The 53,774-nt window shown below is 71.9% G+C and carries 62 protein-coding genes (1 of these 62 cut by a window edge); 38 read left to right on the top strand and 24 right to left on the bottom strand.

What is annotated here, in order from left to right; all coding sequences use genetic code 11:
• Window positions 1–297 carry the end of an NlpC/P60 family protein gene (locus ACIGA3_RS22600; RefSeq protein WP_399718533.1) on the top strand. It extends 648 nt beyond the left edge of the window, so the window shows 297 of its 945 coding nt (coding positions 649–945); its start codon lies off the left edge, out of view; its stop codon occupies window positions 295–297.
• A gap of 229 nt (window positions 298–526) precedes the next feature.
• Window positions 527–1,231, top strand: a complete 705-nt coding sequence (locus ACIGA3_RS22595; protein ID WP_399718483.1) for a phosphatase PAP2 family protein — start codon at window positions 527–529, stop codon at window positions 1,229–1,231.
• A gap of 74 nt (window positions 1,232–1,305) precedes the next feature.
• On the opposite strand, the gene ACIGA3_RS22590 is transcribed toward ACIGA3_RS22595, so the two are convergent.
• The gene (locus tag ACIGA3_RS22590; RefSeq protein WP_399718481.1) at window positions 1,306–2,871 is read right to left on the bottom strand and encodes an FAD-binding oxidoreductase; all 1,566 of its coding nucleotides are present in this window, start codon (window positions 2,869–2,871) and stop codon (window positions 1,306–1,308) included.
• Between the two features lie 336 nt (window positions 2,872–3,207).
• Here ACIGA3_RS22590 and pstS point away from each other — a divergent pair, with 336 nt between their 5' ends.
• From pstS to pstB, 4 genes are all read left to right on the top strand, one after another.
• Window positions 3,208–4,329, top strand: coding sequence for a phosphate ABC transporter substrate-binding protein PstS (pstS, locus tag ACIGA3_RS22585; protein WP_399718480.1), 1,122 nt, complete (start codon window positions 3,208–3,210; stop codon window positions 4,327–4,329).
• Between the two features lie 134 nt (window positions 4,330–4,463).
• On the top strand, window positions 4,464–5,468 hold the full coding sequence (gene pstC, locus ACIGA3_RS22580; protein WP_399718478.1) for a phosphate ABC transporter permease subunit PstC: 1,005 nt from the start codon (window positions 4,464–4,466) through the stop codon (window positions 5,466–5,468).
• Complete coding sequence (pstA, locus tag ACIGA3_RS22575; RefSeq protein WP_399718475.1) at window positions 5,465–6,526, top strand: phosphate ABC transporter permease PstA; 1,062 nt, start codon at window positions 5,465–5,467, stop codon at window positions 6,524–6,526. Before pstC ends, pstA begins: the two co-directional genes overlap by 4 nt.
• A 38-nt stretch (window positions 6,527–6,564) precedes the next feature.
• Complete coding sequence (gene pstB, locus ACIGA3_RS22570) at window positions 6,565–7,341, top strand: phosphate ABC transporter ATP-binding protein PstB (RefSeq protein WP_217461458.1); 777 nt, start codon at window positions 6,565–6,567, stop codon at window positions 7,339–7,341.
• 115 nt (window positions 7,342–7,456) lie between these two features.
• Here pstB and ACIGA3_RS22565 read toward each other — a convergent pair whose 3' ends face one another.
• On the bottom strand, window positions 7,457–8,455 hold the full coding sequence (locus ACIGA3_RS22565; RefSeq protein ID WP_399718473.1) for an anion permease: 999 nt from the start codon (window positions 8,453–8,455) through the stop codon (window positions 7,457–7,459).
• A gap of 7 nt (window positions 8,456–8,462) precedes the next feature.
• A complete protein-coding gene (locus ACIGA3_RS22560) occupies window positions 8,463–9,083 on the bottom strand; it encodes a DUF47 domain-containing protein (protein WP_399718470.1) in 621 nt (206 codons plus the stop codon).
• Between the two features lie 206 nt (window positions 9,084–9,289).
• On the opposite strand from ACIGA3_RS22560, the gene ACIGA3_RS22555 reads away from it, so the two are divergent.
• Window positions 9,290–9,595: a metal-sensitive transcriptional regulator gene (locus tag ACIGA3_RS22555; RefSeq protein ID WP_393594621.1), complete on the top strand. Its 306-nt coding sequence runs from the start codon at window positions 9,290–9,292 to the stop codon at window positions 9,593–9,595.
• A gap of 20 nt (window positions 9,596–9,615) precedes the next feature.
• Here the strand turns inward: ACIGA3_RS22555 and ACIGA3_RS22550 are convergent, their stop codons facing one another.
• Window positions 9,616–9,780, bottom strand: coding sequence for a hypothetical protein (locus tag ACIGA3_RS22550; protein ID WP_399718538.1), 165 nt, complete (start codon window positions 9,778–9,780; stop codon window positions 9,616–9,618).
• A 101-nt stretch (window positions 9,781–9,881) separates the two neighbouring features.
• Window positions 9,882–10,700, bottom strand: a complete 819-nt coding sequence (locus tag ACIGA3_RS22545; protein WP_399718468.1) for a hypothetical protein — start codon at window positions 10,698–10,700, stop codon at window positions 9,882–9,884.
• Window positions 10,701–10,908: 208 nt separating this feature from the next.
• Between ACIGA3_RS22545 and ACIGA3_RS22540 the strand changes: the two genes are divergently transcribed.
• A complete protein-coding gene (locus ACIGA3_RS22540) occupies window positions 10,909–11,073 on the top strand; it encodes a hypothetical protein (RefSeq protein WP_399718465.1) in 165 nt (54 codons plus the stop codon).
• A gap of 38 nt (window positions 11,074–11,111) precedes the next feature.
• Here the strand turns inward: ACIGA3_RS22540 and ACIGA3_RS22535 are convergent, their stop codons facing one another.
• The 7 genes from ACIGA3_RS22535 to mshD all read right to left on the bottom strand — a co-directional run bounded on the left by ACIGA3_RS22535 (window position 11,112) and on the right by mshD (window position 18,433).
• On the bottom strand, window positions 11,112–11,543 hold the full coding sequence (locus ACIGA3_RS22535) for an NUDIX hydrolase (protein ID WP_399718463.1): 432 nt from the start codon (window positions 11,541–11,543) through the stop codon (window positions 11,112–11,114).
• Between the two features lie 18 nt (window positions 11,544–11,561).
• Window positions 11,562–12,593 (bottom strand): CHAD domain-containing protein, encoded by a 1,032-nt coding sequence (locus ACIGA3_RS22530; RefSeq protein WP_399718530.1) that lies wholly within the window; start codon window positions 12,591–12,593, stop codon window positions 11,562–11,564.
• A 112-nt stretch (window positions 12,594–12,705) separates the two neighbouring features.
• Window positions 12,706–14,958, bottom strand: a complete 2,253-nt coding sequence (locus ACIGA3_RS22525; protein WP_399718460.1) for an RNA degradosome polyphosphate kinase — start codon at window positions 14,956–14,958, stop codon at window positions 12,706–12,708.
• A gap of 217 nt (window positions 14,959–15,175) precedes the next feature.
• Window positions 15,176–16,126 carry an ABC transporter permease gene (locus ACIGA3_RS22520; RefSeq protein ID WP_399718457.1) on the bottom strand — a complete coding sequence of 317 codons (951 nt, stop codon included), beginning with the start codon at window positions 16,124–16,126 and terminating at the stop codon, window positions 15,176–15,178.
• The gene (locus ACIGA3_RS22515) at window positions 16,123–17,019 is read right to left on the bottom strand and encodes an ABC transporter ATP-binding protein (protein ID WP_399718454.1); all 897 of its coding nucleotides are present in this window, start codon (window positions 17,017–17,019) and stop codon (window positions 16,123–16,125) included. Before ACIGA3_RS22515 ends, ACIGA3_RS22520 begins: the two co-directional genes overlap by 4 nt.
• Complete coding sequence (locus ACIGA3_RS22510) at window positions 17,016–17,402, bottom strand: GntR family transcriptional regulator (RefSeq protein ID WP_399718452.1); 387 nt, start codon at window positions 17,400–17,402, stop codon at window positions 17,016–17,018. The genes ACIGA3_RS22515 and ACIGA3_RS22510 overlap by 4 nt, the downstream gene beginning before the upstream one ends.
• Window positions 17,403–17,506: 104 nt before the next feature.
• Window positions 17,507–18,433, bottom strand: coding sequence for a mycothiol synthase (mshD, locus tag ACIGA3_RS22505; protein WP_399718449.1), 927 nt, complete (start codon window positions 18,431–18,433; stop codon window positions 17,507–17,509).
• A gap of 90 nt (window positions 18,434–18,523) precedes the next feature.
• Between mshD and ACIGA3_RS22500 the strand changes: the two genes are divergently transcribed.
• Window positions 18,524–20,143: an ABC-F family ATP-binding cassette domain-containing protein gene (locus tag ACIGA3_RS22500; RefSeq protein WP_399718446.1), complete on the top strand. Its 1,620-nt coding sequence runs from the start codon at window positions 18,524–18,526 to the stop codon at window positions 20,141–20,143.
• Between the two features lie 3 nt (window positions 20,144–20,146).
• Here the strand turns inward: ACIGA3_RS22500 and ACIGA3_RS22495 are convergent, their stop codons facing one another.
• From ACIGA3_RS22495 to ACIGA3_RS22470, 6 genes are all read right to left on the bottom strand, one after another.
• Window positions 20,147–21,586, bottom strand: a complete 1,440-nt coding sequence (locus ACIGA3_RS22495) for a sensor histidine kinase (RefSeq protein ID WP_399718443.1) — start codon at window positions 21,584–21,586, stop codon at window positions 20,147–20,149.
• Between the two features lie 8 nt (window positions 21,587–21,594).
• Complete coding sequence (locus tag ACIGA3_RS22490; RefSeq protein WP_399718441.1) at window positions 21,595–22,329, bottom strand: response regulator transcription factor; 735 nt, start codon at window positions 22,327–22,329, stop codon at window positions 21,595–21,597.
• Between the two features lie 91 nt (window positions 22,330–22,420).
• Window positions 22,421–22,654, bottom strand: a complete 234-nt coding sequence (locus tag ACIGA3_RS22485) for a hypothetical protein (RefSeq protein WP_399718438.1) — start codon at window positions 22,652–22,654, stop codon at window positions 22,421–22,423.
• 41 nt (window positions 22,655–22,695) lie between these two features.
• Window positions 22,696–23,721: a S1C family serine protease gene (locus ACIGA3_RS22480; protein WP_399718435.1), complete on the bottom strand. Its 1,026-nt coding sequence runs from the start codon at window positions 23,719–23,721 to the stop codon at window positions 22,696–22,698.
• 101 nt (window positions 23,722–23,822) lie between these two features.
• A complete protein-coding gene (locus tag ACIGA3_RS22475) occupies window positions 23,823–24,848 on the bottom strand; it encodes a LacI family DNA-binding transcriptional regulator (RefSeq protein WP_399718432.1) in 1,026 nt (341 codons plus the stop codon).
• Between the two features lie 107 nt (window positions 24,849–24,955).
• Window positions 24,956–25,765, bottom strand: a complete 810-nt coding sequence (locus ACIGA3_RS22470) for a response regulator transcription factor (protein ID WP_399718429.1) — start codon at window positions 25,763–25,765, stop codon at window positions 24,956–24,958.
• 173 nt (window positions 25,766–25,938) lie between these two features.
• Between ACIGA3_RS22470 and ACIGA3_RS22465 the strand changes: the two genes are divergently transcribed.
• The 8 genes from ACIGA3_RS22465 to ACIGA3_RS22430 all read left to right on the top strand — a co-directional run bounded on the left by ACIGA3_RS22465 (window position 25,939) and on the right by ACIGA3_RS22430 (window position 31,074).
• A complete protein-coding gene (locus tag ACIGA3_RS22465) occupies window positions 25,939–26,781 on the top strand; it encodes an alpha/beta hydrolase (RefSeq protein ID WP_399718426.1) in 843 nt (280 codons plus the stop codon).
• 53 nt (window positions 26,782–26,834) lie between these two features.
• On the top strand, window positions 26,835–27,089 hold the full coding sequence (locus ACIGA3_RS22460; protein ID WP_399718424.1) for a MoaD/ThiS family protein: 255 nt from the start codon (window positions 26,835–26,837) through the stop codon (window positions 27,087–27,089).
• Window positions 27,090–27,093: 4 nt separating this feature from the next.
• Window positions 27,094–28,173, top strand: coding sequence for a hypothetical protein (locus tag ACIGA3_RS22455; RefSeq protein WP_399718421.1), 1,080 nt, complete (start codon window positions 27,094–27,096; stop codon window positions 28,171–28,173).
• 182 nt (window positions 28,174–28,355) lie between these two features.
• Window positions 28,356–29,093: a DUF2993 domain-containing protein gene (locus ACIGA3_RS22450; protein ID WP_399718420.1), complete on the top strand. Its 738-nt coding sequence runs from the start codon at window positions 28,356–28,358 to the stop codon at window positions 29,091–29,093.
• A gap of 229 nt (window positions 29,094–29,322) precedes the next feature.
• The gene (locus tag ACIGA3_RS22445) at window positions 29,323–29,403 is read left to right on the top strand and encodes an Ms5788A family Cys-rich leader peptide (protein WP_350751515.1); all 81 of its coding nucleotides are present in this window, start codon (window positions 29,323–29,325) and stop codon (window positions 29,401–29,403) included.
• A 130-nt stretch (window positions 29,404–29,533) separates the two neighbouring features.
• Window positions 29,534–30,379 (top strand): sulfurtransferase, encoded by an 846-nt coding sequence (locus ACIGA3_RS22440; RefSeq protein WP_399718417.1) that lies wholly within the window; start codon window positions 29,534–29,536, stop codon window positions 30,377–30,379.
• Between the two features lie 45 nt (window positions 30,380–30,424).
• On the top strand, window positions 30,425–30,712 hold the full coding sequence (locus ACIGA3_RS22435) for a DUF1416 domain-containing protein (protein WP_070025150.1): 288 nt from the start codon (window positions 30,425–30,427) through the stop codon (window positions 30,710–30,712).
• Window positions 30,713–30,810: 98 nt separating this feature from the next.
• Window positions 30,811–31,074: a DUF3099 domain-containing protein gene (locus ACIGA3_RS22430; protein WP_399718414.1), complete on the top strand. Its 264-nt coding sequence runs from the start codon at window positions 30,811–30,813 to the stop codon at window positions 31,072–31,074.
• Window positions 31,075–31,218: 144 nt separating this feature from the next.
• Here the strand turns inward: ACIGA3_RS22430 and ACIGA3_RS22425 are convergent, their stop codons facing one another.
• A complete protein-coding gene (locus ACIGA3_RS22425; protein WP_399718411.1) occupies window positions 31,219–31,581 on the bottom strand; it encodes a DsrE family protein in 363 nt (120 codons plus the stop codon).
• A 221-nt stretch (window positions 31,582–31,802) separates the two neighbouring features.
• Here ACIGA3_RS22425 and ACIGA3_RS22420 point away from each other — a divergent pair, with 221 nt between their 5' ends.
• The 6 genes from ACIGA3_RS22420 to ACIGA3_RS22395 all read left to right on the top strand — a co-directional run bounded on the left by ACIGA3_RS22420 (window position 31,803) and on the right by ACIGA3_RS22395 (window position 36,392).
• A complete protein-coding gene (locus ACIGA3_RS22420; RefSeq protein WP_399718409.1) occupies window positions 31,803–32,483 on the top strand; it encodes a hypothetical protein in 681 nt (226 codons plus the stop codon).
• A complete protein-coding gene (locus ACIGA3_RS22415; protein ID WP_399718407.1) occupies window positions 32,480–33,310 on the top strand; it encodes a hypothetical protein in 831 nt (276 codons plus the stop codon). The genes ACIGA3_RS22420 and ACIGA3_RS22415 overlap by 4 nt, the downstream gene beginning before the upstream one ends.
• Window positions 33,307–34,116 (top strand): hypothetical protein, encoded by an 810-nt coding sequence (locus ACIGA3_RS22410; protein WP_399718405.1) that lies wholly within the window; start codon window positions 33,307–33,309, stop codon window positions 34,114–34,116. The genes ACIGA3_RS22415 and ACIGA3_RS22410 overlap by 4 nt, the downstream gene beginning before the upstream one ends.
• Before the next feature lie 221 nt (window positions 34,117–34,337).
• On the top strand, window positions 34,338–34,913 hold the full coding sequence (locus tag ACIGA3_RS22405; RefSeq protein ID WP_399718402.1) for an FABP family protein: 576 nt from the start codon (window positions 34,338–34,340) through the stop codon (window positions 34,911–34,913).
• Window positions 34,914–34,978: 65 nt separating this feature from the next.
• Window positions 34,979–35,416 carry a Fur family transcriptional regulator gene (locus ACIGA3_RS22400; protein WP_399718399.1) on the top strand — a complete coding sequence of 146 codons (438 nt, stop codon included), beginning with the start codon at window positions 34,979–34,981 and terminating at the stop codon, window positions 35,414–35,416.
• Between the two features lie 10 nt (window positions 35,417–35,426).
• Window positions 35,427–36,392, top strand: coding sequence for a YgfZ/GcvT domain-containing protein (locus tag ACIGA3_RS22395; RefSeq protein ID WP_399718397.1), 966 nt, complete (start codon window positions 35,427–35,429; stop codon window positions 36,390–36,392).
• A 112-nt stretch (window positions 36,393–36,504) separates the two neighbouring features.
• On the opposite strand, the gene dtd is transcribed toward ACIGA3_RS22395, so the two are convergent.
• Window positions 36,505–36,930, bottom strand: a complete 426-nt coding sequence (dtd, locus tag ACIGA3_RS22390) for a D-aminoacyl-tRNA deacylase (RefSeq protein WP_217461435.1) — start codon at window positions 36,928–36,930, stop codon at window positions 36,505–36,507.
• Window positions 36,931–37,089: 159 nt separating this feature from the next.
• On the opposite strand from dtd, the gene ACIGA3_RS22385 reads away from it, so the two are divergent.
• The 3 genes from ACIGA3_RS22385 (at window position 37,090) to ACIGA3_RS22375 (ending at window position 40,276) form a co-directional block, all read left to right on the top strand.
• Entirely contained in the window at window positions 37,090–37,704 is a 615-nt protein-coding gene (locus ACIGA3_RS22385; RefSeq protein ID WP_399718396.1) for an aerial mycelium formation protein, read from the top strand.
• A gap of 91 nt (window positions 37,705–37,795) precedes the next feature.
• Window positions 37,796–39,034: a GNAT family N-acetyltransferase gene (locus ACIGA3_RS22380; RefSeq protein ID WP_399718394.1), complete on the top strand. Its 1,239-nt coding sequence runs from the start codon at window positions 37,796–37,798 to the stop codon at window positions 39,032–39,034.
• A gap of 333 nt (window positions 39,035–39,367) precedes the next feature.
• Window positions 39,368–40,276, top strand: a complete 909-nt coding sequence (locus ACIGA3_RS22375) for a winged helix-turn-helix domain-containing protein (RefSeq protein WP_399718391.1) — start codon at window positions 39,368–39,370, stop codon at window positions 40,274–40,276.
• 33 nt (window positions 40,277–40,309) lie between these two features.
• Here the strand turns inward: ACIGA3_RS22375 and ACIGA3_RS22370 are convergent, their stop codons facing one another.
• Window positions 40,310–40,498 (bottom strand): hypothetical protein, encoded by a 189-nt coding sequence (locus ACIGA3_RS22370; RefSeq protein WP_399718389.1) that lies wholly within the window; start codon window positions 40,496–40,498, stop codon window positions 40,310–40,312.
• A gap of 130 nt (window positions 40,499–40,628) precedes the next feature.
• Here ACIGA3_RS22370 and ACIGA3_RS22365 point away from each other — a divergent pair, with 130 nt between their 5' ends.
• The 4 genes from ACIGA3_RS22365 to ACIGA3_RS22350 all read left to right on the top strand — a co-directional run bounded on the left by ACIGA3_RS22365 (window position 40,629) and on the right by ACIGA3_RS22350 (window position 44,177).
• A complete protein-coding gene (locus ACIGA3_RS22365) occupies window positions 40,629–41,507 on the top strand; it encodes a winged helix-turn-helix domain-containing protein (RefSeq protein ID WP_399718387.1) in 879 nt (292 codons plus the stop codon).
• Between the two features lie 38 nt (window positions 41,508–41,545).
• A complete protein-coding gene (locus tag ACIGA3_RS22360; protein ID WP_399718384.1) occupies window positions 41,546–42,271 on the top strand; it encodes an HAD family hydrolase in 726 nt (241 codons plus the stop codon).
• A 193-nt stretch (window positions 42,272–42,464) separates the two neighbouring features.
• A complete protein-coding gene (locus ACIGA3_RS22355) occupies window positions 42,465–43,508 on the top strand; it encodes a phosphotransferase family protein (RefSeq protein ID WP_399718381.1) in 1,044 nt (347 codons plus the stop codon).
• A 186-nt stretch (window positions 43,509–43,694) separates the two neighbouring features.
• Window positions 43,695–44,177: a hypothetical protein gene (locus ACIGA3_RS22350; RefSeq protein WP_399718379.1), complete on the top strand. Its 483-nt coding sequence runs from the start codon at window positions 43,695–43,697 to the stop codon at window positions 44,175–44,177.
• A 4-nt stretch (window positions 44,178–44,181) separates the two neighbouring features.
• Here ACIGA3_RS22350 and ACIGA3_RS22345 read toward each other — a convergent pair whose 3' ends face one another.
• The gene (locus ACIGA3_RS22345) at window positions 44,182–45,225 is read right to left on the bottom strand and encodes an aldo/keto reductase (protein ID WP_399718377.1); all 1,044 of its coding nucleotides are present in this window, start codon (window positions 45,223–45,225) and stop codon (window positions 44,182–44,184) included.
• Between the two features lie 121 nt (window positions 45,226–45,346).
• On the opposite strand from ACIGA3_RS22345, the gene ACIGA3_RS22340 reads away from it, so the two are divergent.
• Both ACIGA3_RS22340 and ACIGA3_RS22335 read left to right on the top strand, forming a co-directional pair.
• Window positions 45,347–45,934 carry a TetR/AcrR family transcriptional regulator gene (locus ACIGA3_RS22340; protein ID WP_399718374.1) on the top strand — a complete coding sequence of 196 codons (588 nt, stop codon included), beginning with the start codon at window positions 45,347–45,349 and terminating at the stop codon, window positions 45,932–45,934.
• Window positions 45,935–46,035: 101 nt separating this feature from the next.
• A complete protein-coding gene (locus ACIGA3_RS22335) occupies window positions 46,036–47,289 on the top strand; it encodes an MFS transporter (RefSeq protein ID WP_399718371.1) in 1,254 nt (417 codons plus the stop codon).
• Between the two features lie 18 nt (window positions 47,290–47,307).
• Here the strand turns inward: ACIGA3_RS22335 and ACIGA3_RS22330 are convergent, their stop codons facing one another.
• Window positions 47,308–48,180, bottom strand: a complete 873-nt coding sequence (locus tag ACIGA3_RS22330) for a GNAT family N-acetyltransferase (protein ID WP_399718368.1) — start codon at window positions 48,178–48,180, stop codon at window positions 47,308–47,310.
• A gap of 98 nt (window positions 48,181–48,278) precedes the next feature.
• On the opposite strand from ACIGA3_RS22330, the gene ACIGA3_RS22325 reads away from it, so the two are divergent.
• Window positions 48,279–49,307 (top strand): hypothetical protein, encoded by a 1,029-nt coding sequence (locus tag ACIGA3_RS22325; protein ID WP_399718365.1) that lies wholly within the window; start codon window positions 48,279–48,281, stop codon window positions 49,305–49,307.
• Between the two features lie 145 nt (window positions 49,308–49,452).
• Here ACIGA3_RS22325 and ACIGA3_RS22320 read toward each other — a convergent pair whose 3' ends face one another.
• Window positions 49,453–49,854 carry a hypothetical protein gene (locus tag ACIGA3_RS22320; protein ID WP_399718363.1) on the bottom strand — a complete coding sequence of 134 codons (402 nt, stop codon included), beginning with the start codon at window positions 49,852–49,854 and terminating at the stop codon, window positions 49,453–49,455.
• Between the two features lie 70 nt (window positions 49,855–49,924).
• Between ACIGA3_RS22320 and ACIGA3_RS22315 the strand changes: the two genes are divergently transcribed.
• The 5 genes from ACIGA3_RS22315 (at window position 49,925) to ACIGA3_RS22295 (ending at window position 53,750) form a co-directional block, all read left to right on the top strand.
• On the top strand, window positions 49,925–50,548 hold the full coding sequence (locus ACIGA3_RS22315; protein WP_399718360.1) for a TetR/AcrR family transcriptional regulator: 624 nt from the start codon (window positions 49,925–49,927) through the stop codon (window positions 50,546–50,548).
• 377 nt (window positions 50,549–50,925) lie between these two features.
• Window positions 50,926–51,570: a class I SAM-dependent DNA methyltransferase gene (locus ACIGA3_RS22310; protein ID WP_399718357.1), complete on the top strand. Its 645-nt coding sequence runs from the start codon at window positions 50,926–50,928 to the stop codon at window positions 51,568–51,570.
• Window positions 51,571–52,101: 531 nt separating this feature from the next.
• Entirely contained in the window at window positions 52,102–52,575 is a 474-nt protein-coding gene (locus ACIGA3_RS22305; RefSeq protein WP_399718354.1) for a helix-turn-helix domain-containing protein, read from the top strand.
• A 77-nt stretch (window positions 52,576–52,652) separates the two neighbouring features.
• Window positions 52,653–53,273 carry a hypothetical protein gene (locus ACIGA3_RS22300; RefSeq protein WP_399718352.1) on the top strand — a complete coding sequence of 207 codons (621 nt, stop codon included), beginning with the start codon at window positions 52,653–52,655 and terminating at the stop codon, window positions 53,271–53,273.
• 117 nt (window positions 53,274–53,390) lie between these two features.
• Entirely contained in the window at window positions 53,391–53,750 is a 360-nt protein-coding gene (locus ACIGA3_RS22295) for a DUF2516 family protein (protein WP_399718349.1), read from the top strand.
• Window positions 53,751–53,774 lie beyond the last annotated feature (24 nt).

The raw sequence follows: 53,774 nt of genomic DNA, 5'->3' as shown, positions 1-53,774 counted from the left end.
CAGGCGTCGTACGACCGTGTCGGGATCACGCTGCCCAGGGTGGCCAACGACCAGTACAACGCGGGACCGCATCCCGCGCGGAACGAACTGCTCCCCGGTGACCTGGTGTTCTTCTCGCACGACCCGGCCGACTCGCGGGCCATCCACCATGTGGGCATCTACGTGGGCGGCGGCTACATGATCGACGCGCCGCGCACGGGTGCGGTGATCCGGTTCGACCCGATCGACACGGGTGACTACTTCGGTGCCACCCGTGTCACCGAGGATGGCGCGAAAGCGCTGCCCACCCGTGTGTAGCGGAGCGTCAACCCACCCCCTGAGCTGCGGGGACGGGTATCTCTTCGATAACGTCTGAGTGATCATTCGGTGGAGGGTGGAACGTATTCACAGGTGCTGTGCGTTCCTGTTCACGTAGCCGAGCAGACGTCAGTGCGCCAGTGCAACGGAAGCGGATCTACGACCCACGGGGGGTTGGCGCGACGCACACTGGGTGCGTCCGGTAAGACGACGAAGGGGCCGCAGCACCATGGCTGTACTCGCCGAATCCGGATCGAACCCCGACGTCGAGCTGCTCTACGACATCAACGGCCTGGCGAAGGCCGCTCCGCACTGGTTCGACCGGGTCATGGAGTTCGTCGGTGAGTACGGGCTGCCGGTGGCCATGGTCCTGCTGGTCCTGGCGTGCTGGCTGACGGTCCGGCGCAAGGGCGGCCCGGACGCGGTGTCCTCGGTGGCCGCGCTGGTCTGGGCGCCGCTCGCGGCAGCCGTCGCCGTACTGGTGAACGTCCCCATCCGGGGCTTCGTGGAGCGGCCCCGCCCGTTCCTGGACCACCAGGGGCTCGACGTCCTGATCGCGGGCAAGAGCGACTACTCCTTCGTCAGCGACCACGCGACGATCACCATGGCGCTCGGCGTCGGCCTCTTCGTCGCCAACCGCCGCTTCGGCATCGCCGGTATCGCGCTCGCCCTGCTGGAGGGCTTCTGCCGGGTCTACATGGGGGTGCACTACCCGACCGACGTGATCGGCGGCTTCGCCCTCGGTACGGCGGTCGCGCTGCTGCTCTCCCCGCCCGCGACGGCGCTGCTCACCCCGCTGGTGCGGGCCATCGCCCGGTCCCCGCGCGTGGGACGGCTGGTGAGCGCCGGCCCGGCGGGCGGTGAGCGCGGCGACGCGCTGTTCTCCGGCGGGCGCGAGCCGGCCGGGTCGGGGGAGAAGGATCTGGCCGCGTAGGCGGCCTACGACGACTTGGCGAGAAGGCCGCGGCTCATGGAGCCACGGCCTTCTCGTATGTCGCGACCCCTGTCTCACAGCCCCTGCGCGTACCCGAAGAAGCGGTCCGGGTCGTACCGCTTCTTCACCTCGCCGAGCCGGGTGCCCGCGCTGCCGTAGTAGGCCCGGCGCCAGTCGGTCAGGGCCGGGTCGGTGTAGTTCTGGTAGGCGGCGCCGGAGGCGTACGGGCGCATCGCGGTGTGGGCGGAGTCCAGCCAGGAGCGGGCGGCCGACCCGGAGGTGCCCGCGTCCCAGGAGGCGAGGTACTGGGCCAGCATCCGGGAGCGCCGGTGCACGAAGGCGGTCGCGGTGGGGGAGACCCGGTTGACGGCGCCGCCCAGCGCGGTGAGCGCCACACTGCCCGCGCCGCCGGACATCGCGCCGATCCGCTTCAGCAGGGTCTCCACGCCCGCCTGGGGCAGCGAGCGGTCGAAGAAGTCGGAGCGGGCCGCGTAGGTCTCGCGGTGCAGGGCGCCGCGCGGGGAGCGGCCGGGGGCGGTGCCGGGCAGATGGCACTGGGCGTCGGTGGCGAAGGCGGAGCAGCCGGCGTAGACCTCCATCGCCTCCTCGTAGCCGTGGCGGCGGATGGAGACGGCGGAGGCGTCGGCGCCGGCCCGGTGGGCGAGGCGGTCGACCGCGTTCTCCAGGTCGCCTCGGGTGCCCATCGAGAAGCAGGAGACGGAGACGGTCGGGGTGCGGCCCCGGTCGCGTTCCAGGTGCAGCGCGGACCAGATCTCGTCCGGCTGGGCGGGCCCCCACTCCTGCCAGGCCCTCAGCACCGCCGCGGCCTTCGCCCACGGCCAGCGCAGCGAGGCGGTCACGGCCTGCGGGGCGGGGTGGGTGGTGAAGCGCAGCTCGGTGACGACGCCGAAGTTGCCGTTGCCCGCGCCGCGCAGCGCCCAGAACAGGTCGGGGTTCTCCCGGGCGTCGGCGGTGCGGGTACGGCCGTCCGCCGTGACCAGGGTGGCCTGGGTGAGGTTGTCGCAGGTCAGGCCGTAGGCGCGGGAGGCGACGCCATGGCCGCCGCCGAGGACCAGGCCGGATATGCCGACCGTCGGGCAGGAGCCGGCCGGTATGGTCGCGCCCTTGGCGGCCAGCGTCCGGTACACGTCGATCAGCTTGGCCCCCGCGCCCACCACCGCGTGCCCGCCCGAGGCGCTCACCCGGTTCAGGGCGGACACGTCGAGGATCAGGCGGCCGTCGCCGGAGGAGTAACCGGCGTAGGAGTGGCCGCCGTTGCGGATCGCCACCTTGATCCGGCGGGCCCTGGCGTATGCCAGCAGGGTGCGGATGTCGGCGGGGTGGGCGGCGTAGGCGACGGCGGCCGGGCGCAGGGTGTCGAAGCGGGTGTTGTAGAGGCGGCGGGCCGGGGTCCAGGAGGCGTCGCCGGGGCGGACGAGGGTGCCGTCGAGGTCGCGGGCGAGGGCGGTCCAGTCGGCGGCGGCCTTGGCGGACGCGGTCCGGGTGGCGGTGGAGACCCCCGAGGCGGAGGCGGCGGAGCCGGAGGGCCCCGGCCGGGCGGAGGCGTCGCCGCCCGGTGCGCATCCGGTGAGTGCGGTGAGGGCGGTGGCGCCGCCCGTGAGAAACGTCCGCCGGTCCATGTCGCTCGCCGCCCTTGCCGTTCTCGGCCGTACCGGGCCGGGTGGCCCTTCCTGGAGCCAGACGGCGGCCGGGGGGCCGGGGTTCCGGACGGGGGCGAGAACGCGTCAGAAACGGGCGTACGCCGGGACCTCGGCGTGTCCTGGCCGTGAGCGTTCCGTCACCTCACCGGGCCGACGGCAGGGGTTCACCCCTCGTTCACTTCGGGCCATCGGCGGCTTCACCTGTTCTGCCTAATTTCGGCCGTAGCCGGTACGGAGTGCGGACAAGATGCACTCGCGTACCACCCAACGTCGCACGCCGCCCCTAGCGGCGGCTCCTGGAAGGAACTTCCGAACGTGAAGCTTCAGCGCAAGAACCGGCTGCGCGCCCTCTCGCTCGGTGCGGTCGCCGTCTCCGGTGCCCTGGCCCTGACGGCGTGCGGTTCCGACGACACGGGCACGAAGCCGGGCGGTTCGTCGTCGTCGGCCGCGGCCGGTTCGATCAAGTGCGACGGCGCCAAGGGACAGCTGCTGGCGGACGGCTCCTCGGCGCAGAAGAACGCGATCGACGCGTGGGTGAAGAACTTCTCCCAGGCGTGCGGTGTGCAGATCAACTACAAGGGCGCCGGTTCCGGTGCCGGTGTCACCTCGTTCAACCAGGGCCAGATCGCGTTCGCCGGCTCGGACTCCCCGCTGAAGCCGGAGGAGGTCGTCGCCTCCAAGAAGGTCTGCAAGGGCGGCCAGGGCATCGACCTGCCGATGGTCGGCGGCCCGATCGCGCTCGGCTACAACGTGCCCGGCGTGGACAACCTGGTGCTGGACGCCCCGACGCTCGCCAAGATCTTCGACAGCAAGATCCAGAAGTGGAACGACGCGGCGATCAAGAAGCTGAACCCCTCGGCGAAGCTGCCCGACCTGAAGATCCAGGCGTTCCACCGCTCCGAGGACTCCGGCACCACGGACAACTTCACCAAGTACCTGATCGCCACCACCCCGGACAACTGGAAGTACGAGGGCGGCAAGGCGTGGCAGGCCAAGGGCGGCCAGGCGGCCTCCGGCTCGGCCGGTGTGGCCCAGGGCGTCAAGCAGAACCAGGGCGCGATCGGCTACTTCGAGCTGTCCTACGCCAAGGACATGGACACCGTGGCCATCGCCACCGGTGCCAAGACCCCGGTGAAGCCCTCCACCGACTCCGCCACCGCCGACATCGCGGCCGCCAAGGTCGTCGGCACCGGCCAGGACCTCGCCCTGAAGCTGGACTACCAGACCAAGGCCGAGGGCGCCTACCCGCTCACCCTGGTCACGTACGAGATCGTCTGCGACAAGGGCAACAAGCCCGAGACGCTGGCCGCGACCAAGGCGTTCCTGCGCTACCTCGCCAGTGAGGACGGCCAGAAGGTGCTGTCCCAGAACGACTACGCGCCCATCCCCGAAGAGATCATCGCCAAGGTCCGCACCACCGTCGACGGCCTGAGCTGACCTGATCCCGCGTGTGCGCACCGGCCCCGCTCGTGGGGGCCGGGCGCACCGTCCGGTGCACCGCCGCCCGGAGCCGTACCCCGCGTACGGCTCCTGTGAGCCGCCCCGCGCGGCTCAGCAGACCGGAGAACCCGATGGACATATCGACGACCACCCACGTACCACCCCCGCCCGCACCGAGGTCCGCCGCCGACGCGCGGCCCACGGCCCGCGGTGTGACCCGCCCCGGTGACCGGATCTTCCTGGCCCTGTCCCGAGGCTCGGGCATCCTGCTGCTGGTGATCATGGCCGCGATCGCGGTCTTCCTCACCTACCGCGCGTGCCTGGCGATCAGCGCCGACGACGGCAACTTCCTGACCACCTTCGAGTGGAACACCAACACCGACCCGCCGGTCTTCGGCATCGCGGTGCTGGCGTTCGGCACGGTCGTCTCCTCGATCGTCGCCATGGGGCTGGCCCTGCCGGTCGCGGTGGCCATCGCGCTGTTCCTCACGCACTACGCCCCCCGCCGGCTGAGCGGCCCGATCGCCTATGTGATCGACCTGCTCGCCGCCGTGCCCTCGATCGTCTACGGCCTGTGGGGCGCCCTGATCCTCGTCCCGCACATGCAGGGCCTGTACGGCTGGCTGGACCAGTTCCTCGGCTGGACCGGGATCTTCGCCTGGAACGGCGGCGCCCCGCGCGCGATGCTGACCGTCGGCATCCTGCTGGCGATCATGATCCTGCCGATCATCACCAACGTGAGCCGCGAGGTCTTCCGCCAGGTGCCCCGGATGCACGAGGAGGCCGCGCTGGCCCTCGGCGCCACCCGCTGGGAGGTCGTCCGCATGGCGGTGCTGCCCTTCGGGCGCTCCGGCGTGATCTCCGCCGCGATGCTGGGCCTCGGCCGGGCGCTCGGCGAGACCATGGCGGTGGCCACCGTGCTCTCCCCGAGCTACGAGATCCAGGCCAGCCTGCTCGACCCCGGCGGCGGCACCTTCGCCCAGAACATCGCCTCCAAGTTCGGTGAGGCGTCCGTGCAGGGCCGGGACGCGCTGATCGCCTCCGGTCTGGTCCTGTTCGTCATCACCCTGCTGGTCAACGGCGCGGCCCGCGCGATCATCGCCCGCCGCAAGGAGTACTCGGGGGCCAACGCATGAGCACCGCACTTTCTCCCCGCGACGGCGCCGGTGTGCGGCGTGGCGCCGGGCTGCCGAAGTGGTCCCTGTGGGCCGTCGCGGCCGGGTCCGTGGCCGCGGCCGTGGGCATCGGGCTGGTGGCCGGCCTGAGCAGCCACGTCCAGTGGGGCCTGATCGCCGCGCTGCTGTTCGTCCTCGGCACCTACGTGGTCGCGGCCCGCGCGGAGGGCCGCCGCCAGGCCAAGGACCGGGTCGCCACCGCGCTGGTCTGGGTGGCGTTCCTGCTGGCCCTCGTCCCGCTGGTGTCGCTGGTCTGGACGACCGTCTCGCGCGGGGTGAAGGTCCTCGACGGCTACTTCCTCAGCCACTCCATGGGCGTGGTCGCGGACTCCGAGCCCGGCGGCGGCATCTACCACGCCATCCTCGGCAGCCTGGAGCAGGTGGGCCTCGCCACCGCCATCGGAGCCCCGATCGGTGTGCTCACCGCGGTCTACCTGGTGGAGTACGGGCGCGGCCGGCTCGCCCTGGCGGTGACCTTCTTCGTCGACGTGATGACGGGCATCCCGTCGATCGTCGCGGGCCTGTTCATCCTCAGCCTGATGCTGATCCTCGACCTCCAGCCGTTCGGGTTCGCCGGTTCGCTGGCCCTGGCGATCCTGATGATGCCGGTGGTGGTGCGCTCCACCGAGGAGATGCTGAAGCTGGTCCCCAACGAGCTGCGCGAGGCGTCCCTGGCGCTCGGCATCCCGAAGTGGCGGACCATCCTCAAGGTGGTCCTGCCCACCTCGCTCGGCGGCATCACGACCGGCGTCATGCTGGCCGTCGCCCGGATCGCGGGCGAGACCGCGCCGGTGCTGCTGCTGGTGTTCGGCAACCCCTTCATCAACGCCAACCCCTTCGAGGGCGCCCAGGCGTCGCTGCCGCTGTACATCTACCAGCAGTACGCGCAGAGCGCGGGCTCGGGCGCGGCCTACGACCGCGCCTGGGCCGCTTCGCTGACGCTGATCGCGTTCGTGATGATCCTCAACCTGGCGGCCCGCGGCATCGCCCGCTGGAAGGCCCCCAAGACCGGTCGCTGACCGGCCCCCCTCAGTGACCGACTGGAAGTGAAGCAGTGATGGCCAAGCGAATCGATGTGAGCGGACTCACCGCCTTCTACGGCTCCCACAAGGCGATCGAGGACATCTCGATGACCGTGGAGCCGCGTTCGGTGACGGCGTTCATCGGACCCTCCGGCTGTGGCAAGTCGACGTTCCTGCGCACCCTGAACCGGATGCACGAGGTGACCCCCGGCGGCCGGGTCGAGGGCAAGGTGCTGCTGGACGACGAGGACCTGTACGGCAGCGGCGTCGACCCGGTGTCGGTGCGGCGCGAGGTCGGCATGGTGTTCCAGCGCCCGAACCCGTTCCCCACCATGTCGATCTTCGAGAACGTGGCGGCGGGCCTGCGCCTGAACGGCGGCTACCGCAAGAGCGAGCTGGACGACGTGGTGGAGAAGTCGCTGCGCGGCGCCAACCTGTGGAACGAGGTCAAGGACCGGCTGAACAAGCCCGGCTCCGGCCTCTCCGGCGGCCAGCAGCAGCGGCTGTGCATCGCGCGGGCCATCGCCGTCCAGCCCAGGGTGCTGCTGATGGACGAGCCCTGCTCCGCGCTCGACCCGATCTCCACGCTGGCGATCGAGGACCTGATCGGTGAGCTGAAGGAACGGTTCACGATCGTCATCGTGACCCACAACATGCAGCAGGCGGCACGCGTCTCGGACCGTACGGCCTTCTTCAACCTCGCCGGGGTGGGCCAGCCGGGCCGCTTGGTCGAGATCGACGACACCGAGCGGATCTTCTCCAACCCGTCGGTGCAGGCCACGGAGGACTACATCTCGGGCCGCTTCGGCTGAGCCGGACAGCCCTGAGCCCCTCGCGGTGCTGCATGGCGGTGCCACCGCGAGGACACGAGAAGGGCCCGCCCCCGGTGTTTTGGGGGCGGGCCCTTCTCCGTCGGCGGGGCGGGTCCTACAGCACAGCCAGGTTGACCAGCTCGAAGGCGCCCGCCGCGACCAGCGCGGCGGCCGGCATGGTGATGAACCAGCCGAGCACGATGTTCTTGGCGACGCCCCAGCGGACCGCGTTGACCCGCTTGGTCGCGCCCACACCCATGATCGCCGAGGTGATGACATGGGTGGTGGAGATCGGCGCCTTGAACAGGAACGCCGTGGTGAACATGATCGACGCGCCGGTCGCCTCGGCGGCGAAGCCCTGCGGCGGGTCCAGCTCGATGATCTTGCGGCCCAGGGTGCGCATGATGCGCCAGCCACCCGCGTAGGTGCCCAGCGACAGCATCAGCGCACAGGAGATCTTGACCCAGACCGGGATCGGGTCGCCGAAGGTCTCGTTGCCGGAGATCACCAGGGCGAGCACCACGACACCCATGGTCTTCTGCGCGTCCTGGAGACCGTGGCCGAGCGCCATTCCGGCCGCCGACAGCGTCTGGGCTATGCGGAAGCCGCGCTTGGCCTTGTGCGGGTTGGACTTGCGGAAGATCCACAGGATGGCCGTCATCACCAGATAGCCGCCGATCAGACCGACGACCGGGGAGAGGAACATCGGGATGACGACCTTCTCGACGACGCCGCTCCACAGCACGTCGATGCCGCCCGCCAGCGCCGCGCCCACCATGCCGCCGAACAGCGCGTGGGAGGACGAGGAGGGCAGGCCGAAGTACCAGGTGGCGAGGTTCCAGACGATCGCGCCGATCAGCGCGGCGAAGAGGATGCCCATCCCCTTGGAGCCGTGCGGGGTCTCGATCAGGCCCTCGGAGACGGTCTTGGCGACGCCGGAGCCGAGGAAGGCGCCGGCGAGGTTCATCACGGCCGCCATCGCCAGCGCCGCGCGCGGGGTCAGCGCGCGCGTCGACACCGAGGTGGCGATGGCGTTCGCGGAGTCGTGGAAGCCGTTCGTGTACGTGAAGATGAGCGCGACCCCGACGGTCACGATCAGAGCGAAGGTGTCCATCGACGCCTCAGGACTCCTTGACGGCGATGGTCTCCACCGTGTTCGCCACGTGCTCGAACGCGTCCGCCGCCTCTTCCAGCACGTCCACGACCTGCTTGAGCTTCAGTACCTCGATCGCCTCGTACTTGCCGTTGAACAGCTGGGCGAGCAGCTTGCGGTGGATCTGGTCCGCCTGGTTCTCCAGCCGGTTCACCTCGATCCAGTACTCGGTGAGGTTGGACATGGTGCGCAGGTTCGGCATCGCCTCCGCCGTCAGCACCGCGGCCCGCGCCAGCACCTCGATCTGCTGCTCGACGCCCTTCGGCAGCTCCTCGATGTTGTAGAGGACGACCAGGTCGACGGCCTCCTCCATGAAGTCCATGATGTCGTCCAGCGAGCTGGCCAGGCCGTAGATGTCCTCGCGGTCGAAGGGCGTGATGAACGAGGAGTTCAGCTGGTGGAAGATCGCGTGTGTGGCGTCGTCACCGGCGTGTTCCGCGGCCCGCATACGCTCTGCGATCTCGGCCCGGGCGGAGGGGTCCGCCCCGAGCAGTTCCATCAGGAGCTTCGAGCCCGTGACGATGTTGTCCGCGGACGCGGCGAACATGTCGTAGAAGCTCGTCTCCCTGGGGGTCAGACGAAAGCGCACGTGTGGTCCTCGGGATGCTTTGGTTTCGGTCAGGCTGATGCTAGGCGCATCATCCGGCCACGGCTATCGGGCCATCCCCCAGTGTCGCCCATCGGGCACCGTGCTCGGCACGGGGGACCTTCGACCGACCCGCTACCCCGCAAAGTTCGTTACGATATACCCACCAGGGGTATATGTCCCCGCCCGTCCCGAGATGGAGGCCCGCGATGACGACGACCGAGGCCGGCGCCACGCACGGTTACCACCACCAGAAGGACGAGCACCTCAGGCGGCTGCGCCGGATCGAGGGCCAGATCCGGGGGCTCCAGCGCATGGTCGAGGAGGACACGTACTGCATCGACGTACTCACGCAGGTCTCCGCCTCCACCAAGGCCCTCCAGTCCTTCGCGCTCCAGCTGCTGGAGGAGCATCTGCGGCACTGCGTGGCGGACGCGGCCCTCAAGGGCGGCGACGAGATCGACGCGAAGGTGGACGAGGCGACGAAGGCGATCGGCCGCCTGCTGCGCACCTGAGCCGGGCGTGCGCACCCGGGCTAGACGATGGCTCCGCGGTCCTCGGTGACCCGGAGCACCTCGTCTATGCTCGCCAGGCTCAGCCGGTCCTCGGCGGCCGAGGCGGCGATCATCAGCTCGCCGCACAGTTCTATCTCGGCGAGGGCCACGTGGTCCTGCACCGCCGTACCGCCGACCGGAGCCACGCGCGTCACCTCTTCCTTGCCGGTACCGGCTTCCTAGAGTAGGGATCGCGCCACGCGCCGCGCATGGCACGGACGGGCTAGTCCGCGCGCGACGGGCCGGACTAGTCGGCGGGGGCCCCCTGGTTGTCCGCGAGGCGGCCCGCGTAGATGTCCGCCGGGCGGGGGAGTGTCACGTCGACCTCGGTGCCGAAGTCGTGCAGCAGGGTGGTGGAGGCGACCGCCACGGCCGCCGCCTCACGTCCGTTGACGAAGCTGAAGCGCTGACGGAGCTTGCGGATGCGGCCCTCGTCGTCGAGATACGCGTCGAACGGGACCTCGGCCGTGGCGAACCCTTTGGCCGCCGCGGCGAGCGACGCCCGGTTGTCCGCCGACGCCGCGCGGGCCGCGCCCGCCAGGTCGGCGGTGCCCCGGTAGTGCCGTACGGGGGTCCCGCCGACGCTCGTACGGCCCACGTAGGTCGCCGTACGGGTCCCGCGCAGCACCTCGGCCGCGGCGTACGGGTCGGTCGCGCCGCCGGTGACCAGGTTGCCGTCGGAGACCGTCGCGGCCTCCACCCGGACCCATTTGTCGGCGGGCACGCCCGCGCCCCGGTTCTTCATGAACAGGGCGCCGGGGGCGAGGAGTTCGGTGATGGGCCGGTGCTCCGGGGTGCCCGTGGGGTCCGCCGGGAGGACCACGGTGAGCCGGCCGAGGCGGCGCTCGAAGTCGTAGACGCCCCGGCCCCGGATGGTGACCCGGGTGCCGCCGGTCGCCATCTCCATGGAGGTGGTGGCCCGGGCCGTGCCCGCGTCGCGCAGGGTGTCGGCGGCCTGCCGGAGCACGGCCACCGGCTCGCCGCCCGCGCCGTTCACCCCCTCGGCGGCGACTCCGCTGCCGGAACACCCCGAGGCGCCCGCCCCGAGCCCGACCGTGAGTCCCATGATCCCCACCGCGACGCCCGTCCTGCCCGCGCGCGTGTGCTGCCGCCGATCCATGGCCTGCCTTACCCCCAGCCGGTTATGCCCGTCACTGGCCCCCTGTCTCTCCGGTTAACGACGGGTAGGGAGTGCCGTCACGCGCTGTCCGGCCCTCGGAGCGGACGGGAGGGGGTCGGCGCACGCCCCGGCGCGCGGCCGGTAGCGTGGCGCCGTGGCGTCTGAGGAGGGCCCCGAGGGGGCGCGGGAACACCGCACGGAGACGGCCGAGCAGGGGCGCTTCTGCGTGGCGCGGTGCAGTTGCGGCTGGCGGGGTCCCGCGCGCCGGGCGCGCAGCCAGGCGCGGACGGACGCGGAGGGGCACCTCCAGGGAGCGTGAACGCTCCGGCGTGCGCTACCGATTCTTTGCGCTTGGTTTCAGTGGTGTTCGAGGCGCTGGGTGAGGGCGTCCAGCAGATCGCGGTCGCGGGGGTGGGTCAGCCGGGTACGCGCCCCGGCGGGCGTCAGCCACACCACCTGGTCCACCTCGGAGTTGGGCACGAAGGCCCCGGAGACGGCTTCGGCGGCCCAGTACCGCACCTGCTTGGGGCGCCCGTCGACCGGATACCGCAGCGTCGGCAGCTCGGCCCCCGGTTCGGCCGCGTACCCGGTCTCCTCCCCGACCTCCCGCACGGCGGCCGCGAGCGCGGACTCCCCCCGCTTGAGCTTGCCCTTGGGATGCGACCAGTCGTCGTAACGGGGGCGGTGGACGAGGCACACCTGGAGGCCGCCGGTGCCGGGTGCCCGGCGCCAGAGGACGCAGCCGGCGGCGTGGATGGGCTTGGGGAGCGCGTCGGGGCCTGCGGGCACTTGGGGCTCCTGCGGGGGTCAGGGGGCGTGTTGCCAGGTCTGCTGGAAGGTGAACCGGGCGGCTTCCACCTCGTGGCGCTGGTCGGCGTGGAGGACGCCGAGGGCGTAGGCCGTGGCGGGGGCGATACGGGGGGTGCGGGCGGCCTGGGCCGCTTCGGCGGCGGCTTCGGCCGCGTCGCGGTGCCGGGTCAGGGCCTCGGCGGCCGGGCGCAGGCGGGGATCGGTGGGGGCGGTGTGCGGGATCTCGCGGGCGTAGCGGTGCAGGCGGAGCAGCAGCCGGACCTGGTGCCAGGGGCCGTCCTGGGGGTGCGGGGCGGGGTCGGGGGAGAGGCCGTGGATCAGGGCCTGCGCGTTGTAGGGGGCCCCGGCGGTGACCAGGGGCAGCGCGGCGACGGCACCGGCGAGGCGGTCCTCGGCCGCGGCGGCCAGCGGGCCGAGTCCGGTGACGGGCGCGGCGGGCGCGAGGGGGACCTCGCTGGCGAGCAGGGCGACCCGGTCGGCGACGGCGTGGAAGCGGGCGGAGCCCAGGGCCTCCAGCGCGGCGGAGTGGGCGCGGGTCCGGGCCAGGGTGAGCCTGCGTTCCAGCAGCGCGCCGGCCTTGGCCGCGCCCACGGTGAGGCTGCCTCGCTCGGGGACCGGTGCCGGGGCGCCCGCGTGCACCACGGCCCGCACCGGCGCGGGAGTCGACCCGGACAGGCGGTGCAGCGCGAGCAACAGCCGTTCGAGATGGGCCTCTTGCGCGTGCTCCAGCGCCAAGGTGCCCGACACCCAGGCGAGTTCGGGCCGCATGGCGTCGGCCCAGGCGGGGTCGAGCAGGGCCCGGAAGGTGTGCAGGGCGGCGCTGATCCGGCGGGCGGAGCGGCTCAGCGCGCGCCCGGCGTCGGCGGCACCCTCGGCACCGGCCGGCCCGTTCCCGGCCTCCCGGTGCGAGCGGAGCGCCCGCAGGAACTCGGTGGCCTGCGCCCGTAGATACGCGGCGAGGTGGTCGCCGGTCGGGGGACCGCCGGGCTCGGGGTCGGCGGTGGGACCCGGTCCGGTCGCGCGGGCGATGCCCGCCGGGGCGGCCGTCCGGGCGCCGGTGGCCCGCCCGGCCCCGGGGGCCGCGCCGCCCCCGGGAGCCACTCCCGCCTCCGGGGCCGGGACGGTCTCCGGGTGGGGCCGGTCAGGGTGTCGTGGTGCCACGCCGGCGCCTCCGGGCGTCAATGAGCATCTCCTGGATGTTGCGCAGGGGCTGGCCCTCGGCGTCGGTCGCGTGCCGGGTCCACTCGCCGTCGGGGCCCAGATGCCAGGAGGCGGTGGTGTCGGACATGCCGGTGTCCAGCAGGCGGATCAGGGACGCCCGGTGGCCGGGGTCGGTGACCCGGACCAGGGCCTCGATCCGGCGGTCGAGGTTGCGGTGCATCATGTCGGCGCTGCCGAACCACACCTCGGGCTCGCCGCCGTTGCCGAAGGCGAACACGCGGGAGTGCTCCAGGAACCGGCCGAGGATCGAGCGGACCCGGATGTTCTCGGAAAGACCCTCGACACCGGGCCGGACCGCGCAGATGCCGCGCACCCAGATGTCGACCGGCACGCCCGCCTGGGAGGCCCGGTAGCAGGCGTCGATGATCGCCTCGTCGACCATGGAATTGGCCTTGATCCTGACGAAGGCCGGGCGGCCCGCGCGGTGGTGCTGGATCTCCTTGTCGATCCGCGATATCAGGCCGTCCCGCAGGGACTTGGGGGCGACCAGCAGGCGGCGGTAGGTCTCGCGGCGGGAGTAGCCGGAGAGCCGGTTGAAGAGGTCGGAGAGGTCCGCGCCGACCTGCGGGTCGGCGGTGAGCAGGCCCAGGTCCTCGTACAGCCGGGCGGTCTTCGGGTGGTAGTTGCCGGTGCCGACGTGGCTGTAGCGGCGCAGGACGTCGCCCTCCTGGCGGACCACCAGCGACAGCTTGCAGTGGGTCTTCAGCCCGACCAGGCCGTAGACGACATGGCAGCCCGCCTCCTCCAGCTTGCGCGCCCACTTGATGTTGGCGTGCTCGTCGAAGCGGGCCTTGATCTCGACCAGGACGAGGACCTGCTTGCCGGACTCGGCCGCGTCGATCAGGGCGTCCACTATCGGGGAGTCGCCGGAGGTGCGGTACAGCGTCTGCTTGATCGCCAGCACGTCCGGGTCCTGCGCGGCCTGCTCCAGGAACGCCTGCACGGAGGTGGAGAAGGAGTCGTACGGGTGGTGCAGCAGCACGTCCCGTCGGCGCAGCGCGGCGAAGATGTCCGGCGCGGAGGCGGACTCCACCTCGGAGAGGTCGCGGTGGGTGCCCGCGACGAACTTGCGGTACTTCAGCTCCGGGCGGTCCAGGCTGTGGATGCGGAAGAGACCGGTGAGGTCGAGCGGGCCGGGCAGCGGGTAGACCTCGGCCTCGGAGATCTTCAGCTCGCGCACGAGGAGGTCCAGCACCTCCCGGTCGATGGACTCCTCCACCTCCAGCCGGACCGGCGGCCCGAAGCGGCGCCGCATCAGCTCCTTCTCCAGCGCCTGGAGCAGGTTCTCCGCGTCGTCCTCCTCCACCTCCAGGTCCTCGTTGCGGGTGAGCCGGAAGGCGTGGTGCTCCAGCACCTCCATGCCGGGGAACAGCTCCTCCAGGTGCGCGCCGATCACGTCCTCGACGGGGACGTACCGGCCGGGGCTGCTCTCCAGGAAGCGGGACAGCAGCGGGGGGACCTTCACGCGGGCGAAGTGCTTGTGGCCGCTGACCGGGTTGCGCACCACGACGGCCAGGTTCAGCGAGAGGCCGGAGATGTACGGGAAGGGGTGCGCGGGGTCCACGGCGAGCGGGGTGAGGACGGGGAAGATCTGGTGCCGGAACAGGGTGAACAGGCGGGCCTGCTCCTTGTCGGTCAGCTCGCTCCAGCGGACCAGGTGGATGCCCTCCTCCGCGAGCGCGGGGGCGACGTCCTCGTGGTAGCAGGCGGCGTGCCGGGCCATCAGCTCGCGCGAGCGGGCCCAGATCATCTCCAGCACCTCGCGCGGCTGGAGCCCGGAGGCGGAGCGGGTGGCGACCCCGGTGGCGATACGCCGCTTCAGGCCGGCCACCCGGACCATGAAGAACTCGTCCAGGTTGCTGGCGAAGATGGCGAGGAAGTTGGCGCGCTCCAGCAGCGGCGTGGTGGGGTCCTCGGCCAGCTCCAGCACGCGTTCGTTGAAGGCGAGCCAGCTGCGCTCCCGGTCCAGGAAGCGGCCCTGCGGCAGCGGAGCGCCGTCCGTGACCCGCTCCTCGTACACATCGAGGTCGGCGTCGAGGTCGGGTTCCAGGTCGGAGACGGCCGCCGCGACCGTGTGCGGGCGATGGGCGGCGATGGAGCCCACGGGGGGCTGCGGCCGCAGGGCGGCGTCGGAGGACGGGTGGGCCGGTACCTGGGCTTCTCGCTGACTCATGAACCCATTCTTCCGCGCCAGGGGCGTTACGGCAGCGTCTGTTTTCAAGTGGTGCGGTGGAACGGACGCGCCGCCCTCGGCCCCCTCGGGGCGCGGGTCGGAGTGGGGGACCACGGGTTCCATCGCCCGAGGGTCGCAAGCGGTTCTGAATCAAGGGTTACGGGCACATGACGTGCGGGAAATCGGGGGGCGGCCCGCAGGGGGACCGCCCCGTCGGTCAGCCGGTGCGGCGCCGCAGCACCGCGAAGGATGCGGCGGTGAGCAGCGCGGTCACGACCAGCAGCAGGGCGCTGGTGGTGAGCTGGAGGGGCCAGTAGTGGGACTCCGGGTGGTACGAGGAGAAGAAGCCGGTGCCGCCGTGGCGCTCGTAGAGCCGGTGGCACGAGTCCGAGACGTCGGCCATGCATTCGGGGGTGGGTACGTGGGCCCCGGTGCGGGTCACCATGCCGTGCGTGACCTCCACGCCGGCGTACTCGCCCGCGTAGCCGTGGGCGAAGTCGTTCTCCTCGGTCACCGGCGGCCACAGGTACGGCATGAGCCAGTGGGCGGCGGTGAACAGCAGCGCGGTCGCGGCGACGGTGATGCCGAGGGCGGGCAGGGTGCGGGGCACGAGCAGGCCGGTCAGCGCGCCCACGGCGAGGGCGGCCAGACAGAGGGCGACGAGGGCGGGACCGTTGGCGTAGAAGGTGCGCAGGAGCCACCAGCCGGTGCGCGGGCCCGCCCGGTCCTCGGGCGCCGACCAGGCGTACCGGTGCAGGACCACCAGCAGGCCCGCGCCCAGGGTGACGACCACGGCCGGGAGCGCCAGCCGGTGCGCGAGCCAACGCGCCGGGCTGATGCCCTGCGTCCAGGCCAGCAGTGAGGACCCGGACTCCAGCTCCCGCGCGGTCAGCGTGGCGCCCGCCCAGGCGGCCACCAGGAACGGCATGAGGAACAGGACGTCGGTCAGGGGGTCGTACAGACTGCCGTACAGGCCCAGGTCCACGGTGCACACGCTGTTCGAGCGGCATGCCTGGAGCTGCTGCCAGCCCCGTGCCCACTCATCCGTCAGTGGCCCCGCCATCCACAGCAGCAGCCCGGCGCCCACGGCCACCAGCGCGGCCCAGATGATCAGCGCCCACCGGTGCAGACGGAACGTCCAGCGGGCGGAAACGGAGAGGGTGCTCACGCGGCGCGCTCCTCGGTCGTGGTGGTCGCTGCGGTGAGCGCGGGCGCGTCGGGGCTGCGCAGGTGGGCGAGGACGAGGTCCTCCAGGGTGGGCGGCTCGGTGCGCCAGTCGCCCGCGAGCGGTCCGGCCGGCCGGATCAGCGCGGAGAGCTGGCGGCCGGTGGTACGGGACTCGACCACGGTGTGCCCGGCCAGCGCGGCTCCCTCGGCGGAGCCGGCGACGCGGAGGTGGGCGGCGAGCAGCTCGTCGATGTCGCCGGCCAGCCGGACCCGGCCGGAGCCGATCAGCAGCAGGTGGTCGCAGGACTCCTCCACCTCCGCGACGACGTGCGAGGACATGGCGATGGTGGTGCCGTGCTCGGCGGCCGTGCCCATCAGCAGACCCATCAGGTCGTGCCGGGCGAGCGGGTCGAGGTCGGCCATCGGCTCGTCCAGCAGCAGCAGTTCGGGCCGCTTGCCGAGCGCGAGGGCGAGCGCGACACGGGTGCGCTGGCCGCCGGAGAGGGACCGTACGCGGGCACCGGGGTCGAGTTCGCCCCCGGCGACGATCCGCTCGGCGCCGGCCGCGTCCCAGTGGCCGGGGTTGAGGTCGGCGCCCATGCGCAGCGTCTCGGCGACCGTGAGCTGCGGGTACAGCGGCTTGGCCTGCGCGACGTAGCCCACGCGGGGCCGGGCGTCGGCCGGAGAGGTGCCGAGGACGCGCAACTCGCCCTCGGTCGGCCGCAGAAGGCCCGCCGCCATGGCGAACAGGGTGCTCTTTCCAGCTCCGTTGGGGCCCACCACGGCGCACACCCGCCCGGCGGGCAGCCGGAACGCGCAGTCGCGCAGCGCCCAGCCGCCCCGCCGTCCGTAGCGTCTGCCGAGGCCGTCGGCCTCGATCGCGGTGTCGCTCATGAACGTTCTCCCTGGAAGTTCTTGTCGAGTACGGCCGTGAAGAGGGCCGCCATGTCGTCCCGGTCCCACCCGGCCCGGACCGCCCGCGCCGCCCACTCCTCCAGCTCGGCCCGCAGCGGCGAGTCGGCCGGGGCGGCGCCGAGTGCGCGGCGGACGAAGGTGCCCATGCCACGCCGCGCCTCCACCAGTCCCTCCCGCTCCAGCTCGCGGTACGCCTTCAGGACGGTGTTGGGGTTGATGGCCGTGGCCTCCACGACCTCGCGGGCGGTGGGCAACTGGTCGCCGGGGCGCAGCAGTCCGAGGCGCAGGGCCTGTTTGGTCTGCTGGACGATCTGGACGTAGGTGGCGACCCCGCTGTGCCGGTCGATGCGGTATTCGACCACGCGCTGAACCACCCTTTCACTAATTGAGTAGTGAAAGGGTGGTGTAGAAGAGGGGCGCCCGTCAAGTCCGGACGCCCCTCAACTCAGCTCCGCTCAGGGAAGGTTCACGTCTCCGTGCGGTACATCAGGTCCGTCTCGTGGGTGGTGAAGCCCAGGCGCTCGTAGACCGAGACCGCCGCCTTGTTGTCCGCGTCGACGTAGAGCATCGCGGTCGGCAGACCCTGGCCGGCCAGGTGGCGCAGGCCGATCGTGGTGAGCGCCTTGCCGAGGCCGCCGCCCTGGCGGCCGGGGCGCACCCCGACGACGTACACCTCGCCGAGCCCCTCCTCGGTGTGCGTCTTGGTCCAGTGGAAGCCGGTCAGCTCGCCGTCCTGCTCGGCCAGGAAGAACCCGGCCGGGTCGAACCACGCCTCGCTCTCCCGGTCGTCCAGGTCGCGCCGGGTCAGCGAACCCTGCTCCGGGTGGTGGGCGAACGCCGCCGCGTTGACCGCGAGCCACGCCTCCTCGTCCCGGCCCGGCTCGAACGCCCGTACCGTCACGCCCTGGGGCAGCACCGGGTCGGGCAGCTCCAGGCCGGTCAACGGCCTCCGCATCTGCCGCAGTTCGCGGAACAGGGTCAGTCCGAGCACCTGCGCGAGATGCCGGGCCGCGGGATGCCCGCCGTGCGCCCACACCCGCAGCCGCTTGCCGGAGGCGGCCAGCAGCGCCGTGCCCAGCGCCCGCCCGTGCCCCTGCCCCCGGCGCGAGGGCCGCACGACCAGCTCGGCGGCGGGCGCCTCCACCGGATCGGTGTCCTCCAGCTGGGCGTAGCCGACCAGATCGTCCCCGGAGTACAGCAGCAGATGGGAGACGCCCGCGCGGGCGCCGCCGCGCAGTTGCAGCCGGCCCTGCTCGGACACCGGCTGCTGGCCGTCCTCGTGGGCGGCCTCGGCGAGGAGTGCGAGCACGGCCTCGGCCTGACCCGGCGTGAGTGCGGCGTGCGTCTCGATGGAGCGGGCGGGGAAGGACCGTACGGAGTCGTCGCTGCTCATGCGTACGAGGGTACGGCGCGAGCGCCCGGTGCCGGGTGCTGAAGGAATCCCGTTTCCGTCCGGCGGGGTCGAGCGGGGAGAATGCGGGGCATGGGACATCTGGACGTCGCGCATCTCGAGTACTACCTGCCGGACGGGCGGGCGCTGCTCGGTGATGTGTCGTTCCGTGTCGGCGAGGGCTCGGCCGTCGCGCTGGTCGGCCCCAACGGCGCGGGCAAGACGACGCTGCTGCGGATCATCGCGGGCGAACTCGACGCGCACGGCGGCAAGGTGAGCGTCAGCGGCGGCCTCGGGGTGATGCCCCAGTTCGTCGGCGGTGTCCGGGACGAGTCGACCGTCCGCGACCTCCTCGTCTCCGTCGCCCCGCGGCGCATCCGCACGGCCGCGAAGGCGGTCGACGAGGCCGAGCACGCGATCATGACCGTGGACGACGAGGCCGCGCAGATGGCGTACGCCCAGGCCCTCTCCGACTGGGCCGAGGCCCAGGGGTACGAGACGGAGACCCTGTGGGACATGTGCACCACGGCCGCCCTCGGCATCCCCTACGACCAGGCCCAGTGGCGCCAGGTGCGCACCCTGTCCGGCGGTGAGCAGAAGCGGCTGGTGCTGGAGTACTTCTTCCGGGGCCAGGACGAGGTGCTGCTGCTGGACGAGCCGGACAACTACCTGGACGTACCCGGCAAGCGCTGGCTGGAGGAGCAGATCCGGGCCACCCGCAAGACGGTGCTGTTCATCTCCCACGACCGGGAACTCCTCGCCCGCTCCGCCGAGCGGATCGTCAGCGTGGAGCCCGCCGAGGGCGGCGCCGACGTCTGGGTGCACGGCGGCGGCTTCGCCACCTACCACGACGCCCGCCGCGAGCGCTTCGCCCGCTTCGAGGAGCTGCGCAGGCGCTGGGCGGAGAAGCACGCCCAGCTCAAGAAGCTGGTGGTCACCCTCCAGCAGGCGGCCTCGGTCAGCCATGAGATGGCCTCGCGGTACGCGGCCGCGCAGACCCGGCTGCGCAAGTTCGAGGAGGCCGGGCCTCCCCCTGAGCCGCCCAAGGAGCAGGACATCCGGATGCGGCTGCGCGGCGGCCGTACCGGCGTCCGCGCGATCACCTGCGCGCAGCTGGAGCTGACCGGGCTGATGAAACCGTTCGACCTGGAGGTCTTCTACGGCGAGCGGGTCGCGGTCCTCGGTTCCAACGGCTCCGGCAAGTCGCACTTCCTGCGCCTGCTGGCCGGGGCCGAGATCGCGCACTCGGGGCAGTGGAAGCTCGGCGCCCGGGTGGTGCCGGGTCACTTCGCGCAGACCCACGCCCACCCCGAGCTGGTCGGCCGCACCCTGCTGGACATCCTGTGGTCCGAGCACTCCCAGGCGCGCGGCCCGGCCATGTCGATCCTGCGCCGCTACGGGCTGGACCGGCAGGCCGAGCAGAACTTCGAGCGGCTGTCCGGTGGCCAGCAGGCCCGGCTCCAGATCCTGCTGCTGGAGCTCGCCGGGACCACCGCCCTGCTGCTGGACGAGCCCACCGACAACCTCGACCTGGAGAGCGCCGAGGCCCTCCAGGAGGCGCTGGAGGCGTACGAGGGGACCGTGCTGGCCGTCACCCACGACCGCTGGTTCGCCCGCTCCTTCGACCGCTTCCTGGTCTTCGGCTCCGACGGCCGGGTCCGCGAGACCCCGGAGCCGGTGTGGGACGAACGCCGGGTGGAGCGGGCCCGCTGACCCCTACGCCTGGTGCGTCTCCGGCGGGGGCGTCGGCGCGCCCGGCAGCCGGACGGTGGCGACCGTGCCGCCGTCCGGGGCGCGGTCGAGCGTCACCTCGCCGCCCGCCTGCTGGACCGTACGGGCCACGATGGACAGGCCGAGGCCCGAGCCGGGCAGCGCGCGGGCGCTCGGGGAGCGCCAGAACCGGTCGAATACATACGGGAGTTCATCGGCCGGGATGCCCGGACCGTGGTCCCGTACGGTCAGCACGCCGTCGGTCAGCCGGACCTCGACGGTGCCGCCCTCGGGGCTGAACTTCACCGCGTTGTCGAGGATGTTGACCACCGCCCGCTCCAGCGCGGAGGGCTCCGCCCGGACGAACCAGGGCTCCAGGTCCGCGACGAGCGTCAGCTCCGGCCCGCGCAGCCTGGCCCGGCGCAGCGCCTCCTGAACGGTCTCCTGGAAGGAGAACACCTGCACCCGCTCCCCGCGCTGCCCCTCCGAGCGGGAAAGCTCCTGCAAGTCGCCGATCAGTGCCGCCAGTTCGGTCATCTGTGCCTTCACCGAGGCCAGCAGGGCCTTGCGGTCGGCGGCCGGGATCGGGCGGCCCGTCTCCTCGCTGCGGGTCAGCAGCTCGATGTTGGTGCGCAGCGAGGTGAGCGGAGTGCGCAGCTCGTGCCCGGCGTCCGCGATCAGCTGCTGCTGGAGGTCGCGGGACCCGGCCAGCGCGGTCGTCATCGAGTTGAAGGACCGGGAGAGCCGGGCCACCTCGTCGTCGCTGTCCTCGGCCACCGGGATACGGACGGCCAGGTCCTCGGTGCGGGCCACGTGCTCCACGGCCTCGGTCAGCTTGTCCACCGGCCTGAGCCCGGCCCGCGCCACGGCGAGCCCGGCGACGCCCGCGCCCACGACCCCGATCCCGGAGACGAGCAGCAGGATCAGCGCCAGGTCGCTCAGCGTCCGCTGGGTGTCCTTCAGGGAGAACGCCACCATCACGGCGACCTCCGGGTAGGGCTGCGTACCGGGCGCCCCGCCGACGGGCACGGCGCTGGTCATCACCCGTACGTCGTCCCCGTTGGAGTCGACGCCGTCGCGCAGGGTGCGCCGGCCCAGGGTGGCGTTGCGCGCGGCGGCCACGTCCGCCGGAGTGAGCTTCACCGTGCCCTCCGAGAACGGGGTGACACAGGTCTTGCCCTCGGCGGTCACGATCTGGAGGTAGAGGAAGGAGGGCGGGCCCTCGTCGGCGCCGGGGGACTGCGGGCAGGTCAGCAGCAGCGTGGTCACCTGGTCGGGGCTGAGCGGCCGGCCGAGGCTCTGCAGGCGCTCGTCCATCTCGCTGTAGAGCTTGCCCTGCACGATGAACCAGCAGGTCACCGACACCGCGGCCACCGCGAAGGCGACGGCCGCCGCGACCAGCATCGCCAGCCGGGCCCGGATCGGCAGCGCCCGGTAGCGGCGCATCAGCCTCCTCACTCGGCGCCGCCCTGCCGCAGTACGTACCCGACGCCCCGGACGGTGTGCACGAGCCGGGGCTCGCCGCCCGCCTCGGTCTTGCGGCGCAGGTACATCACGTACACGTCGAGGGAGTTGGAGGAGGGTTCGAAGTCGAAGCCCCACACCGCCTTGAGGATCTGTTCACGGGTCAGCACCTGTCGCGGGTGCGCCATGAACATCTCCAGCAGCGTGTACTCGGTACGGGTCAGCTCCACCGGCCGCCCGCCCCGCGTGACCTCCCGCGTGGCGAGGTTCATCCGCAGGTCGCCGAAAGTGAGCGCCTCGTCCTCGCGGGCCTCGGCCGACACGCTTCCCGCGTACGAGCTGCGCCGCAGCAGGGCCCTGATGCGGGCGAACAGCTCGTCCAGCTCGAAGGGCTTGACCAGGTAGTCGTCGGCCCCGGCGTCCAGTCCCGTCACCCGGTCCCCGACCGTGTCACGGGCCGTCAGCATCAGGATGGGGGTGGTGTCCCCGGTGCTCCGGATGCGGCGGGCGGCGGTCAGACCGTCCATGCGGGGCATCTGGATGTCCAGGACGACCAGGTCGGGCCGGTAGTCCCCGGCCTGCTCCAGCGCGTCCGCCCCGTCGACGGCGACCCGGGTGTCGTACCCCTCGAAGGCGAGGCTGCGCTCCAGGGCCTCGCGTACGGCCGGTTCGTCGTCGACGATCAGGATGCGCTGGGGGTCACGGTCGCCTTCGGCGGGGCTCATCGCTCGCGGTACCTCTTGGGTGCGGTGGGTCGTGGACGGGGCGGTTCTCAAGCCTCGCACGTTTCGGCTCCGCCGCGTCCGAGGCCGGGGGTCAGACCCCGGCCGGGGTCAACCGGGTCAGGGCGGTGAGGCGGTTCAGCGGAACCTTGCGGCGGTGCGGGCGGGCGGCGGAGGTGCGCAGGCCCATCAGCTGGGGCGCGGGGGTGGGCAGCTCGGGCAGGCGACGGGTGGGGTCGGGGGTGTGCAGCTCGTGCGCCACCTCGAGGGCGACGACGACGTTCGCCGGTCCGGAGACAGGGGCCTGGTGCGAGACGCGCTTGATCATGACGTTCTCCCTGCTGCTCGGTACTGCGTGTGCTGGAGCCTTCAGCTGGTGGAACCCGCCCGCAGCTTCGCGAGGTCGGCCTTGAGGGTGTCGACGGGGATGGCGAAGCCGAGCCCGATGCTGCCCGCGTCCGTGGACGAGGAAGCCTGTGAACCCGAGGAGTACATGGCGGAGTTGATCCCGATCACCCGGCCGGAGGCGTCGATGAGGGCGCCGCCGGAGTTGCCGGGGTTGAGCGAGGCGTCGGTCTGGATGGCCTTGTAGGTCGTGGTGGAGGAGCCGGTGTCGCCGTTGAACTCACGGCCGCCGAACTGGAACGGCCACTGCTCGTCGCCGTCCTGGCCCTGGCTGCCCCGGCCCTCGTCGGTGGAGACGGTCACGTCCCGGTCGAGCGCGGAGACGATGCCGCTGGTCACGGTGGAGGTCAGCCCCTCGGGGGAGCCGATCGCCACGACCGTGTCGCCGACCTGGACGCCCGAAGAGGTGCCGAGCGGCGCGGCCTTCAGCCCCGAGGCGCCGTCTATCTTGAGCAGCGCCAGGTCCTTGGAGCTGTCGGTGCCGACCACGCGGGCGGTGCGGCTGGTGCCGTCGCTGGTGCGCACCTTCACCGAGGAGGCCCCGGAGACGACGTGGTTGTTGGTGACGATCTCGCCCTCGCTGCTGACGATCACGCCGGAGCCGGTGGACGAGCCGCCGGCGAGAGTCGCGTTGACCTCGACGACGCTCGGGGTGAGCGCGGCGGCGATGTTGGCCACGTCGCCCTTCTTGCCGGCCGCGACCACCGGGGTGGCCGTGTCGGTGGCGGTGCTGCCGTGCCCGGTGAGCTGCTGGAAGGCGTAGGCGGTGCCTCCGCCGACCGCGGCCGCGACCAGGGCGACCGCCGCGAGCAGCGTGACCGGGCCACCGGGACGCTTGCGCCGCCCGGCCCCCACAGCGGGTGCGTGGGCCGGCGGGGGCGGCCACTCGGGGTGCACGTCAGCCGCGTAGGGGGCCGCGTACGGCTGAGCGGGGTGCCCCTGCGGATGCTCGTACTCGTGGCCGCCGGTGCGGCGCGTGCTCTCGGTCATACGAGGAGCATGTCCCGCGACCATGAGAGCTTCCTGAGGCCCGGCTGAGAACCCCGGCAGAACCTCGTTCGGTTCCGATGAGACCTCGTGTGACCTGCGGTTCAGCCCACGCAGCCGCAGCTGCCGCGGACCTGGAGCCGGGACGGGAAGGTCTTCAGCCGCTCCCGGCGGGAGCCCACCACGCGCAATCCGTCGTCCAGCACCAGGTCGACCGCCGCGCGGGCCATCGCCGGGCGGTCGGAGGCCACCGTGGTCAGCGGCGGGTCGGCGAGCGCCGCCTCCTTGATGTCGTCGAACCCGGCCACCGCCAGCTCGCCCGGCACGTCCAGGCGCAGCTCGCGGGCGGCCCGCAGCACGCCGATGGCCTGGTCGTCGGTGGAGCAGAAGATCGCGGGCGGCCGCCGGGGCCCGGCCAGGATCTCCAGCGCGACCCGGTAGGCGTCGTAGCGGTTGTACGCGGCCTCGAAGAGGCGGCCCTCGGTGGACAGGCCCGCCTCGGCCATCGCCCGGCGCCAGCCCTCCACGTGGTCGGAGACTGGGTCGCCCACGGCCGGGGTGTCGACGGTGCCGCCCATGCAGGCCACGTAGTCGTGGCCGTGCTCCAGCAGATGACGGACGGCGAGCTGGGCGCCCCCGAGGTCGTCGGTGACGACGGCGACGTCGTCGATGGCCTCCGGGCGCTCGTGCAGCAGCACCAGGCGGGCGTCCCACGCCTCGATCTCGGCGGCGGCCTGGTCGTTCAGCGCGTGTGAGACGAGGATGAGACCGGAGACCCGCATGCCGAGGAAGGCCCGCAGATAGTGGACCTCGCGCTCGGCGATGTAGTCGGTGTTGCCGACCAGGACCATCTTCCCGCGCTCGGAGGCGGCCTGTTCGACCGCGTGCGCCATCTCCCCGAAGAAGGGCTGGCGGGCGTCCGGGATGATCAGACCTATCAGGTCGGTGCGCCGCGAGGCCATCGCCTGGGCCACCCGGTCCGGGCGGTACCCCAGCTCCTGGATGGCCGCGAGGACACGCTCGCGCGTGGCCGGAGCGACCGGCCGGGGTCCGTTGTTGATGACATAACTGACCACGGCGGTGGAGGTCCCCGCCAGCCGTGCCACATCATCCCGAGTCACCTTCGCCACGCGCGGAGTCTACGCGGATCGACCCGCTCTGGGCAGGGCATACGTGGTTCGGATACCGGGCCGGCGGCGGCCGGGGATGCCCTCGCACTACCCCGGCCGGAGCCGCTCTACGCCTCCGCCGAGACCCCGCTGCCCTCGCGGACCGCGGAGGTGTCCCCTTCCGCCGTCTTTGCCCGGCCGGACGCGGCCCGCTTGGCCTCTGCCCGCTTGGCCTCGGCCCTGGCCTCCTCGGCGGCCCGGTCGGGCTTCTCCGGGGTGACGAAGCGGTATCCCACATTGCGGACGGTGCCGATCAGCGACTCGTGCTCCGGGCCGAGCTTGGCCCGCAGCCGCCGTACGTGCACGTCCACGGTGCGGGTGCCGCCGAAGTAGTCGTAGCCCCAGACCTCCTGGAGGAGCTGGGCGCGGGTGAAGACGCGGCCGGGGTGCTGGGCCAGGTACTTCAGCAGCTCGAACTCCTTGAAGGTCAGGTCGAGCACCCGGCCCTTGAGCTTCGCGGAGTAGGTGGCCTCGTCCACGGAGAGGTCGCCGTTGCGGATCTCCATGGGGGAGTCGTCGCCGACGAGCTGCTGGCGGCCCATGGCGAGCCGGAGCCGGGCCTCGACCTCGGCCGGGCCCGCGGTGTCGAGCAGTACGTCGTCGATGCCCCAGTCGGCGGTGACGGCGGCGAGGCCGCCCTCGGTGACCACCAGGACGAGCGGACAGCCCGGTCCGGTGGAGCGCAGCAGCTGACACAGGCTGCGCACCTGGGGGAGGTCGCGGCGGCCGTCGACGAGGATGACGTCGGCGCCGGGGGTGTCGACGAGAGCGGGACCCTCCGCCGGGGCGACCCGCACGTTGTGCAGCAGCAGGCCGAGCGCGGGGAGCACCTCCGTCGACGGCTGGAGGGCGTTGGTCAGGAGCAGCAGAGAACTCATACGTCTGGTTCCTCCTCGGTCCCTGCGAGGACGTATCCGGTGCGGTACATGCTCTGCGTTCCCGTCGGCTCCGTATACCGGCGGCAGGCCCGCCTCGTATACAACGCGTCCGAAAGCACAAAAGGACCCGGGGGCTTCGCTGCCCGAGTCCTCTGCCCAGCAGAATAGCCCACATGAGCAACCGTCCGGCAGGTCATGCGGCACGTTCCACCATTCGTCCGAATTCCGAGACGGGCCAAGACCCCACTGTCCGGACTTTTCTGCGTACGGCCGACGGAATTCCGGTCGATTCCGTATACGATCCCGGCCCCGCCGTATACGAAGCGGGCCCTGCCGAGGTCGTCTTCGTGGTCGCGCACGGATTCACCGGGGACGTGGACCGGCCGCACGTGCGCCGGGTGGCCCGCGCGCTGGCCGCGTACGGGGCGGTGGTGACCTTCTCCTTCCGGGGCCACGGCGCCTCCGGCGGACGCTCCACGGTGGGCGACCGGGAGGTCCTGGACCTGACGGCGGCCGTGGAGTGGGCGCGCGGCTTCGGGCACGCGCGCGTGGTGAGCGTCGGCTTCTCCATGGGCGGTTCGGTGGTGCTGCGGCACGCGGCGCTGAACCCCGGCGCGGTCGACGCGGTGGTCTCGGTCAGCTCGCCCGCCCGCTGGTACTACCGGGGCACCGCGCCCATGCGCCGGCTGCACTGGCTGGTCACCCGCCCCGAGGGCCGGCTGGTCGGCCGCTACGGCTTCCGCACCCGTATCCACCACCGCGACTGGGACCCGGTGCCGCTCTCCCCGGTGGAGGCGGCCGCCCGGATCGCGCCCGTCCCGCTGCTGGTGGTGCACGGCGACAGCGACGGCTACTTCCCGCTCGACCACCCCCGGATGCTCGCGGACGCGGCCGGTGAGGCGGGCGAACTCTGGCTGGAGCCGGGCATGGGCCACGCCGAGAACGCGGCCGGTGAGGAGCTGCTGGCCCGGATCGGCCGCTGGGCGCGGGCGCGCACCGGGCAGGGGACGGACTAGCCTTGGCGGCACCGTCTTTATTTGTTCTTTCCCGCCGTCCGATGAGGAACGAGATGCCCAAGGTCACGGTGCGCTACTGGGCCGCCGCCAAGGCCGCGGCCGGGATCGCCGACGAACCGTACGACGCCGACACGCTGGCCGAGGCGCTGGCCGCGGTGCGCGAACGGCACCCCGGCGAACTCACCCGCGTGCTGCAGAGGTGCGCGTTCCTCGTCGACGGCGCTCCCGTCGGGACCCGCGCGCATGAGACGGTACGGCTGGCCGAGGGCGGCACGGTCGAGGTGCTCCCGCCGTTCGCAGGAGGATGAGGCGTTGAGCGACCAGCAGTCGTACGAGGGCGGCCCGTACTCGGGGTACGACCCCTACGGGCAGCAGCAGGCACCGGGCGACTGGGCCCCCGCCCAGGGACAGCCGCAGTACCCGAACCCCTACGCCGACCCCTACGGGACCCCGCAGGGGCCCGCCGGGTACGCCGACGCCGAACCCACCCAGCAGTGGCAGGGGCAGACCTGGGACACCCAGAACCACGCCCGGATGCCGGCCGCCGAACCGGCGTACGCCGCCCCGCAGGCCGCCCAGCCGGTGCGGGAGCCTGAGCCCGCCTTCGGTGCCGCCACGCTCGCCGGGAACGCCCGGATCACCGACGCCCAGCGGGCCCGTCAGGAGGGCCGCTCCCCGGTCATCGAGCCCGGCATCCAGCCCGCCGCGCTCACCGCCCTGCTCGGCGCCCTCCTCGCCGGAGCCGCGCCGCTGGGCTCGTACGCCCTGGTCGTGCCGCTGGTGCTGCTCCAGGCCGTGACGGCCGCGGGCTGGTTCCGGCTGAACGGCATGTGGCCGGCCCGGCAGGGCATCGCGCTGGCGTTCCTCGGCGGACTGGTCGCCGACGTGGCGGTGCTGGCGGCGGGCCGTGAGCACGCCCCGGCCGCGATCCTCGGCCCGCTCGGCATCTGGGTCCTGCTGGCCCTGGTGCTCCAGCTCCGCTCGCACGCCTCGCCGGACGAGCGGATGTACGGCCTGATGGCCACCGTCGCCTCCTCGGCGCTCGCCATCCTCGCCACCGGCTTCCTGGGCGCCTCCGCGCACGCGGTGTCGGTCGGCGCGGCGGCGGTCGCGGTCGCCGTCCTGGCCCGCGCGCTGCCCATGCCGACCCCGGTCTCGGTCGTGCTCTCGCTGCTCGCGGCGGCGGGCACCGGCCTCGCGGTCGGCAACCTGACGGGCCTGGGCGCGGGCGGCGCGGCCCTCGGCGCGGGCGCGGCGGTCTGCGCGCTCATCGGCCACCGGGTCGCCAGCTACGACTACCCCTCCCGCTTCGTCCACTTCACCGCCGGCATCGCCCTTCCCCTCGCGGCAGCGGCCCCAGCGGTCTGGCTCCTGGGCCGCGCCTTCGCCTGACCGGAGTACCCGGCCGGGGGGCTGTTTCCGGCCGGGGCTTCCGGAAAGAGGTGGGGGCAAAGGCGGGAAAAGCCGCAGTCCGGCGCGGCCCCGTCACAGGTGATCCACAATTCCCGCCCGGCCGGTCCAGGCGGGGCTACGGTGGCGGCGCCGGAACCGAGCCGCCGACCCATGGGGAGAACATGCGGGCCCTGCGAATAATCCTGATTCTCGTCGTGATCCTGGGCGGCCTCTTCGTGATCGTGGACCGCGTGGCGGTGCACTTCGCCGAGGGTGAGGTCGCGGACCGGATGCGGGCGCGGGAGAACCTCGCCTCGACGCCGGACGTGGACATCAAGGGCTTCCCGTTCCTCACCCAGGTCGCGGGCGGTTCGCTGGACGACGTGGGCCTCGGCATCAAGGACTACGCGGCGCCCACCGGCACCGAGGGCCGCACGATCCGCATCGACGACCTGAAGGCCGACCTGAAGGACGTGAAGTTCTCCGGCGACTACTCCTCGGCCACCGCCGCCACGGCCGAGGGTTCCGCGACCATCGCCTACGACCAGCTGATGAAGGCCGCCAAGACCGAGCCGACCGAGCTGGCGCCCGGCGTCACCGCCCAGATCACCGGCCTCGGGGACGGCGGCAACGGCAAGATCAAGGTCTCGGTGAAGCTCGGCATCCCGGCCCTCGGCATCGAGCGGACCATCCCGGTGCTCAGCTCGTTGGACGTCAAGGGCGGCAAGGTCTCGGTGCACGCGGACGCCCTGCCGGTCATAGCGGGCGCCAACCTCGCCGACGGCACCTTCCGCCAGATCACCGACTTCCAGCAGGCCCTGGACCAGCTGCCGGGCGGTATCGCGGTGAACAGTGTGCGGGCCACGGCGGACGGTGTGGAGATCGGCGTGACGGGTTCCGACCTGAAGCTCGCCGGGTAGGACGGGCGAGAGCCTCGTACATCTGTCCGACTGGCGAGACGCGCCGTCCGTAACGCAGATGTGCGGCGGACGTGAAGACCGACGGGAGCGCCCGACGGCCCGGATTCCGGGCCCGAGGGCGCTTTCCGTGCCCCCGGGCGCGTGTACTCGGACCAGCATTCGGACGATCGTGTCTCAGTATGCGACACACCGGTGACACGTGCGCCCGGACCTCCTTACGATCGACGGCATGAAGCGACAGGCGGATCTCACGAAGCGGCGGGCAGTGGACCTGTGCCGCGTTGCCGCCATGCTCTGTCGCCCCTTCTGAGCGGAAGTCACCGCACTCCCGCATCTCCCGGCCGCCCTGCTGGAAGGGCACTCGTGTGCCGCCGCGCCCGTATGCGCGCGGGCACCTCTCTCACCGCACGCCACCGTGACTGCCCCGGAGGAGAAAAAGCATGAGCCGCAGCGACGTCCTGGTCGACGCCGACTGGGTGCAGGAGCACCTCGACGACCCGACCATCGCCCTCGTGGAGGTGGACGAGGACACGTCCGCCTACGAGAAGAACCACATCCGCAACGCGATCCGGATCGACTGGACCAAGGACCTCCAGGACCCGGTCCGCCGCGACTTCATCGACCAGGAGGGCTTCGAGAAGCTCCTGTCGGACAAGGGCATCGGCAACGACACCCTGGTCGTCCTCTACGGCGGCAACAACAACTGGTTCGCCTCGTACGCGTACTGGTACTTCAAGCTGTACGGCCACGACAACGTCAAGCTGCTCGACGGCGGCCGCAAGAAGTGGGAGCTGGACGCCCGCGAGCTGGTTCCCGGGGACGAGGTGCCCGAGCGCGCCAAGACCGAGTACAAGGCCAAGCCGCAGAACGCCGCGATCCGCGCCTTCCGTGACGACGTCGTGGCCGCGATCGGCAGCCAGAACCTGGTCGACGTGCGCTCCCCCGACGAGTTCTCCGGCAAGCTGCTCGCCCCGGCCCACCTCCCGCAGGAGCAGTCGCAGCGCCCGGGCCACGTGCCCAGCGCCCGCAACATCCCGTGGTCGAAGAACGCCAACGACGACGGCACCTTCAAGTCGGACGACGAGCTGAAGGAGCTGTACGCGGCGGAGGACGTCGACCTCGCCAAGGACACCATCGCCTACTGCCGCATCGGCGAGCGCTCGGCGCTCACCTGGTTCGTGCTGCACGAGCTGCTGGGCGTGGAGAACGTCAAGAACTACGACGGTTCCTGGACCGAGTACGGCTCGCTGGTCGGCGTGCCGATCGAGCTGGGCGCGGGCAAGTAAGCAACCCCGACCGACCTTCTGGTCAGACCTCTTACGGAGAAAGACATGTGCGGAGCGAAGGCCGGCGGCCCGGACGCCTCGGCGATCAAGCCCGGTGAGACCACCATCCAGGGGCAGGTGACGCGGGACGGCGAGCCGGTGACGGGCTATGTCCGCCTGCTGGACTCGACGGGCGAGTTCACCGCGGAGGTCCCCACCTCCGCCACGGGGCAGTTCCGCTTCTACGCGGCCGAGGGCACGTGGACCGTACGCGCGCTGGTGCCCGGCGGCACCGCCGACCGCACGGTCGTCGCCCAGCAGGGCGGTCTGGCCGAGGTCGCCATCGCCGTCTGAGACGCACGCGGACGTTTGCGGCCGGGGCAGGGGCCGCGCCCACCGGGTTGGACACCTGGGGCGCGGCCCTTCCGGCTGTCCGGCCCTACTCTGGACACATGTACGCACGGCGGCGTCGCTGGTACTTCGTGATGATGGGGGTCTGCGTCGTCATCTTCGTCCTCGCCTGGGCCGTGGTCCGGATCTGGTCCGTCCCGGCGGCGGTCGGGATGTGCCTGTTCGCCATGGTCATCCCGCCGGTGGCCGCGATGGTCGCCAACCGGCGGGGCCCCGAGGACCGCTGGTGGGACGCCCCCTCCGGAGACCCCCAGTCGGACGAGTGGTGGGACGAACTCGACGGCAAGAAGCGCCCGCGCCCCTAGGGGGCCTCGGGGTGGCTCGCGTCGATGACGCAGAAACGGTTGCCCTCGGGGTCGGCGAGCACCACGAAGTCGGGGTCGTCGGGGTAGAGGTCCCATCACGACGGTCCCCAGTCTCAGCATCCGCCGATTCTGGCAGGCGGCTGATCAGTAGACGAGGGCCTGCGTGCCGTCCGCCATGACCTCCTGCACGAAGACCTGCGCCCCGGCGATGCGCACGCCCTCGATCACATCCCCCTCGCCGATGTCCCGCCGCACCGCGCACTGCGTGCACAACGTGACCCGCCCGGCGGCGAGCACGGACTCCAGCAGATCCTGCAACGGCGCCGCGTGCGGCAGCTCGAACTCCGCCGCCCGCCCCGGCAGCGCGAACCACGCCGACTCCCCGGTCAGCCACACCGAAACCTCGACCCCACTGGCCACGGCCACCGCGGCCACCGTGAACGCCTGCGAGCACCGCTCCGGCGCATCGGCACCTGAGGTCACCTTGATCACGAGCTTGTTCGCCATGACCGAATCGTAATCCGGGGCCCTGCAACTACATGGACATGCCATGGGTCTGCTGGGGAGCGCGGACCACCGGGTCCGTGCTTCCTGTCCTGTGGGGGGACGACACGTTGAGCACCACGGAAAGTCCGGAAAGAGCGGTACCCGAGCAATCCGAGCAGCCCGGTATTCCCGGGCCACCCGAGGCCGCGCCCGTACCGGCGCCACGCCGGAGCCGTCGTACCGTGCGCCGGCTGACCCTCGCCGTTGCGCTCGGGCTGGTCGCCGGGACCTGCGCCGGCTACCTCGTCCAGGCCGCCCGCACGCCGGACAAGCTGCCCCCGCTCTCCCAGCCGACGCTCGCGCAGGCCGCGGGCAAGGGCCCCGAGCCGTTGTCCGCCGCCCAGGACCACCAGGTCAAGGTGGACGGCGATCTGCGCAAGCTGCTGCTGAAGAAGCCGGGCGGCACCCGCGCGAACCCGGCCAGCGAGGGCGACGACGGCTGGCTGGACCTCACCGCCTACGCGGAGCTGTACACCAAGCCGGACGGGGCCTTCCGCGATCTCCTCGGCGACGAGTTCCGCCGCGCCGCCGTCACCGGCTGGATCGAGTCCGGGAACCGCACGGTGGAGATCCGTCTGATCCAGTTCCGCCAGGTGGAGCAACAGACCGCCATCGACCGGGCCGCCGACGCCCGCCACTGGGCCGCCGATGACGCCCACACCCGGAGCTGGCCCGTTCCGGGCACGGGCGACGGCGAGTTCTTCGTCCACGACCGGCCCGACAGCCGCTTCGGCTCCGGTTACCGGGCCGAGGCACATGCCTGGCGCGGGGACATCGCCGTGGAGATGTGGGTCCAGGACACCAAGCCGATCCCGCCCGCCCGGGTCCGGGAGCTGGCACGACAGCAGATGGAGCGGCTGTGAGCACTGACGCCGTGAGCACCGAGGCTGCGAACGCTGACGAGGAAGGGGTCGTGGAGAGCCCCGGTCCCGAGAGCCCCGAAGCGAGCACGCCTGCCCGCCCCCGCCGCACCGCCGCGCTCGTGGGCGCCGCCCTCGCCCTCGCCACCCTCGCCGGGATCGGCTGCACCTCCGTCGTGGTGCACGGGGCCGACCGCTCGCCGGGCGCGCCCACCTGGCGGCTGCCGCAGGCCGCGAAGGAGAAGCCGGCTCAGGAGAAGCAGTCCGGGCTGCGCGCGCTGCTGCTGCCCTTCGGCGAGGAGCGGTACGTCCGGGGCCCGGACCTGGACAGGTTCGGCTCGGACACCGAGCTGACCGGACGGCAGACGTCCGACCTCCTGCGCCAGTCGCTCCATGACCTGCCCCGGTCCCAACGGCTCCGGCTGGAACGGCAGTACGAGAAGAACCCGGTCAAGGGCATGGCGATGCGCAGTTACGCGAGCACGGCCTGGGTCGGCGAGGACTCCCGCGCCTTCACCGTGGAGATGGTGCTGACACGGTCGGACCGGAGCATCCTCCGCTCGCGCAACCGCTCCCAGCAGGAGTTCCTCGACACCATGAAGATCTTCCGCAAGGGGCCCGCGATCAAGGGCCACGAGGACCACGCCGCGTGCTTCCTGCCGCCGGCCGTCGAGGGGGAGAAGCTCGAGGCGATGTCGTGCTCCGGCTACGTCGGAGACATCGGCGTCACCGCCTGGATCGAGGCCGCAGCGCCGCTCGACCGGAAAGGGGCCGCCGACATGATGCGCGCCCAGTTCGACCGTATTCAGGAACCGGGTGAGGCCGTATGACCGAGTCGCAGACCCCACCGGCGCCCGACCTGCCGCCTGCGCAGGCGGGGAAGGACCGCCGCCGCACGCGCGCGGTCCTGCGCTGGGCCGCCGTCGTCGCCGTGTTCGCTCTCACCGGGACCGGGACGGCGTACGGGATCAGCCGGGCGGACCGCGCGGACCTGCCCGGTCTCGCCAGCCGCTCCGACGGACGCTGGGAGTACCCGGCCCTGGTCAGGCCCCCGCTGCCGTCCGGGAGCCCCGGTCCGCTGGCCGACGGGAACAAGGCGGGCACGCACTACGCCGACCTGCGCGCCCTGCTGCTGCCCGCGCCGAGGAACGCCACGGTGGACAAGGCGCTGTCCGGCACGGACGGCTGGCTGCCGGTGAAGGACTTCCTGGCGCAGTACGACGGGAAGGAGCGTCACGAGCTGGGACAGGAGCTGACCGACCTCGGCCTGCGGCACGTGACGGCCCGGGGCTGGACCACCCCGGACGGCACGCGCACCCGCATCGATCTGCTCCAGTTCGCCACCGCCGAGGTCGCCGAGGAGTCGGAGAGCTCGTTCGCGAGCTTCGACGGGCCCAGGCACCCGCTGCGCGGCGCCCCCGCCTTCGAGCCCGAGGGCTTCCCGGAGGCGGCCCGGCTGGACAAGGTCTGGCTCGCCGCGTTCGCCGAGGCCAAGCCGTACGGCAAGGAGCAGACGCGGGTGGCGTTCGCGACCGCCGGGGACACCGTCGCCATGGTCACGCAGTCCCGTCCGGGGGGCGCGGCGGCCGTTCCGTTCTGGCAGACGGTGACGTTGCAGAGTGAGCTGCTCGCCTGAGGGCCACCTCGCCAGGAGACTCCGACCCCGGCCGCGTAAGCTGGGCGCGGCTCTGTCGTACGTCCACTTCCGCTCAAGGAGCACACCCGTGGAGATCTTCTTCGAACTGCTGCTGGTCCTGGTCTGCGTCGGCGTTCTCGCCTTCGCCGGGCTGACCGTGAAGAAGCTGTACCAGGGCCAGCGCTGAGTCACGCCACAGAACCGACCAGGAACGGCCGCTCATGATCGAGATCCCGTCTGACCTGCACAAGGACCTCGTCCCCCTCGCCTTTCTGCTGGGCAACTGGGCGGGCGCGGGTGTCCACGACTTCCCCGGCTCCGAGAAGTGCAACTTCGGCCAGGAGGTGAACTTCACCCACGACGGCCGGGACTTCCTGGAGTACCGGTCCCACACCTGGGTCCTCGACAACGAGGGCAACAAGGTCCGCCCGCTGGAGTCCGAGGCCGGCTTCTGGCGGATCGACGCCGAGCGCAAGATCACGGTCACGATGACCCGCGACGACGGCGTGGTGGAGATCTGGTACGGCGAGCTGGCGGACAAGAAGCCCCAGATCGACCTGGTCACGGACGCCGTCGCCCGCACCCCCGAGTCCCCGGCGTACACCGGCGGCAAGCGCCTCTACGGCTACGTCAAGGGCGACATCATGTGGGTCGGCGAGAAGCAGACCCCCGAGGTCGAGCTGCGCCCCTACATGTCGGCCCAGCTGAAGAAGGCCGTCACCCCGGAGGACGTCGAACGCTGGGCGAAGGACCTCCCGGACGACATGCCGGACGACGGCATCGCGTTCTTCAAGTAGGCCCGAGCCGGATGCGGGGCCCCGTTCGAGCGGGGCGCCCGCTCCGTCGGCCCTACACTTCCAGTGTGGTGAGCACCGACTGGAAGAGTGATCTCAGGCAGCGCGGTTACCGGCTGACTCCGCAGCGGCAACTCGTGCTCGAGGCCGTGGACGCGCTGGAGCACGCGACGCCGGACGACATCCTCGTCGAGGTCCGCAGGACGGCCTCCGGGGTGAACATCTCCACCGTGTACCGCACCCTGGAGCTGCTGGAGGAGCTGGGGCTGGTCAGCCATGCCCACCTCGGCCATGGCGCGCCCACGTACCACCTGGCCGACCGGCACCACCATCTCCACCTGGTGTGCCGGGACTGCGAGAACGTGATCGAGGCGGACGTGGAGGTGGCCGCCGACTTCACCGCGCGGCTGCGCGAGCAGTTCGGGTTCGGCACCGACATGAAGCACTTCGCCATCTTCGGCCGGTGCGCGGACTGCACGCTGAAGAGTTCAACCAGCCCGTCGTAGGCTGGCCCGTATGAAGAGCCCTCTGCTGTCCCTGCCCGGCGCCGTTCCCGCCGAGGGCGTGGACGAAGGCGTCGCCGCCCACTACGGCGACCTGTTCCGCGAGCAGCGTGCCCTCGCCGACGGCACCGGTTTCGTCGACCTCTCCCACCGGGGCGTCCTCGCCGTCACCGGCGCGGACCGGCTGAGCTGGCTGCATCTGCTGCTGACCCAGCACGTCAGCGACCTGCCGGTGGGCGAGGCCACCGAGGCGCTGGTGCTCTCCGCCAACGGGCACATCGAACACGCCCTGTACCTGGTGGACGACGGCACGACCGTATGGGCGCATGTCGAGCCCGGCACCCAGGAGGCGCTGATCGCCTACCTGGAGTCGATGAAGTTCTTCTACCGCGTCGAGGTCGCCGACCGCACCGCCGACTTCGCGGTGGTCAACCTGCCCGCCGGCTCCATCGCCGAGGTCCCCGAGGGCGCGGTGGTCCGCGAGACGCCGTACGGCCGTGATCTCTTCCTGCCGCGTGCGGAGCTGGAGGAGTTCGCCGCCCGCTCCGGCCCGGCCGCGGGTCTCCTCGCCCACGAGGCGCTGCGGGTCGAGCAGCACCGGCCCCGCCTCGGCTTCGAGACCGACCACCGCACCATCCCGCACGAGCTGGGCTGGATCGGTACCGCCGTCCACCTCCAGAAGGGCTGCTACCGGGGCCAGGAGACGGTCGCCCGTGTGCAGAACCTGGGCAAGCCGCCGCGCCGTCTGGTCTTCCTGCACCTCGACGGCAGCGACGTCCACCTCCCCCCGGCCGGCACCGAGATCCGCCTCGCGGACGACGGCCCCGACGGCCGCAAGATCGGCCTCGTGACGACGTCCGTACGCCACCACGAACTCGGTCCGGTCGCCCTGGCCGTCATCAAGCGCAACACCCCCACCGACGCCCGCCTCCTGGCCGGAGACACGGCGGCGGCCCAGGAGACGGTGGTCGAGCCGTAGGGCTGTCTTCCGTACCTGGGCCGTACCGCGCTCGGGCTCGGGGCGTACGCGTGGGTGCTGCCAGGCGCGGCGGGGCGCGCCTGGCGGGGCTATCAGCGGCACAGGGCCCCGCCTAGACCTCGATCAGCACCGTGAACGGGCCGTCGTTCACCAGGGAGACCCGCATCTGGGCGCCGAAGCGGCCCGTGGCGACCGTCGCGCCGAGGGTGCGGAGCTGGGCGACGACCTCGTCCACCAGGGGCTCGGCGACCGCGCCGGGGGCGGCCGCGTTCCAGGTGGGGCGGCGGCCCTTGCGGGCGTCGCCGTAGAGGGTGAACTGGCTGATCACCAGCAGGGGGGCGTCGATGTCGCTGCACGACCTCTCGTCGGCCAGCATTCGCACCGACCAGAGTTTGCGGGCCAGTTGGGCCGCTTTCTCCTTGGTGTCCTCGTGGGTCACGCCGACCAGGACGCACAGGCCCTCGCCCTCGATCGCGCCCACCGTCTCGCCGTCCACGACGACGCTCGCGCCGTCCACCCGTTGCACCACCGCACGCATGCGCCCCATCATGCCGTGCGTCCGGGGCGCAGCTGTCCGGGGGCCCACAATCGATCAATACCCCCCATCCAGGGCCGTTCGGGGGCAGTCGGTCACATAGCGGCCACCGGGGGTGGCACGATGCTCCCACACGCCGGTCGAGGGGACGGTCCACCACACATGAGCACACCGAGCACCAGTGGTCCGGTCACACATCGGCCGCCCGCGCAGCGCGCCGACAGCCCGCCCGGCCCGCCGCCCGAGGAACCCGGCCCGTCCAGCCCGTCCAGCCCGCCCGGCCCGTCCGTTCTCGCACCGCTGAGCCTGCCCGAGCTGCGCGCGCTGCGCCGGGACGCCCAGCGCGACGAGGCCGACCTGAGCTACGTCCGGCGGCTGCTGCAGGGCCGGATCGACATCCTGCGCGCCGAGCTGACCCGGCGCGGCGGGGCCCGCCTGCCGGTGCCGGTGGACGGCTCCGTGGTGGAGCGGCTGTCGGAGATCCTCGCCGACGGCCCGGCCCGCCACCGATCCTCCGCCCGCCACGTCACGCTGGGCACCCCGTACAGCGAGGAGTACGGCAGGCTCGCGGCGGACATGCTCGCCGAGGTCGAGCTGTCCGACCTGACCGCCCGCACGGACGCCGAACTGGGCGACGCGATGGGCCGGCTGACCCAGTACGAGCAGGAGATCTCGCACCGCCGCCAGGGCCTCCAGCGCACCGCCGACGACTGCGGGGGCGAGATCGCGCGCCGGTACCGGGCGGGCGAGGCGCAGGTGGACGACCTGCTGGCCTGAGCGGCGGGGGCCGGGGCCGGAGGCCGGCCCGGATGCCGGGGCGCGGGAAATGCACGCGACACGTGCCGGGTCCCCCGCCTACCGTGGCCCCATGATCGACGTACGCCCCGCGGGCGAGGACGAGTTCGACAACTGGCACCGCGCCCTGGACACCGGTTTCCTTCAGGACCCGGTGATCACCCCCGAGCAGCGGGCGGCCAGGCTCAGGCAGTTCGAGCCGGGGCGCCTGCTCGGCGCCTTCGACGGCGGCCGTTGCGTGGGCACCTTCCGCTCCTTCGCGCAGGAGGTCACCGCGGTCGGCGGCGCGTACGTCCCGTCGAACGCGATCTCCAACGTCACCGTCTCCCCGACGCACCGCCGCCGCGGTCTGCTCACGAGGATGATGGGCCAGGACCTGGCGGCCGCGCGGGAGCGCGGTGACGTGATCGCCACGCTGATCGCCGCCGAGTACCCGATCTACGGCCATCACGGCTTCGGCCCGGCGACCTGGACGACCAACTGGACCGTGGACGTGGGCCGTTCGGGCCTCGACCCGCGCTGGGCGGGCCCGGAGGGCGGCGGCCGGATCGACCTCGTGGACGGCGCCGAGGTGCGCGCGCTCGGCCCGAAGCTGTCCGAGCGGGTCCGCGCGGTCACGCCGGGCGCGATCGACCGGGACGAGCTGTATTGGGATGCCCGTACCGGGGTGGCCCGCTTCGGCCGGGACTGGACCGAGCCGTTCTTCGCGGTGTACCGCTCCGCCTCCGGCGAGGTCGAGGGCATGGTGGCGTACCGGGGCAAGAGCAAGTGGGAGGGGCAGCAGCCGGACAACTCGGCGGACGTGGAGTGGCTGACCGCCGCGACCCCGGCGGCCGAGTCCGCGCTGTGGCGTTACCTGTGCTCGATCGACTGGATCGCCCACGTCAAGACCGGCTGGCGGGCCCCCGACTCCCTGCTGCCCTTCCTCCTGCCCGATGTGCGCGCGGCCCGCGTCGAGACGCATACGGACTGGCTGTGGGTGCGGCTGCTGGATGTCCGGCGCGCGCTGGAGGCGCGGACCTACGAGCGGTCCGGTTCGCTGGTGCTCCAGGTGCTGGACGAGGACGGCACGGCGGGCGGGCGGTACCGGCTCCAGGTGTCGCCCGAGGGCGCTTCGTGCACCCCGGCGGGCGGCGCGTCAGCCGAGCTGACGCTGCCGGTGGCCGAGCTGGCCACGGTGTGGCTGGGGGACGGCTCGCTGACCCGGCTGGCGGCGCTCGGACGGGTCCAGGAAGAGCGGGAGGGCGCCGCCCGGGTGGCCGACGCCCTGTTCCGCACGTCCGGGCGGCCGTGGTGCCCGGACTCCTTCTGACCGCGCGAGGCGGTCGCTGCCGGTTCCCTTCTGCCGTGCCGGCGGCCGCTCATCCGTAGCGTGCCGTGCTGACGTGCCGGTGTTCGGTTGTGGCTGTGCTGGCGTTGTTCGGTTGTGGCTGTGCGGGTGTTCAGTTGTGACTGTGCGCTCCCGTGGCCGCCCCCTGCCGGGCTCCCGGCTCCCCTCCGGAGGGGAACCCGGTCGGCCAACCGCCGGAATGCTCGACCATGTCGGCCAAGTTGGCTGCCAACTTCATTTAACTTATCTCCGCGTGGAAGCGGCTCATAACCACCTTCCCGCGAACTGCCGCAAGATGGCGGGAAGTTGTAGCCTTTGTCCGTGGACCCGGAACACGTCTCCGCCACTGGACGGAAGAGGTCACCACGGTCACGGCAGTCACGCGTCACACCTCGCGTGGTGGCCGACACCCTGCGCACCCGGATCGACTCCGGTGTGCTGCGGCCCGGCGAGCGGCTGCCCACCCAGGCGGAGCTGGCCGAGGAGTTCGGGGTCGAGCGCGGCACGGTCCGCGAGGCGCTGCGCATCCTGCGCGTGGAGCGGCTGCTCGCCGGATCGTCGCAGGGCAGCCCGGCCACGGTGGCCGTCCGGACCGGCGCGGTGGGCCCGGCCGCCCCGCCGCAGCCCACCATGGTGGGGCTCGCGCCCCGCGTCGCGGCCGCCTTCGCGGTCCCGCACGTCGAGATCGACGCCCTCTGCCTGACCTCCGTCTCGCTCACCCTGGCCATCGGCGAACCGCTCCGCCAGATCCACGCGGGACGGCTGAAACCGGCCAAGATCGACGTACGGCTGCTGCTGCCGAGCCGCGACATCGCCCTCGCCTTCCCCGTCCCGGTGGACGCCGCCGACACCGACCTGCTGCACCGGCGCTGGCTGGCCCAGCGCAACGCCCAGGGCCAGGTGCTGCGGCACAACCTGCTGGCGCTGCGCACCACGCACGGCATCGACGTCCGGGTCCGCTTCCGGGCGCTGCCGTTCACCCCGCCGGTCAAGCTGTATCTGCTCAACGGCGCGGAGGCGCTGTTCGCCTACTACACCCTGGCCCGGCGGGAACGGGACATCGGGCCGGAGCATCTGGCGCTGTACGACGCCGAGGGCACCCGGTCGATGCTGTTCGCCTTCGCGCGGGGGGCGGGGGCGCGGGACACCGAGTTCGTGGCGCAGTCCCGGCTGTGGTTCGACGCGCTGTGGCAGACGATCAGCTCGGAGCTTGTCCTGAGCTAGGGGGTGTCGTCGAGCTGATCCGAACGACGCCCCCTAGATGGCCGGTCCGGCGACCAGAAGGGCCAGCAGGAGGGCGCCTGCCGTGCTCACCGCCGGGTTCCTGGACTTGGTGCCGACCGACAGCAGCAGGAAGCCGACGATGCCCGCGAGGCCGTAGCGCCACTGGAGGAGCTGTTCGGCGGCGACGAGCGCGAGGGCGCAGATCAGTGCGAGGGCGGGCATGGGGACTCCCCCTTCCGGTCGGCCAACTCGACCAAGTTGGCAACCAACTCTTCCCTAGTTGTCCCCACTTGGTAGCCACTTCCAAACAAGGTTGCGACAACTGCCCGTAGATGGAAGGAGGTTGTACCGTTTGGTCGTGACCCAGGAGAACGTGGCAGTGAGCGGCAGACGGTTCACCGCCCAGGAGATCGCCGACGCCCTGCGCGCGCGCATCCGCGCCGGTGACCTCAGGGCGGGCGAGCGGCTGCCCACCCAGGCCGAGCTGGCCGAGGAGTTCGGCGTGGAGCGCGGCGCGGTCCGCCAGGCGCTGCGGGTGCTGCACGACGAGGGTCTGCTCAGCGGTGTCACCAAGGGCAGCCCGCCGCGCGTCGCGGAGCCCGCCCCCGCGCAGGACGGCCCCCAGCCCACGATGGTCGCCCTCGCCCCCCGGCTGGCCGAGGCGTTCACCGCGTCCCATGTCCGTGTCGACGCCGTGTGCCTGACCGCGCAGAGCCTGATCCCCGCCCTCGGCGAGCCGCTGCGGCAGATCCACGAGGGCCGGGTCCGCCCCGAGCGCATCGACGTACGCGTCCTGCTGCCCTCGCGCGACATCAACCTGGCCTTCCCGGTCCCGGTGGACCCGGAGGGCGATGACGCCGACCCGGTGCACCGGCGCTGGCTGGCGATGCGCAACGCCCAGGGCCAGGTCCTCCAGTACAACCTCAACGCCCTGCGCGCCACGCACGACATCGACGTCCATGTCGCCTTCCGTGCCCTGCCGTTCACGCCGCCGGCCAAGCTGTACCTGCTCAACGGCGCGGAGGCGCTGTACGCGTACTACATGGTCACCCGCCGGGAGGAGCCCACCGACACCGGCACCCTGGAGATGTTCGACACCCTCGGCTCGGAGTCCATGCTCTTCTCGTTCGAGAAGCGGTCGGGCAGGCGCGACGCCTCCTTCGTGGAACAGTCCCAGAAGTGGTTCGACGCCCTCTGGGAAACCATCACCACGGACCTGACACTCTCCTAGTGACTTCTGAGACGACGGAGACGACACCGGATGAGCCGGTGACGACCGAAACGGTTGAGAAGAAGACCCCCTACGAGACCGAGAAGCTACGGGAACTGATCGGCGCGCGGGTCGTGCTCTGGGACTTCGACGGCCCGATCTGCCGGCTCTTCGCCGGACACCGCGCCGAGCGGGTCGCGGCCGGGCTGGTGGAGTGGCTGGCCGGGCGCGGGCTGCGCGGCCTGCTCAGCGAGGCGGAGCGGGACACGCTGGACCCACAGGTGGTGCTGCGCGCGGTGGACCGCCGCCATCCCGGCAGCGACCTCGTGACCGAGCTGGAGGAACGCCTCACCCAGGACGAACTGCTGGCCGCCACCTCCGCCCTGCCGACCGCGTACGCCGACCCGCTGATCCGGACCTGGACCGCGGTGGGTTCCCGCATGGCCGTCACCACCAACAACTCCCCCCGCGTGGTCCGCGCCTACCTCGCCGGCCGGGGCCTGACCGGCTGCTTCGCCCCGCACATCTACGGCCGCACCGCCGAGCTGCGTCACCTCAAGCCCGACCCGCACTGCCTGGAGAGGGCCCTCGCCGCACTGGGCGCGGCCCCCGGCTCCGCGCTGATGATCGGGGACTCGCCCTCCGACCTCGTCGCCGCGGGCCGGGCCGGGGTGCGCTTCCTCGGATACGCGCGCGGCGAGCAGCGGGCCAAGCAGCTGCGGACCTCGGGTGCCGAGACGGTCCTCACCTCGCTGGAACCCCTGCTGCTCGCCCTGCGGGGGTAGCGGGCTGGCACAGGTGTGCGCCCGCTCGCCGCTGCGGGGGAACCGGTCCCAAGGCGCGTGGCCGTAACCGGCTCCGGGCAGCCCGCGAGCCGGTAGCGTGCTGCCACTTCCGCCCCCTTCGGCAGGGCGCACGGCGAGAGAACGGGCCATGTCCCCCGAAACGGTTTCGATTGCTCGGCAGAACGCGGCCGAGGTGAGCGGCGACGACAAGGTGGTCGAGGGGCCGCTCCAGGGGTACCACCACGAGACGTACGTCTTCCCGCTGGCCGGAGAGGCGGCGCGGCTCCATCCGGGGCGGTGGAAGTGCCGGGAGCCCAGGGACGGGCTGCTCTGGTTCGACCGGCGCTGCTTCGCCTCGGAGGAACGGTTGCTCACCGCGCTGGGCGACCGGGTGCCGCGCGTCCCCGGCCTGGTGGAGGTCGGCGGGCTGCGCCTGATGCGGTTCATCGAGGGCACCACCCTCGGTGCGCGCCACCCCTCGGGCAGCGAGGTGCCGGAGGCGCTGTGCCGCCAGCTCATCGAGCTGTTCGGGAAGCTGGCCGCGATCGGCCCGGACGATGTCACGGCGGAGCGGCGCTGCGCCGCCGAGGACCGCCCGGCGGACGGCGACAGCGACGGCTTCCTGGAACGGCTCGTCCACTTCACCGAGCACCGGGTCTATCGCCCGAACCTCGACCGCTTCGAGTCGCTCTTCGCCGAACTCGGCCTGACCGAAACGTCGTTCAAGCAGCTGCGCGCCCATGTGCACGGCCTGGCCAGGCGCCCGTTCTGCCTGCTCCACGCCGACCTGCACCGGGAGAACTTCATCGTGGACCCGGTGGACCGGCTGTGGACCATCGACTGGGAGCTGGCCATGGTCGGCGACCCGCTCTACGACCTCGCCACCCATCTGCACCTCATGCGCTACCCCGCCCCGCAGGCCCGCGAGACGGCCGCCCGCTGGCACACCACCGTCCGCGCGGTGCGCCCCGACGGCGTGCGCGGCTGGGCCGACGACCTGCCGCCGCTGCTCGCCTACAAGCGCGCCCAGTCCGTCTTCACCGACGTCATCCGCTCCGCCCTCGCCCTGGAGACCACCGACCCACCCCCGCTGCTGCCCCTGGCGGTGAAGCTGCGCTCGATCCTGGCCAGGGGGGCGCGCCCGCTGGGCGTGACGGAGGTCCCGGACGCCGGACGGGTGGCCGCCGCGCTGACGCGCTGGCACGGTGCGCAGGGCGCCGGGCGGGACGGGAAGTGAGCGCGGCGCGCCTGGCCGGGGGCGTGCACTCCCGCCCCGTGCTGGAGGGCGCCCCCTGCCGCCTCGCAGTCGCAGGACAGCCCGGCCCAGGGCCGCGTGCCCGAGTCGCTCCGGCGCCGGCCGAGAGCGGAGTCGAGCCGTCGCCTTCCTGGCCGGAGGCTGACGCATGCCCGATGCTGAGGGGTGATGCTGCTCTTCCTCGATATCGACGGCCCGCTCGTCCCCTTCGGCGCCCCCGCCGGCGCGTACCCGGAGTTCGAGCGGGACGGCGGCACGGGTGGGCATCCGCTGCTCGGGCGGGTCGATCCGGGGCTCGGGGCGCGGCTGATGGCGCTGGGGTGTGAGCTGGTGTGGGCGTCGACCTGGATGGACGACGCCAACGCGGTGCTCGCGCCCTGGCTGGGCCTGCCGCCGTTGCCGGTCGTGCCCTGGCCGGACGAGGACGAGCCGCCCGCGCTGATCCACTGGAAGACGCGCCCGCTGGTCGAGTTCGCGGCGGGCCGGCCGTTCGTCTGGATCGACGACGAGATCACCGAGGCCGACCGGGCGTACGTCGCCGTCCACCATCCCGCCCCGGCCCTGCTGCACCGCGTGGACCACGACTACGGCCTGACCCCGGCGGACTTCACGACCCTGCGGGAGTGGCTGAGCAGGCACGCGCCGGACTGACCCTTCAGGCGGCCGACCGCTCCCCGGCCCACCGGCGCCGCAGGTGCGACTCGGTCAGGGCGGGCGAGGCGTACTCCATGTCGAGGGCGCCGACGTCCGTGCCGGGCGGGACCACGGCGTCGACACGGTCCAGGATCTCGTCGCTCAGGGTGACCTTGTCGCCCGCGAGCAGATCGTCCAGCTGCTCCATCGTGCGCGGGCCGATGATCGCGGAGGTGACGCCGGGGTGGCTGATCACGAAGGCCAGCGCCAGGTGCGTCAGCGAGACACCGGCCTCCTCGGCGACCGGGATCAGCCGCTCCACGGTGTCCAGGCGCCGCTCGTCGCGCAGATACCGGAAGCCGTAGGTGGAGCGGTGGGTGTCGGCGGGCCGGTCCTTGCGGTAGCGCCCGGTGAGCATGCCCCCGGCCAGCGGACTGTAGATCAGCGTGCCCATCCCGTACCGCTCGCACACGGGCAGCACCTCACGCTCGATACCCCGGTTGAGCAGCGAATACGTCGGCTGTTCGGTACGGAACCGCTGGAGCCGGTGGTGTTCTGCGACCCACTGCGCCTCCACGATGTCGGAGGCGGGGTAGCCCGAGGTGCCGATCGCGCGGACCTTGCCCGCGCGCACCAGGTCGGTGAGGGCGGAGAGGGTCTCCTCGATGTCGGTGTCCGGGTCGGGCCGGTGGATCTGGAAGAGGTCCACATGGTCGGTGCCCAGCCGGCGCAGCGAGTCGTCCAGCGCCCGGGTCAGCCAACGCCGCGACCCGCCCTGCATGTTGGGGTCCGCGGTGCCCGTGCCGGCGTCCATCGGCAGCCGCGCCTTGGTGGCGAGCACGACGGAGTCCCGGCGCCCCTTCAGCGCCTTGCCGACGATCTGCTCCGACTCGCCGTACGAGTAGATGTCGGCGGTGTCGATGAAGTTGATCCCCGCGTCCAGCGCCTTGTGGATCATGCGCACGGAGTCGTCGTGGTCCGGGTTGCCGACGGCGCCGAACATCATCGCGCCCAGGCAGTACGGGCTGACCTTCATGCCGGTCCGGCCCAGCGTGCGGTACTTCATGAGTCTCCTCCCAGCCGCGGTGGCCAGGGCCTGCCGCGGCGCGTTACGCTCACGAAAACGGAACGGTGTTCCAGGAAGTACGATACGGAACGCTGTTCCGGTTAGCAAGTGGAGGACTGGCATGACCGACGCCGAGCCGTCCCGTCCGCGCCTGCGGGCCGACGCGCGGCGCAGCATCGACACGCTGCTCACGGCCGCCGCCGAGGTGTTCGCCGAATCCGGCGTGGACGCGCCCGTACGGCAGATCACCGCGAGGGCGGGGGTCGGCGCGGGCACCCTCTACCGGCACTTCCCGCAGCGCTCCGACCTCATCGCGGCCGTCTTCCGCCACGAGGTCGACGCCTGCGCCGACGCCGCGCCCGCGCTCGCCGCCGAGCACGAACCGGTCGAGGCCCTGCGCCACTGGCTGCTCCGCTTCACCCACTTCATCGCCACCAAGCGCGGCCTCAGCGCCGCCCTGCACTCCGGCGAACCGGCGTACGACAGCCTCCCCGCCTACTTCCAGCTCCGCCTGCTGCCCGCGCTGGAAGGTCTCCTCGGCACGGCGGTGCGGGCGGGCCGCATCCGCGCCGACATCGACCCCAACGACCTCCTCCGCGCCGTCGGCAACCTGACCCTCCCGGCCCAGGACGACGACGGCCATACGACGCGCATGCTGGGGCTGCTGATGGACGGGCTGCGGTACGGGAGCGGGGGCGGGCGTGACTGAGGGGCGGCTCGACGTGGCGCGGGCGCGGGGCTGAGACGGGGCCGGGCGCGGCCATGACGCGGGTGACCGAGGCGGCCCCGGCCGCCGTAGGGTGGCGGGCCGTGACAGCTTCCCTCCTGGGCCAACCCCTGTGGCGCGACCGGCGGTTCGTCCTGCTCCTCGGCGCGCGGGTCGTCTCCGTGCTGGGCAACGGCTTCGCGCGGGTGGCGCTCGGCTTCGCGGTGCTCGCGCTGCCGGGGGCGAGCGCGGGACGGCTGTCGATGGTACTGGCCTGCCAGGCGTTGCCGCAGCTGGTGTTCATCCTGGTGGGCGGGGTGATCGCGGACCGTATGTCGCGCTCGCGGCTGATGATGCTGGCCGACGTACTGGGCGCCGGGGCGTACGCGGGCCTCGCCGCCATCGTGCTGACCGGTCACGCCCCACTGGCGGCGATGTGCCTGCTGGCGGTGGCGGCCGGTACGGCGACCTCCCTGTTCGCCCCGGCGATGGAGGGCCTGGTCCCCCTGATCGTGCCCGCCGGCCGGCTTCAGCGGGCCAACGGTCTCCTCCGCGTGGGTACCAACACCTCCCTGCTCCTGGGCCTCGCCCTGTCCGGCGTGACCGTGGCCCTGGTCGGTGCGGGCTGGGCGCTTGCCCTCAACGCGGCCTCCTTCGTCGTCAGCGCGGCCCTGACCGCCCGGCTGAGGGTGGCCGGACGGCCGCGCGTACGAGCCTCAGGCTGGACCGAACTACGGGAAGGCTGGCGGGAGTTCGCCTCACGCCAGTGGCTGTGGGCCGTGGTCGCCCAGTACGCGATCGTCATCGCCGCGCTGAACGCCGAGGTCGGTGTCCTGGGCCCTCTCACGGTCGAACACCAAGGCGGAGCCCGGAGTTGGTCGGTCATCGTGGCCGCGCAGGCCCTGGGCACCATCGCGGGCGCGGGCCTCGCCGCGCGGGTACGGGTCCAACGCCCCATCCTCGTAGCCGTACTGAGCACCTTCCCGGCCGCCGTACCGATGCTCCTGCTCAGTGCCGGGGCCCCCGTCTGGCTGACGGCCGGAGCCATGTTCGGCGCAGGTGTGGCGAACGACGTCTACGGCGTCCTGTGGTCCACCACCCTGCAGCGCGAGATCCCGGAGCACGTCCTTTCCCGAGTCACCTCCTACGACTGGTTCGGCTCCCTGTCCCTGGCTCCCCTGGGCATGCTCGTCGCCGGCCCGATCGCCTCGACGGCGGGCACGAACTGGACCTTGGCCGGCTGCGCGACGCTGGTCGTCCTGGCCACGGCGGCGGCCCTGCTCTCCCCGCAGGTACGCGGCCTGCGCACCCCCGCTGAGGTGGGCGCGGTCGAGCCGGACGTCAGCCGCACGCGTTGAGCGGCTTTCCGTGCGGCGTCACTCCGGCGTCGCGGACGTGAAGTCGTACCCGGACCAGTCGGAGAGCGGTTGGTAGCCGAGGCGTTGGTAGAGGGCGTTGCTGGTGGGGTTGGACCGGTCGGCGAACAGGACGACCTCCTGGGCGCCGGCGGCCAGCGCGGCCCGGCTGACCGCGGCCGCGACGGCGCCCGCGTAGCCGTGGCCGCGCAGGTGGGGCGGGGTGTAGACGATGTCCACCTGGATCTGGCCGCCGATCAGCGGGTTCATGCCCGCGACGGAGACGGGGGTGCCGTCCGGGGTCTCCCAGAGGGTGTAGCGCTTGTCGGCGTAGCGCGTACCGGCCCAGGAGTCGGCGTCGACGGTGACGTCCTCCCCGACGGCCTTGGCGAACTCGCCGCACCAGAAGATGGCTTGGTCGAGATCCCGCTCGCCGAGGACGCGGGCCCGGCCCGCCGGATGCGGCTCGGGCGGGGTGAGGGTGCCGAGTCGGTACAGGCGGACCCGTACGTCGCGGAGCTTCGGCGTCGCGCCGGTGTGCCGCTGCCATGCCTCGGCGAAGGCGGTGGCGGTGTCGTGGTCCGCGCCGACGGAGGCCGGGGAGTGTCCGAGACCGGCCAGGCGGGCGGCGAGGGTGTCGGCCTGCTCGGGTGTGAGCGGGGAGAGGCCCAGGGCGCGGGGCGGGAGATGGTAGAAGGTGCCGGTCACCTCCCCGTCCTGCTCCAGCACCCCGAAGACGGGCACCTGCGCGAACGCCCCCGCCCCGCGCACCCGCACCCTCTCGGCCCATGTCAGCTGCATCGCATGCGCCGCGGGCCGCGACCGCAGGAACCCTCCGGCTCGGGCGAGGAAGTCGTCCACGTCTTCGGTGAGATACCAGTCGGTTGGCCGCATGCTTCATGCTTCCGCACGCGGGGGAGGGGACGGGCGGTTTTACGCCAGGGCCACGCGTCCCGGTGCCGTCCAGAAGGGCGGCCGTAGACTCGCGCGCCATGGAAACGATCTTCAAGCTTGGAGAGATCAGTTGTCCCTCGGGGACCCTGGTCGTCATCGACGGCGGCCATCTGGGGTTGTGGAGCGGAGAACGGTCGCCGGCGGAGATCGACCCCACGCTGCTCGGTGTCGATGACGCGGAGATGGCCGGGGAAGTGCTCAACTCGGTCGACTTCGCCGTGGTCGGCCCGGATGCCTCGGAGGCGGTCCGGAGCTTCGACCGGCAGCCGGGCGCCATGCTCCACGACATCCCGGCCTCACAAGTGGTGCACCTCAGGTGGATGTTCGAGGAGCACTGCCAAGTCGGCGGCCTGGAGGCCCGCTTGGAGGCGCTGCCGAGCCGCGAACCACACGCCCGCCGCGCCCGCCGCACCGCCGCCGAGGGCGGCGGCAGCTTCCTGGTGTTCGGGGTGCCCGTCGTCACGGTGGGAGGGGTGCCCCGTGACCGCCGTCTGCCGGTACTGGCCACGCGAACCGGGAGCGGGCCGAGCTGGACGGAGATCACGGTTCGTACGAGCGAGGCCCCGGCCGAGACATCCGTACCGCTGGGGCACATCGGCGTCGACTGGGCGCGCCTGCTCTTCGGCGACGTCGACGCCCTGAACACCTGGCAGCACGACGAGCCCGTGGACGGCCTGGCCGACGTGGCCTTCTGGGGCGCCGCCGCGGACGAGGCCGCAGCGACCTTCGCCGCCCCTGAGCTGGGCGAACCGGGCGAGCCCGGTGTCCGTGGCTGGACCGGGCTGACGGTGGCGGAGGCCATGGAAAGGGCCCGCGCGGTGCAGACCTGGGCGCTGGAGACCGGCCGCCGCCTGATGGTGGACCTCCGCCCCCACTCCCACCACTGGCAGATCATGCGCCGGCTCCGCGCCTCGGAACTCGAGTCCGGAACAGTGGACATCGGCCCGGCCCGCCTGCTCTGCGCGATGACGGCCTGCGGAGACGGCTACTTTCCGGTGTCGGCGGACTTGGACGCGTCGGGGGGCGTGGTCGCGGTGCGGGTGGGGTTCCCGGAGGCGGACGCGTAGCCGTCATCCCGACGGGGGTTCTCGGGTCCGTACCCGTCGGCTCAGGGCGGAGTGTCCGGTCTCGCTGAAGGTGAGGCGGCGTGAGTGTCTGACCTGTGGTGCCTCGGTTTGAGCGGGATGGGGACGGGTCGGTCGTCTCACTCAATCAATGCGAGGCGGTCCGGGCCGGCTTGGCGGTGATCAGCAGTGCGGCGAACGCGATGGGGGCGGCTGTCTGGTACCCGATCCAGACTTCACCCCCGGCGCTGCTGCCCTGCCATGCCATCAGGGCGCCGACAAGTGCCGTCAGCAGCCAGCCGCTGTCGTAGGCGACCATGAGCCGGGTGTAGGTGCGCATCGATCGGCTGCGCGTGTATCCGATCTCGATGCCACCGCCGATCAGCAGGGCCCCGCCTGAGACGACCATCAGCCAGGCCGGCGTGTCGAGCAACCGGCCGAGTGGGGCGGCGCCGGCGATGTAGACAGCGCCGAGCAACACCTTGAAGGCGCCGTCGGCGATGGCCCCGACCGTCCGGCGGGTCACCCGCGGTATCACGAACTGGGCCATGAACGTTCCCCCTTGCGGCTCGTCCTGACTGATTCCGTAACTAGATTACGGTAATAATCTAGTTATGAGAATGACGAGAGCAGAGACCAAGGAACGCAACCGTCGCGCCCTGCTGAATGCCGCGTTCCAGATCGTCTCCCGCGACGGGTACCGGGCCAGGCTCGATGAGATCGCCGAACGCGCCGGCCTGACCACCGGTGCCGTCTATTCACTGTTCGGGAGCAAGAACGGCCTGGTGGTCGCCTTGGTCGCCGACTACCTGCGGCCGTACTACGCGGAAGTCGAGCAGGCGGTCCCGGACGGACTGGACCTTCTCGAAGCTGTCGACGCCTTCGCCCGGCACTACCGGCGCAGCTGCGATGCCCCCGGCGCACGGTCTGCCATGTCGCTCCAGATCACTCTGCTCGACATGGCCCTGCACGACCCGGACCTGGGAGCCCAGCTCGTCACGGCCGTCCGATCGCAGGAGAATCACTTGGCCGCGCTGTTCGCGGGCAGATCGCACCACGGCAGCGTCGTGACATCGCAGCAGGCGCAACGCCTGACCACCGCACTCCGGGCACTGTTCGTCGGCCTCGCCCAGGGGGTCACCCTCGGCCTCGCCCCTGGTGCCGACGAGCAGTTCTTCGCCGACACCGCCCGCGCTCTGGCGTCCGGCCTGTCTCTCATCGGTCACGACGCGGATGCTTCGTGATGGCCGGTCGGAGGGGCTGAGTCGCACCCTCGTCGGTGAGATCTGCGACGGCTTCCACCAGACCGACGAGGCCGTTGCGAAGCCACGGTTACGTGATGCCTCGGGGGCGGTGGCCCCACCTCGAAGCACACAGGCCCGTACCTCAGATTGCCCGTGACACCTGACGCGTCTCAGTGAAGCCGAACCACTGTGAGGTTGTGACCAGCGGTGGTTCAGATTGAGTGAGGCGGTGTGGAGATGTCTGTCTCACTCAATCTGAGCGTTGGCTGTCCCGTCTCGAAGGGGCTGGCCTCCGTCTCAAGTGACCTGGTCTGATTCGTCGTTGATCTCAGTTGATCTGGTTCGTCATCCTGATCACTGCACTACTCTGTCGAGCCATGACCGCGGACCGCTGGTTGGCAGACACCCGGACCTCCTACGACACGGTCGCGGTCAGCTATGCCGGCCAACTACGCGAGGCTCTGGCCGGGGCGCCGTATCTTCGGGCGGCTCTGGCGCTATTCGCCGACTTGGTGCGCGCCGCTGGTGGTGGGCCGGTGGCGGACGTGGGCTGCGGACCTGGACACGTGACCGCTCACCTGCACGAGCTGGGTGTGGACGCTTTCGGCATCGACCTTTCATCCGTGATGATCGACGTGGCTCGGCGTGACCACCCCCGCCTGCGGTTCGAGGTGGGCTCGATGACCGACCTCGACCTCGCCGATGCTTCGGTCGTCGGCCTGCTCGCATTTTGGTCCTTGATTCACGTCCCCGACGAAGTAGTGCCCACGGTCTTCGGCCAGTTCCGGCGCGTGTTGCGCCCCGGCGGGCCGCTGCTGCTCGGCTTTCACGTCGGCGACGAATCGAGGCTGAAGACGCAGGGATACGGCGGCCACCCGATGAACGTCCACGTTCACCGCCGCCGGCCTGACCTAGTGGCGGCCTGGCTACGCAATGCCGGGTTCACCGTCGAGGCTCAAATGCTGATCGACCCCGACGAGAGCGTTCCAGGTGCGGTCCTCTTCGCACGCCGTCAGTCCTAGCCACGTCAGCAGTCCAGTTGCAGCCGACCATGTTCAGTGAGACGGAATGCCCACCGGTTGCATCTGACCTGCCACGTCGAGACGACCCATTCCTGGAGTAGTTCCTGGAGTTCGTGGATAGAGCCAGACCGCTCGCGCGGACGGGTCCTTGCCCCGCATCTCGGCACTGCGGCCGGTACCAGCCCGGGAAGTTCCGCTGCCCCGGTACGACGGGAACCCACGCACCTGCCTGGCCGCCTCGAAACGGACCGGCCACGTCATCTCCAGCAGCCCACCGTGCGGCTTGCCGCGGGAATCGACGTACTCGAGCCAGAAGTCCTCTGCCTCCACCAGCCGCCCCACTCGGCACCGACCTGGTACGACGACCGTAAGGAGCCGGGTGTAGCAGTGGTTCAGAAAGACCGAGACTGGCCCACCACCAGCGAGACGCGTCAGTCGGACACCGAACGAAACCCCTCCGTCACACCCCCGGCACAACACTTTTGCAAGCGGGTGCTTGCAAAAGTTAGCGAGGGTGGGCATGGTGGAGGCATGGCATCGCTCAACGTCGGCAATCTCGGTGAGTATCTGCGCGAGCAGCGGCGCAACGCACAACTGTCGCTGCGGCAGCTCGCCGACGCCGCCGGGGTGTCCAATCCGTACCTGAGCCAGATCGAGCGCGGGCTGCGCAAGCCCAGCGCGGAGGTGTTGCAGCAGGTCGCCAAGGCGCTGCGGATCTCCGCCGAGACGCTGTACGTCCGCGCGGGCATCCTCGACGCCGAGCGGGACCGGGACGAGGTGGAGACGCGCGCCGTCATCCTCGCCGACCCCTCGCTCAACGAACGGCAGAAGCAGGTCCTGCTCCAGATCTACGAGTCCTTCCGCAAGGAGAACGGATTCGGTGGCGAAGGCCCCGTACGACCCGAGGAGTCCGAAGGTACGGAAGCGCAGCCGAGCGACACCCCCGTGGGCGGCACCCGCACGGACGACGGCAGTGATGCCGGTCCGCGGCGGACGGCCGGATGAAGCCGGACCAGGGCTCCGGCCACCGCACGCGGACCACACCAACCTCAGCCGAACGCGAATCCGGGAGGACCATCACCATGGCCATCACCGACGACCTGCGCAAGACCTTCAGCGACCCGACTCCGCTCTACTTCGCCGCCGGTACCGCCGATCTCGCCATCCGGCAGGTCAGGAAGGTGCCCTCGCTGGTCGAGCAGCTGCGTGCCGAGGCCCCGGCGCAGATCGAGAAGGTGCGCGGCACCGACCCGAAGGTCGTGCAGGAGCGGGCCACCGCCCGCGCCAAGGAGGCGCAGGAGACGATCCAGACCAAGGTCAACGGGTTCATCGGCACCCTCGACGTCGACCTGAAGAAGGTCGGCGAGAGCGCCCAGGACCTCGCCCTGCGTGGCGTCGGTGTCGCCGCCGAGTACGCCGTCAAGGCCCGTGAGGCGTACGAGAAGGTCGCCGAGCACGGCGAGCAGGCCGTGAAGACCTGGCGCGGCGACGCCGCCGAGGAGATCGAGGACCTCGCCATCGCGGTCGAGGGCCAGCCCGAGCCGGGCGTGATCAAGGAGGCCCCGAAGCCGGCCGCCGCCGGTCCGGCCGTCGCCAAGCCCGACCCCGCCGCCAAGAAGCCCGTGGCGAAGAAGCCGGCTCCGGCTCCGGCCGCCGCCCGCAAGGCTCCTCAGACGAAGAAGCCGACGCCGCCGGCCAAGTGACGGCGGACGGCGGATGAGGTACGGGCCGGGCACCATCGGGGTGCCCGGCCCGTTCTCCGGGTAGCGTGACCGCGTGGCACGGGCAGACGATCCAGAAGGCAAGGGGCGGTGGACAACATGCTGATGTTGGGCTTCGAGGGGTTCATGGGACTCCTGAAGATCGTCCTCATGGCACTGGCCGCGTTCGGGCTGTTCGACGCGGCCTTCCGGCGTGAGGACGCGTTCCGCGCGGCGGGCAAGCAGAACAAGATCTTCTGGCTGATCATCCTGGGCATCGCCCTCGTGGTCAGCTACCTCTTCTCGCTCCTGTCCATCCTGCCGATCGCGGGCGCCGTCGCCAGCATCGTCTACCTCGTCGACGTCCGCCCCGCCGTCAAGCAGCTCACCGGCGGTGGCCGGGGCGGCTGGGGCCGCGGCAAGGGCCGGGGCGGCAGCAGCAGCGACGGCCCTTACGGCCCGTACAACGGCGGCCGCTGAGGGCTCCGCCGGTTTGGCGGGGTC

The organism is Streptomyces sp. NPDC085596, from assembly GCF_044541565.1.
In the GTDB taxonomy this organism is placed as follows: domain Bacteria; phylum Actinomycetota; class Actinomycetes; order Streptomycetales; family Streptomycetaceae; genus Streptomyces.
The sequence above is the reverse complement of the archived record's forward strand: the minus strand, read 5'-3'. Positions and strand labels throughout refer to the sequence as shown.

Bases quoted from the DNA above. Each gene is read 5' to 3' on its own strand.
- ACIGA3_RS22595 (WP_399718483.1), top strand. From the start codon at position 527: ATGGCTGTACTCGCCGAATCCGGATCGAACCCCGACGTCGAGCTGCTC.
- ACIGA3_RS22590 (WP_399718481.1), bottom strand. From the start codon at position 2,871: ATGGACCGGCGGACGTTTCTCACGGGCGGCGCCACCGCCCTCACCGCA.
- pstC (WP_399718478.1), top strand. From the start codon at position 4,464: ATGGACATATCGACGACCACCCACGTACCACCCCCGCCCGCACCGAGG.
- pstA (WP_399718475.1), top strand. From the start codon at position 5,465: ATGAGCACCGCACTTTCTCCCCGCGACGGCGCCGGTGTGCGGCGTGGC.
- pstB (WP_217461458.1), top strand. From the start codon at position 6,565: ATGGCCAAGCGAATCGATGTGAGCGGACTCACCGCCTTCTACGGCTCC.
- ACIGA3_RS22565 (WP_399718473.1), bottom strand. From the start codon at position 8,455: ATGGACACCTTCGCTCTGATCGTGACCGTCGGGGTCGCGCTCATCTTC.
- ACIGA3_RS22555 (WP_393594621.1), top strand. From the start codon at position 9,290: ATGACGACGACCGAGGCCGGCGCCACGCACGGTTACCACCACCAGAAG.
- ACIGA3_RS22545 (WP_399718468.1), bottom strand. From the start codon at position 10,700: ATGGGACTCACGGTCGGGCTCGGGGCGGGCGCCTCGGGGTGTTCCGGC.
- ACIGA3_RS22525 (WP_399718460.1), bottom strand. From the start codon at position 14,958: ATGAGTCAGCGAGAAGCCCAGGTACCGGCCCACCCGTCCTCCGACGCC.
- ACIGA3_RS22515 (WP_399718454.1), bottom strand. From the start codon at position 17,019: ATGAGCGACACCGCGATCGAGGCCGACGGCCTCGGCAGACGCTACGGA.
- mshD (WP_399718449.1), bottom strand. From the start codon at position 18,433: ATGAGCAGCGACGACTCCGTACGGTCCTTCCCCGCCCGCTCCATCGAG.
- ACIGA3_RS22500 (WP_399718446.1), top strand. From the start codon at position 18,524: ATGGGACATCTGGACGTCGCGCATCTCGAGTACTACCTGCCGGACGGG.
- ACIGA3_RS22495 (WP_399718443.1), bottom strand. From the start codon at position 21,586: ATGCGCCGCTACCGGGCGCTGCCGATCCGGGCCCGGCTGGCGATGCTG.
- ACIGA3_RS22490 (WP_399718441.1), bottom strand. From the start codon at position 22,329: ATGAGCCCCGCCGAAGGCGACCGTGACCCCCAGCGCATCCTGATCGTC.
- ACIGA3_RS22485 (WP_399718438.1), bottom strand. From the start codon at position 22,654: ATGATCAAGCGCGTCTCGCACCAGGCCCCTGTCTCCGGACCGGCGAAC.
- ACIGA3_RS22480 (WP_399718435.1), bottom strand. From the start codon at position 23,721: ATGACCGAGAGCACGCGCCGCACCGGCGGCCACGAGTACGAGCATCCG.
- ACIGA3_RS22470 (WP_399718429.1), bottom strand. From the start codon at position 25,765: ATGAGTTCTCTGCTGCTCCTGACCAACGCCCTCCAGCCGTCGACGGAG.
- ACIGA3_RS22465 (WP_399718426.1), top strand. From the start codon at position 25,939: ATGAGCAACCGTCCGGCAGGTCATGCGGCACGTTCCACCATTCGTCCG.
- ACIGA3_RS22460 (WP_399718424.1), top strand. From the start codon at position 26,835: ATGCCCAAGGTCACGGTGCGCTACTGGGCCGCCGCCAAGGCCGCGGCC.
- ACIGA3_RS22450 (WP_399718420.1), top strand. From the start codon at position 28,356: ATGCGGGCCCTGCGAATAATCCTGATTCTCGTCGTGATCCTGGGCGGC.
- ACIGA3_RS22445 (WP_350751515.1), top strand. From the start codon at position 29,323: ATGAAGCGACAGGCGGATCTCACGAAGCGGCGGGCAGTGGACCTGTGC.
- ACIGA3_RS22440 (WP_399718417.1), top strand. From the start codon at position 29,534: ATGAGCCGCAGCGACGTCCTGGTCGACGCCGACTGGGTGCAGGAGCAC.
- ACIGA3_RS22435 (WP_070025150.1), top strand. From the start codon at position 30,425: ATGTGCGGAGCGAAGGCCGGCGGCCCGGACGCCTCGGCGATCAAGCCC.
- ACIGA3_RS22430 (WP_399718414.1), top strand. From the start codon at position 30,811: ATGTACGCACGGCGGCGTCGCTGGTACTTCGTGATGATGGGGGTCTGC.
- ACIGA3_RS22425 (WP_399718411.1), bottom strand. From the start codon at position 31,581: ATGGCGAACAAGCTCGTGATCAAGGTGACCTCAGGTGCCGATGCGCCG.
- ACIGA3_RS22410 (WP_399718405.1), top strand. From the start codon at position 33,307: ATGACCGAGTCGCAGACCCCACCGGCGCCCGACCTGCCGCCTGCGCAG.
- ACIGA3_RS22405 (WP_399718402.1), top strand. From the start codon at position 34,338: ATGATCGAGATCCCGTCTGACCTGCACAAGGACCTCGTCCCCCTCGCC.
- ACIGA3_RS22395 (WP_399718397.1), top strand. From the start codon at position 35,427: ATGAAGAGCCCTCTGCTGTCCCTGCCCGGCGCCGTTCCCGCCGAGGGC.
- dtd (WP_217461435.1), bottom strand. From the start codon at position 36,930: ATGCGTGCGGTGGTGCAACGGGTGGACGGCGCGAGCGTCGTCGTGGAC.
- ACIGA3_RS22385 (WP_399718396.1), top strand. From the start codon at position 37,090: ATGAGCACACCGAGCACCAGTGGTCCGGTCACACATCGGCCGCCCGCG.
- ACIGA3_RS22380 (WP_399718394.1), top strand. From the start codon at position 37,796: ATGATCGACGTACGCCCCGCGGGCGAGGACGAGTTCGACAACTGGCAC.
- ACIGA3_RS22370 (WP_399718389.1), bottom strand. From the start codon at position 40,498: ATGCCCGCCCTCGCACTGATCTGCGCCCTCGCGCTCGTCGCCGCCGAA.
- ACIGA3_RS22350 (WP_399718379.1), top strand. From the start codon at position 43,695: ATGCTGCTCTTCCTCGATATCGACGGCCCGCTCGTCCCCTTCGGCGCC.
- ACIGA3_RS22345 (WP_399718377.1), bottom strand. From the start codon at position 45,225: ATGAAGTACCGCACGCTGGGCCGGACCGGCATGAAGGTCAGCCCGTAC.
- ACIGA3_RS22340 (WP_399718374.1), top strand. From the start codon at position 45,347: ATGACCGACGCCGAGCCGTCCCGTCCGCGCCTGCGGGCCGACGCGCGG.
- ACIGA3_RS22330 (WP_399718368.1), bottom strand. From the start codon at position 48,180: ATGCGGCCAACCGACTGGTATCTCACCGAAGACGTGGACGACTTCCTC.
- ACIGA3_RS22325 (WP_399718365.1), top strand. From the start codon at position 48,279: ATGGAAACGATCTTCAAGCTTGGAGAGATCAGTTGTCCCTCGGGGACC.
- ACIGA3_RS22320 (WP_399718363.1), bottom strand. From the start codon at position 49,854: ATGGCCCAGTTCGTGATACCGCGGGTGACCCGCCGGACGGTCGGGGCC.
- ACIGA3_RS22315 (WP_399718360.1), top strand. From the start codon at position 49,925: ATGACGAGAGCAGAGACCAAGGAACGCAACCGTCGCGCCCTGCTGAAT.
- ACIGA3_RS22310 (WP_399718357.1), top strand. From the start codon at position 50,926: ATGACCGCGGACCGCTGGTTGGCAGACACCCGGACCTCCTACGACACG.
- ACIGA3_RS22305 (WP_399718354.1), top strand. From the start codon at position 52,102: ATGGCATCGCTCAACGTCGGCAATCTCGGTGAGTATCTGCGCGAGCAG.
- ACIGA3_RS22300 (WP_399718352.1), top strand. From the start codon at position 52,653: ATGGCCATCACCGACGACCTGCGCAAGACCTTCAGCGACCCGACTCCG.
- ACIGA3_RS22295 (WP_399718349.1), top strand. From the start codon at position 53,391: ATGCTGATGTTGGGCTTCGAGGGGTTCATGGGACTCCTGAAGATCGTC.